This is a genomic window from Nocardia sp. NPDC059240, from assembly GCF_042753865.1.
GTDB lineage: Bacteria > Actinomycetota > Actinomycetes > Mycobacteriales > Mycobacteriaceae > Nocardia.
In genome coordinates, this window is the sequence record NZ_JBHZAC010000004.1 from 731,883 (window position 1) to 777,439 (window position 45,557).

Here is a 45,557-nt window from a genome sequence, read left to right on the forward strand (position 1 = left end):
CTCGTCGGCGCGGGTGGCGAATCCACGGCCGGCCTGATCGCCAATGCCGCCCGGTTACTCGCCCTCGACCCCGCACTGCAGGACGAACTGCGCCGCGAGCCCGCACTGCTCCCGGCCTTCCTCGATGAGGCGCTGCGCCTGGAATCGCCCTTCCGCGGCCATCATCGGCACGTCACCGCGGACACGACGCTGGGCGGCACCATGATTCCCGCGGGCAGTCACGTGCTGCTGTCGTGGGGCGCGGCCAATCGGGACCCGGCCCGCTTCGACCGGCCCGACACCCTCGACCTGGATCGCCGCAGCGGCGCCAACAATCTCGCCTTCGGCCGGGGCATCCACTTCTGCATCGGTTCGGCGCTGGCCAAGCTGGAAGCCACCGCCGCCCTCACCGCGCTGCTGGAGCGCACCACCGAATTCACGCTCGTCGAAGATGCCCCGCCGCAGTGGTTTCCGAGCATTTTCGTGCGCCGCCACCGCAGCCTGCCCTTGCGCGTGCGCTGACCTCGCGCGACTGGCCGAAATTCTTCCCGCGCGCCTGCGAGGTGCCCGGCATCGGGTCACGGCAAGATCGTCGTCGATCGGGGGGCTTACAGCCGTGACTATAGGAAAGGGGTTTTGTTTCGTGAAGACCGTGTACCGCGTCACCCTGGCCGCGCTCGCCTGCGCCGTTTCCGTAGCCCTCGCCGCACCGGCGTCGGCCGATGCCGCGCCGCAGCGGATCACGCTCGACTACTCCAAGGGCCGCTGCGCCCAGACCACGCTGACCGCGCACTCGTTCGCTCCCACCACGCTGGAGATCACCACCTCCAACAACTTCACCGACGACGCCAAGATCGATATGAACGGCCAGCGGGTCGCGCTGCCGGACACCTACGGCGCACAGACCACCAAGATCGACCTCGGCACCCCGATGCCCGGCGCGATCCCGTTCAAGGTGTCCGGCTCGGAGTGGCCGGGCAGCGCCGGGACCGGCTGCGAGGGCTGGATCATCGTCGCCTGAGCCATCTCGCCCGAGCGACAGCGAGCGAGCCCCGGGAGGACTTCCCGGGGCTCGCTCGTATCCGCGACCTACTTGTCCACGACCTACTTGGCGTGCGCGCGCAGCTGGTACAGACCCTCGGTCTCGGCGACGACGACCCCGTTGGCGTCGGTGACGACGGCCTTCAGCACGTAGTCGGCCTTGCCCTTGGCCTCCGCTTCCTCGGCGATGCGCGCGATCTCCTCCGCGGAGATCGATGCCTCGGCGCGCACATCGGTGGCGGCGGGCTTGCGGAAGTAGATGTGCAGGTCCTTCACCAGCGGGAAGTAGCTGCTCATATCGAAGCTCGCGATGGCGAGCGCGCCACCGAGCACCTCGGCGACGGTGAACAGCACCCCGGCGTACATGACGCCGAAGTGATTGCCATTGCCCTCGATCGGCACCGTGGTGGCCGCGAAGCCCGGACGCACCTCTTCGGCGCGCACGCCCATCTTGTGCGCGACCGGAATCGTGAATTCCATGCCACCGTTCACGACCTCGTTCAGCGGCGGGGCGTCGTTCGCCATGCGGACCTCCTCGTCCTGGATACGGACACTTACTGACGTAGTGCCAACAGGATGAATCATCGTGGGTGAGAGGGTTGTGGCGCAACTCCCTCAGCGGTTCACGTGAACCCCGCCACATCTCGGCAAATCATCCTACGACGCAACTAGTATGCAAGTCGTGTCCAAGCCTCTTTCCGCCGCCGAGCGGGCCTATCGCGAGATCAAGGAACGCATCCTCAGCGGCGACCTGCCGGGCGGGGAGCTGGTCAGCGAGAACGAGATCGCCGGTGAACTCGGCACCTCCCGCACGCCCGTGCGCGAGGCGTTCCTGCGCCTCGAGACCGAGGGCTGGATGCGGCTGTACCCCAAGCGCGGCGCGCTCGTTGTCCCGGTGCCCTCGCACGAGGCCGAGCACGTCATCCACGCCCGCTACGTGGTGGAAACCGGCGCGGTCGACGCGCTCACCCGCATCGCACGGGCCGGACTCATCCCCCGGCTGCGCGCCTCACTGGACCGCCAGCGCGACCTCGCCGACGCCGGCGACCTCGACGAATTCGCCATCGTGGACGCCGATTTCCACCGCGAATACGTGGTGGCCGCCGACAATCCGCTGCTCACCGGCTTCTACGACTCACTGCGCGAACGCCAGCGCCGGATGAACAGCGTTGCGCTGCACCGGGGCGAGACCAATCCCGCGCGAATCATCGAGCAGCACACCCGAATCACCACCCTGATCGAGGCCGCCGACGCCGCCGGTTTCGCCGAAGCACTCGCCGAGCACCTGACCCACGTGCACGGCGTGACCTTGAGAGGACTGTGATGGCGACGCTGACATCCGTCGGCACCCGGGCGACCGGACTCGGCACCCACCCGAAAGCCTGGCTGAGCGTCTCGGCCGCGATCTTCGCGATCGCCTGGGGCGGCAATGAATTCACCCCGCTGCTGGTCATGTACAAGCGCGACGGACTGTCCGTCGCCACCGTGGACCTGCTGCTGTTCGAGTACGTGCTCGGCATCATTCCCGCGCTGCTCATCGGCGGCCCGCTCTCCGACCGCCTCGGCCGCCGGGTCCTGATGCGACCCGCACCCCTGATCGCGGCACTCGGTTCGACCCTGCTGGCCTTCGGATCCGATTCCGTCGCCATGCTTTCCGCGGGCCGCGTGCTCTGCGGTATCGCGCTGGGCCTGGCCATGGCCGTCGGATCGAGCTGGCTCAAGGAACTGTCGCAGTCGCCCTTCACCGCCGCGACCGTCTCCGGCACCGGCGCTCGGCGCTCGGCCATGAGCCTGACGGGTGGCTTCGGCATCGGCGCGGGCGTCGCGGGCGTGCTGGCGCAGTGGGCGCCCTGGCCCGACACCTTCGCCTACCTGATCAATGTGGCCTTGTGTCTGCTCGCGGCGGTGTGGCTGTTCCGCGTCCCGGAAACCATTGTCCCGCCGGAGAATCCGGGACGACTACTCGATGACCTGAAGGTCCCGGCGGCATCGCACCACCGCTTCCGCACCGTCGCCATCCCGCTCTGCCTGTGGTTGTTCACCTGCTCCGCGGTGGCCTACGCCATCCTGCCGACCCTCCTGATGCCGAAGGTGCACAGCGCCCCCGTCGCGTTCTCGGCGCTCATCACCGTCATCACGCTGGGCTGCGGTTTCGGCATTCAGTCCGTCGCCCGCCGCATCGATCGCCCGGGCACCCTGCGCCTGCCCGTGCTGGCGCTGACCCTGGTCATCACCGGGATGCTGCTGGCCGCGGCCGCGGCCGCCACGCTCGCCATGTGGCTGACCGTGCTGACCGCCATCGCCCTGGGCATGGGCTTCGGCAGCGGCCTGGTCGCGGGCCTGCTCGAAATCGAGCGCATGGCCCGACCCGACGACCTCGCGGGACTGACCGCCGTCTTCTACGCGATCAGCTACCTGGGCTTCGGCGTCCCCGCCGTCATGGCGGTCTGCCACGACAGCACCGGCATCGGCTACCCGGCGATGCTCGGTGTCCTCGCCGCCGGATGTGCGGTCTGCCTGGCGATCGTGAGTCGTTCCCGCCCGGCGTGATTCAGCTCAGGTGCGTCTCGAAGAAGGCGAAGATGCGCTTCCAGGCATCCTCGGTGGCCTCCTCGTTGTAGCCGAGCCCGGTCACCCGCATGACCGGTTCGGCCGGGGTGAGGTTCGCGAACGAGTGGGTGACACCGGGATACGTCTTCACATCGTGGTCGATGCCGTACTCGGTCAGCACTCGTTCCATCTTCGGGCCACGTCGCGGGTTGGCCGGGTCGAGGGCGCCGTAGCTGGCCACGATCGGGCAGGAGCCGCGCAGCATCTCGTCGTAATTGCCACGGCCCGAAGGGTAGAAGGGGGCCGCGGCGTCGAAGCCCTTGGTGGCGGCCAGGAGTGCGAACCCACCACCCAGGCAGAAGCCGACCACGGCGACGCGACCGGTGCAGGCCGGATCGCCGATGAGATGGGCACGGGCGCTGAGGATGTCCTTGACCGTGGTGCCGTCGCCGTTGGCGATGAGCTCGCGCATCATGCCCGGCACGCAGCGAACGCGGCCGCGCGCGAACAGATTCGGAGCGATGGCGAGATAGCCGCCGTCGGCCAGGCGCCGGGCGGCGGACTGCACGTCGGCGCTCATCCCCATCCCGTCGTGCAGGACGACCACGCCCGGCCAGGGTCCAGACCCGGCCGGGGTGGCCACGAAGGCGTCGATGGTGCCGTTGGGGGTGGTCAGCTGGATCGTGCTCATCGGTGAGCCCCTTCGTCGTGGATCGAACCAACCACCGCATCCTAGCGCTGTCTGGGACAATTAGCTTTCGACGGGCAGGCCCGCATCGGCCCAATCCTGAATGCCGTCACGGTATTTGCGGACGTTGGTGTAGCCGAGCTGCTCCAGCTTGGTGGCCACGTGCTGACTGTTCGCGCAGGCCGCGTTGGAGCAGTAGGTGACGATGGCCGCGGCGCGGTCCGGGAGCAGCTGCGGGGCACGGGCTTCCACCTCGTCCTCGACGAGCGCCAGCGCGCCGGGGAGATGAGCCTTGGCGTAGTACTCGCCACCGAGGGCGTCGAGCACGATCACCGCGCCCGCCTCGATCCCCTGGACCAGTTCGTCGCGGGTGATGAGTGCGGTCATGGGAATTCCTTTCCGAGCACGAAAGTGTGTGCGTGTGCACGCTACTACTTATGTGCGAGCGCACGCAACTGGTTAGAATGGCCGGGTGCCCGCCTCCCGATCACATCCGGCCGTCCACGCCTGGTCAGCACTGCTGCAGGTGCACGCCAAACTCGTGCCCGAACTCGACGCCGCTCTGCGCCGCGCCACCGGACTCCCGCTCAGCTGGTACGACGTGCTGCTGGAACTCGATGGACCGCAGCGACTCCGGATGAGCGACCTCGGAGAACGCGTGGTGCTCAGCCGCACCCGAGTCTCACGCCTGGTCACCGAGATGGAGTCCCACGGTTTGGTTCGCCGTGAATCCAATCCCGACGACGGGCGCTCGGCCTTCGTGAGCATCACCGATGCGGGCCGCCGCCGCTTCCGCGAGGCCGCGCCGCACTATCTGGACGGCATCCAAGCGCGCTTCGGGGGCAGACTGGACGCGGCCGAACTCGAGACCGTGGCATCGGCGCTGCGCAAGGTGCTCGGCCCGGCCGAGGTGACCCCACCGGATTCGAACAGAGGAGACATCTAGTGCGTTTCGGCATCTTCATCCCGCAGGGCTGGCGGCTCGACCTGGCCGGGATCGACCCCGCGGCGCAGTGGGGAGTGATGCGAGACCTGGCCCAGCGGGCCGACGCCGGCGACGCCTGGGAATCGCTGTGGGTCTACGACCACTTCCACACCGTCCCGGTCCCCACCGAGGAGGCCACCCACGAGGCGTGGTCGCTGATGTCCGCGTTCGCCGCGAGCACCTCCCGCATTCGGCTGGGCCAGATGTGCACCGCCATCAGCTACCGCAACCCTGCCTACCTGGCCAAGGTGGCGGCCACCGTGGACCTGATCTCCGGCGGACGCGTCGAGATGGGCATCGGCGGCGGCTGGTACGAGCACGAATGGCGCGCCTACGGGTACGGATTCCCTTCCGCCGGTGTGCGATTGGGCCGCCTCGACGAAGGCGTGCAGATCTTCAAGCAGGCCTGGACCACCGGCAAGGCCACCCTCGACGGCAAGCATTACCAGGTCGACGGCGCGATCGTACGGCCACTGCCCTTGCAGGAGGGCGGGATTCCGATCTGGATCGCGGGCGGTGGCGAGAAGGTCACGCTGCGCATCGCGGCCAAGTACGCCCGGTACACCAACTTCGCGGGCGATCCGGAGACCTTCACGGCGAAGTCGGCGCTGCTGCGCGAGCACTGCGCCGCGGTCGGAACGGATTTCGACGCCATCACCCGCAGCTCCAACTTCAACACCCTCGTCGGCGCGACCGAGGCCGAAGTGCAGCAACGACTTTCGGAGCTCGAGGCCCGGCTCGTGCCGTTCGTCGGCGCCGAGGGCGCGGCCCAGCACGTGAAGGATCTGTTCCGCAACTCCCCCGCCGTCGGCACGCCCGAGCAGATCGTCGAGCGGCTCTCGGAGGTCAAGGGCCTCGGACTGGGCTACTCCATCCACTACTTCCCCGAAACCGCCTACGACACCACCGGTGTGGAGCTCTTCGAGCGTGAAGTGATTCCCGCGCTTCGCTGACACACGCGAAAACCGCCCGCTGCCTTCGGCTTCCGAGGACAGCGGGCGGATTGCGTTTCCTACCGGAACAGGTCGGTGAAGAACTGGTAGCCGGTGGGGTCGCCGGTCATCTTCCAATGCAGGCCCTGCAGGAAGAAGCAGGCGATCAGATTGGTGGCCGCGAAGGTGAGCAGCACGGCCGGAGTGATCCGGGCGGCGCGGCGCAGGGCGACGGAAGTGACTGCGGCCCTGCCGGGCTCGCTGTAGGCGGTCAGGAAGAGCACGACGCCCGCGGCTAGCACGGCCAGCACGAAGGTGATGAAGGCCCAGGTGTAGAGGTGCAGGCCGAACAGCGCACCGGCGTAGCCGGGATCGTCGGGGGCGATGTGCATGAGCACCTGGGCGCCGGAGACGAAGCTGCCGAGGATGGCGGCCATGATCGCCCAACCCCAGCCGGAGGCGAACTCCCGGGTGGTCACCGAGCCGGTGCGCGAGCGAACGATGATATAGGTGGGCCCGATCGCGCTGAGCAGGAAGAACATTCGCTGCAGCAGGCACATGGGGCAGGGATACTCCCACAACCCGAACTGGAAGGTGTAGGCCCCCAGCAGGGTGGCGCACATGCCGATCACGTAGACATGGGCGAACCACAGTCCGAGCTTGTTGGACAGGGCGGGTGTGAGCTTGCCGGACAGGGTGGGTGCGTCGATGGTGGTCACAGTCCCACCTCGAAGTGATGGCCGGTGACGTGGGGAAGGAAAGCGAGTACCGACAGGGCCAGGGTCGCCGAGCACAGACCCATCGCATAGCCCCGCGGCCAACTGCGAACCACCGCCACCACACACAGCAGGATGAGGGCAAAGAGCAGGGTGTACATGGTGTCCTGATTTCGTCGGGGATTCGGTCACCCCTTACTTTTCACCCGACGTGAACATGCTGGTAGACACCCCATTCCGATGCACCCATAGAATCAGACTATGACCTCGCGGGTATCGCCCGCCGGACCGGCTCGCAGTGGGACGACCCCGACGCGCGGCCGGACAGTTCGGGGGGAAGCTCCCGAGCACCCGGGTAACGGGATCCTGCGAGCCGATCCGGCGAGCCGCCGGATGGTCTTCAGCGCGACGCGATTCCACTCACACCCGCTCGGGACATCTTTCCCGACATCGCGGTCGGCCGCCTCTCGTCGGCCACACACCGGAATGGCGAGAATGGGTCATGCGAGCGCGATGGACGCGACCGGGTCGGTGCTGCATGGTGACCAGGTCAGTGCGGCACGGTAACCGGATCCAGACAACTGGTGAGCGGGTCGACCAAGGAGCAGCTCTTGGGGTCGCGGGTCGGACGGTAGTCGGCCGGGACGCCGCCGTCTCGGGTGATCGCGGTGTAGGCCGGTACCGCGTCGGTGGGGCGGCGGGTCAGGGTCGGGTCGGTCAGGACGTCGACGGTGTACAGACCGAAACGCGGTGTGTAGGAACCCCATTCGTAGTTGTCGGTGAGGCTCCAGTAGTTGTAGCCGATCACGTTCATGCCGTCGGCCTTGGCGCGCTGCACCCAGTAGATGGTGTCGCGCAAGTCGTCGGCGCGGGTGTAGCCGTCGGCGCGCGGTGCGCCGTTCTCGGTGGGCATGCCGTTCTCCACGATGTAGAGCGGCTTGCCCGGGAAGGCGCGCGAATAGTGTTCCAGCGCATAGTAGATGCCGTCGGCCTGCAGCGGGTTGTTCCACATGTCGGTGGCGGCGGGGGCGCGCAGGGCGTCGGGTGAGAGGCCGTAGTAGTAGTCGATGCCGATGTAGTCGAGCTTGGCGGCGATCTTGCCGATGAGCGGCCCGTTCAGCGCGTCCTCGGCGGTGGGGATGTAGGCGACATTGCTGGTCACCTGGGCACCCGGCTGCACCTGGTGGATGTAGTCGTAGATGGCGTTGTGCGCCTGCGCGATTCGATCCTGCATGACCGGGACCGAGGTCGCGGGCAGGATGCCCATGCGCACCTCGTTGATCATGTACATGGTCGGCTCGTTGAACGTCACCCACAGCGGATTGCCGGAGGCGTAGCGGTCCACCAGCTTTCGCGCGTTGGCCAGCCAGTCCTCGACCATGCCGGGGTGGTTCCAGCCGCCGCGGTCGGCCTCCCAGCCCGGGTACACCCAGTGATCCAGCGTCAGCATCGGGCGCATGCCCGCCGCCTCGATCGCGCCGATCACCTTGTCGTAGAAGCGAAGTCCGTCCTCGTCCCATACGCCGGGCTGCGGCTGCACCCGCGCCCACTCGATGCCGATCCGGTAGACCTTCACCCCCAGCTGCTTGGCCAGCTGGATGTCGGACTGGTAGCGGTCGTAGAAGTCGATCGAGTCGTGATAGGGGTCCTGGGTCTTGCCGGAAGCGGCGTAACGCGACCAATTGCTGTCCGGCGCATGCCCTTCGGACTGGAAGCCCGATGCCGCCACACCCCAGAGGAAGTCCGGCCCCAGCGGCGCGATGCGCGCGGGCGGCTCCGGCCGGGCGAAGGCCGGGGCGGCGGTGGCGGTCAGCGCGGCGGAAGCGGCGAGAACGACCAGGGGCAGCGTGCGACGACGGAAGCGCATAACGAAAACCGTACATTGCACGGTTTTGAGGGACAAGAAACTCTCATAGTCCGCTTAGAATTTCCGGGTGGTGAAACGCGGACCCTACGGAAAGGGCATCGAACGCCGGGAGCAGATCCTCGAGGCCGCCCTGCGCACGATCGCCGAGCGCGGCTTCCTGGCGACCTCGGTGGCCGAGTTGGCCGAGGCCGTGGGCCTGAGCCAGAGCGGGCTGCTGCACTACTTCGGGTCCAAGGAGGAATTGTTCGTCGCGGTGCTGCGCAAGCGGGACGAGATCGACATGGCCGCCATCGGCGAACCCGGTCCCGAGGCGCTCATCCGCCTCATCCGCCGCAACACCCAGGTCCCCGGCCTGATCGAACTGTTCACCCACATGCAGGCGGCCGCCGCCGACCCGCGCCACCCGGCCCACGACTACATGCGCGTGCACTACGAGCGCGGCACCGCCGGATTCGCCGAACTACTGCGCGGCATGCAGACCGCGGGCACGCTGCCCTCGACCGTCGATCCGGAGGTGATGGCCACCGCCTTCATGGCGCTGGCCGACGGTCTGCAATCCCGCTGGCTGATCGACCCTTCGCTCGATATGGAGTATTACCTGCAACGGTGCTGGGCCCAGTTCAGCGGCGAACCCTTCCCCGGCACCTAGCCGATCCACGCGGCCAGGGCGAGGAACACACAGATCAGGACGAACAGGATCGCCATGAGCGGGACGATGAACCGCACGTACCGGTCGTAGCGCACCTTCGCCAGGGCGATACCACCGGTCACCACCGCGGTCGTCGGGGTGACCAGGTTCGCCCAGCCCGAGGCCGATTGCCAGCCCGTCACGACCAATGACCTTGGTACGTGCGCGAAGTCGGCGAGCGGGGCCATGATCGGCATGGCCAGTGTGGCATGGCCGGAGGTGGACGGGATGAGGAAGGCCAGCGGCACGTTCACCAGGAACACCGCCACCGCGAACACCGCCGAGGAGGTGCCCGACACCACGCCCTCCAGCGCGTGCAGCACCGTGCTGGTGATCTGGGTGTTGTTCATGATGACGGTGACCCCGCGTGCCAGCACGATGACGAAACCCGCGCCGACGAAGTCGCTGAAGCCCTTTCCCACGTTCTCCGACATCTTGCCCTCGCCCAGCCCGCCCATCAGGCCGACCACGATGGCGCCGACCAGGAACAGCGCGGTGAGTTCGGGGAAGTACCAGTCCAGCTCCCAGACATAGGGTTTCGCGTCCGGGCCCTTGATCACGGTGCCCCACGGGATGATCGAGAAGATCATGAACGCGAAGGTGAGGCCGACCAGCCACAGCACCGACACCTGCCGCCGGGTCATCGGATCCGGTTCGTGCTCATCGGCTTTCACATCGCGGTCGCCGGGTTCCCAACCCGACCAGGACTTCTCGGGATCGGCCTTGACCCGGCGGGCGTACCAGATGACGTAGGCGACCGTGACCGCCGTCAGCACCACCAGCATGGCCAGACGCAGCACGATGCCGTCACCGATGGCGATGCCCGCCGCCGAGGACGCGGTGCCTGTGGCGAAGGGGTTCACCGTGGAGCACAGCACGCCGATGCCCGCCCCGGCGATGATCGCGCCGACCGCGGTCATCCGGTCGTAGCCCAGGGCCAGCGTCAGCGGCACCAGCAGGGCGTAGAAGCCCAGCGTCTCCTCGGCGAAACCCTCGACCGTACCGGCCACCGCGAACACCACCATGATGCCGACGATCAGCAGGTAGGAGCGGTTGCGCAGCTTGAACGCCAGCCGCCCGATACCGCTGTCCAGGGCCCCGGTGGCGAAGGCGACGGTGATGAACGCGCCCACCGACAGCACGAACAGGAACACCGCGGCGGCACCGTAGAGCGAACCGGCCGCGTCGGGCGCGACCTGGCCGGTCTTGTCGTCCTGAATGCCGTAGAGGCCGTTGATCGGAGCCAGGAACAGGTCCCGCACCCGCGCGCCGAAGTCCTTCACGTCGGTGAGGCGGTGATACGAGCCCGCGATCGGGTGGCCCTTGGCGTCGGTGTCGTACGCGCCCGGTGGAATCACGAAGGCGGCCAGCCACACCGCCACGGTGACCCCGGCGAGAATGGTGTAGGTGGAGGGGAACGTCCACTTCTTGCGGTGCCGAGGGGTTTTCGGCGCGGTATCGACGGTGGCGGTGTCGCTCACTTGCGCATCCTCTCCGCGAAGAGCCGGAAGAACTCGGCCTCGGCCAGCGTCACATTCCGCAATTCGCTCACCAGCACCCGCTCGTTGAAGCCGTGCATATTGCAGTTGGAGTCCTCGACGCCGAGCATCAGCACCTCGGAGCCCGGATTGGCCGCGGCCATCGAATTGGTCAGCGGAATCGACCCGCCCATGGCCGACGCAACGGCGCCCACGCCCCACGCCTTCGTCATGGCCTCGCTCATCGCCGCATACGCGGGACCGTTTGTGCCAGAAGCGAATCCGGCCCCGACATCACCACCGGTCACCTCGAGCTCGATCCCGTAGGGCTTGACCTTCTTCAGGTGCTCGACCACCGCCCGCTGCCCCTCGGCCGGATCCTGCTCCGGATGCACCCGCACGTTCAGATACGCCTTCGCATACGGAACCACCGCGGACGCAGCGGTTTTCGTCGGCGGCGCGTCCAACCCGATCACCGTGATCGCGGGCCCGTACCAGATCCGCTCCCCGATCGGCCCGGTCCCGAGCAACGGCATCCCCGCCTCCATCCCGGTAACCTCGGCGAACTCCTTGTCGGTGTAGTTCGCCCCCTCCCACTTGTCCCGGCGCAACCCGTCGACCGCCACGTTCCCATCGGCGTCATGCAACGTGGCCAGCGCAGCGATCAACGCCAACAGCGCATCCGGCGCAGCCCCACCGAACTGCCCCGAATGCACCGGCGCGGCCAACGTCCGCACCTCCACGAACACATCCGCCACACCACGCAACGCGGTCACCAGCGTCGGCTGCCCCGCCCGAATGTTCCCCGCATCGCAGATCAGCAGCGCATCGGCCTTGAACAGTTCGGGATGCTCAGCCGGGTAATCATCGAACACCGACCCGTACTCTTCCTGCCCCTCGATCACCACCGTCACCCCCACCGGCGGCTTCCCCCCGAACGCCCGCAACGCCCCGATATGCGCCACCACATTCGCCTTACAGTCGGCCGCCCCACGCCCGTAAATCGCCCCATCCTTCTCGGTCGGCGTGAACGGCGGTGTATGCCAAAGACTTTCGTCACCAGAGGGCTGCACATCGTAATGCCCATACAACAACACCGTCGGAGCCCCCTCGGGAGCCGGAATCCGCCCATAGATCACCGGCGACGTATCCGGCAGATCCAACACCCGAATCTCCCCCACCCCCGACTTCCGCAACTCCTCCGCCACCAGATCGTGCGCCTTCCGCACGTTCTCCTTCGGATACTCCGGAAACGCAATCGACGGTATCGCCACCAGTTGCCCGAGCAACCCCTTCAACTCCGGCATCAACCCATCAACAGCCCCGCTCAGCTCCTGACCCAGGTCCATTCCGCTATCGAACCACCCAAACCGCTCATCCCAGCGAATCTCCGGCGACACGCAAGTGGCCGGCTACCACGAACCGCCCCTCTGCTTTCGCGGCCGCCCAACCTACGGTGCCGCGCAGAAGCGCAGGATCGTGACGGCTGCGGCTGAGCCGTAGGCACGACTCGCGGCCTTCGGACGAGCGGAAGGGAAATTGGAGCGGTGCATCACCGTGATGTTGTCGGCGACCGTCACGGTTTCATCGGAACAGGTCACTACGCAGTTGCCACCGGCCTTGGCTGTCAGATCGACCACGACGGCACCGGACGGCAACGCTTCCAGTGCCGAGTGGTCCAGCAGCAACGGCGCGGGGGTACCACGGTGCCCAGCCGCACAGATCACGAGATTGGGCTGGACGGCGGCGATGTGCTCGACGATCTCCTCGGGGGCCGGATCAAGCAGGAATTCCTGGGCACCGTGTGCGTATGCGTCGTCCTTCTGTTCGGTGCGTCGGCCCACAGCGGTCGGCGGCACGTCGTCGTACGCGTCCGCGGCGTCCATGGCGGCCAGCCCTGCCTGGCCGCAGCCGAGTACCAGGGCGCGGACCGGTCGATCCGGATACGCTGCCAGCAACCGCTCACGGCCTTCCCGGTAGGCGATGCCACCCGCGATCCTGCTCATGGCCGACAACGGATCTGGTTGCGCTGTTTCGGAATCCGGCTGAATACGCTCGAAGGACAGCGATTCCACGCCGCGCTCGCGCAAGGTACGAATTCGGCGCTCTCGGCGCACTGGATCCTGAAATCCCAGCAACAGGTGGCCCCGCCGCAGCGGCATCAGTTCCAGGTCATAGGCAGGCGGTTTCACCCAGACCACCAGGTCGGCGGCCGCGAAGACCAACTCCGGGCCTTCGACCAACGAGGCACCCGCCACCTCGTAGGCCGCATCGGTGAAGTCGGCCCGCCACCCCGCTCCCCGCTGCACTACGACCTGCAGTCCGCTGCGAACCAGTTGCTCGACATCATCGGGTGCCAACGCCACCCGCAGCTCGTGAACGGCCGTCTCACGCAACACACCGACTGCCCTAACCCGGCCGGAACGGGCGGGAATTCGCCGCTCCAGCAGCACACCCGGGTAGGTGAGGCCCCCGTCGATAAGCTCGAGCAGGCGTTCTATCCGGTCGAAGAGTTCGTCCAGCAGGCCGGGATCGTCCTCACCGGTGCCGCGCCGGGGCGTGCTGACATTGAGCCGCACACCCATCCGCCCTGACCCGGTGCGATCCAGCGCGACGCAGTCGACTCCAGCCGCCATGAGGAGCAGATCCTCCAGATCGGAGCTGGAGTGCACGCCGGCCGCCGCCATGATCGACTCATCGAATTCGAGGGTGACGAACATGCCGTCGCGGCTGCCGAGCCGTCGCACCAGCGGGCGTCCGAACCGAGCGTCGATTCCGGCTACCATCCGGTCAGCCGAATCCACCTGCTCCCGCAACAGTTTCCGGTTGTGTACGAGGTAGTCGGCGGGGGTGGCCTCGAGCGTGGCGCGGGCCAGGTGCGTGGTCTCGCGCTGGAACGACACTCGCAGGCGGGCACGGATCTCGTCGAGCCATCCCCGGTCACCGGAGCAGGCCGCCCCGATCTTGCACGGACCGAACGCGTTGTACGCCTTGGAATTTCCCGTGATCGATAGGACCCGGTCATAGAGCCGGACGGGTCCGTCGGCGGTGACAACGGTGATCGCGCCGATCGGCGTATGCCCCTCCACCAGCAGGTCGAAAGACATATCGCAGATGACGGGGACGGCCGCGTCGACCAAGACCCGTCCGATCTCGACCAATTCCTCGACCGTGTAATCCGCGACCACGGGGTTGCCGGGCAGGGTGAGCAGGACACCGCACAGATCCCCCTGACGCGCATGCTCTTCCAGCGTGTGGGCGAGGGCTTGCGGGTCGATACGGAATCCAGCGTCAGGAGTTACCGCACAGGTCACCAGTCGCAGCCCGAACTTGGTGATATGACCCGCAACGCTTTTGTAGTAGCCCTCGGGGCATACGAGTACGCCTCCGGGCCGCGCCAGTGTCGCGATCGCCTCCTCCAGCAGCACCGTGCTCGAGTACGGACAAACCACCACATCCTCGGGGTCGACTCGGACCGAAGGCATTCCTGCCACCGGTACCGACAACCGCTGGAACAGCCGTTCCGCCGCCAGCTTCCGAAGGATCATCGGCTGCCGCTTGTTGTAGAGCGACACATCCCGGAACTCATCCGAGCTGGGCCCACCGGCGGCCGAATTATGCCCGGCGATGACCTGCGCCCACGCGGAATTCAGTGCTATGGCGGCGCTTTGCGCCATCGGAAGTCCGGTCTCACCGTGATAAGCGTCGATGATGCCGCGATGGACTCGCCCCTCCCGGCCGGGAAACCGACTGACCGGAGAGAGGAAGGCGCGCGCGACCTTCTTGCGCTCGTCGGACCGATCCGCGATCTCGACCGGACTCGGCGTGCCGGCGGGTTCGTTCACCCCCGGTCACCTTCGACGGGCAACTCCTTGTCGTTCCACGCAGCCTCGAGTGCCGCCCAGAACCGTGTCCGGCAGTCGCCGTGGTCCAGACGCTCGAACCGGGTCAGTCCCACCCGTTCGATGAGATCGTTGACCACCAGTGCCATTTGGGAGTCCTTGAGTTCATAGAGCTGGTCGAATTTGCGGTGTGCGGTCTGCACATCGTGCCGCAGCGAGGAGAACCGGCTGGAGTCCCGCTCACGTCGACGGAAATCGTAGTCACCGGTCAGGACGTAGGCGTCGTCGACGATGAGCATGCTCTGCGCGTTCGGAGCGAATGCGCGGTTGATCAGGATGGTTTCGACATCGGCCTTGACCTGCTGCCAGAGCTTTGTCTCATAGGGCACCACATTCTTGATGTCATCAAGAATGTAGACACGTTGCAGGGACACACCGGAGCGGGCCTTCCCGAGAATCGCGCGGTGGTACTCGTCGCCGACATCACCGCCGATCGCACCCAGGTCGGCCGTGTGAATGGCGTGGATGCTCCGCTCCGCCCTACCGAGGACGGTGAGCCAGTCGCTGATCGTATTCCACTCTCGCACAACGACACTGCCCGATGGAATCTGGGTCAGCACCTCCTCGGCCCGGTCGAGTTGCCGCTCCGCGATCTCCCGCAACGGCAGGAGCACCTCGTCGGTGTCGTCCAGCGCGGCAAGGCTCTGTGCGATCGCGAGGGCCCGGGTGGCGATGTCCGGCTTCTGGTTCAACAGGATGTCGAAGCGGATGCGCATGTCACTGAGAGCGGCCTCGGCGTCGGTCTCGCCACCGTCTCCGGGCAGGCGTTCACCCAGCGCCGCACTCAGCTTCTCGCGCTGCGCGCGCGGAGGGGTGCGGGTGCCGTTCTCGATCTGCTGTATCAAGCTGCGCGAGCAGCCGACCCGTTGGGCCAGCGTCTCCTGTGTGAGGTTACGTTGTCGGCGGAGCCGCTTGACCACTGCGCCGATAGGCTCGCCGTCCGAGGCCGAGCGAGACATGTTCGTCTCCCATCATGTTCTGCATTGCCCAGACGTGTCATGCGTAGCCCATCCTAAGCACGATGTGTCATTTTCGCTATGACAGAACTTGCAGGAGTCGCCGGATTCCTTTACAGGTCAGGCTAAGCGGACAAACAGACCAAAGAAGACGGTGGAGCCGTCAATCAAATTCGCCTTACCCGCAGCATCTTCACCTTTTACGGATGCCGAAGTGCTTGCAAGATGCGATATTTCAGATATCTGTAGTGCGTTTTGCTTATTTCTAAGCATGATTCGCCCTATTCCTACCGATCATGAGCAATTCTTCTGCCTATGTGCCATCACGATGCTGAACTATCCTTGGTGCTACAACCACTCTTCGAGGAGGTGCCCGACCCAATGGCCCTCGAATTCATGCCATGGACGATCCGCTCCGACAAGTCACCCGAGATCGCCTTCCGCACAACTCTTTCCATGGACAGCTGGATGCTCACCTGGCTGCCCGACCGGATGCTCACCCTGGAGCAGGCCGCTATCGGGATGGGGCTCGACGAGGTGTTGAGTGATCCGGCGCCCGCGGATGCCGAGGATGCCCTCGAAGTGGCCGAGATGCGGGCGGCACAGCTCGGGCTCACCCTGCGCGAAGTCGTTGTGCTGCTGTGGGTTCGATCCGCCGAGCGGGACCGCAAGCCCGAACCGGCCGGAAATGCCTGCACGGCAGCCCCGCTGGGTCGTAGGCACGGCGGCGCTCGCCGATAAGAGAAGGCCTCCCGCTCCTGCGGGCGGGGGATGGTGGTGGTGACGGCCGGAGGGGAGCCGTCACCACTCATTCGAACCGGTTGGTACCACCGCTGGGTCGGCGAGGACCGCTCGGCGGGCGAAACCGAGGGCGCCCAACAGGATTCCGTCTGTGCCGAGGGTGGCGGGGGTGATGCGGAGGCCGAGGCGGGGGGCGAGGGCTCGGCGGCCGGAGAGGCGGGCGTCGATGGTGGGGGCCAGCCAGGGGAACCAGTCGTAGAGGAGGCCGCCGAGGACTACCTCGTCGGTGTCGAGGAGGGCGGTGATGGAGAGGATGGCGGCGCTGAGGGCTTGGGCGGCGGTGTCGAGGGCGGTGAGGGCCACCGGGTCGGCGCAGTTGAGGAGCGTGAGGAGTTCGGATTGGGCGGCTTGTAAGCCCTTGTGGTGCAGTAGTTCTGTGAGGCCCGCGGCTTCGAAGACGGCCTCGGGGGCGGCGTAGCAGGCAAGGCAGCCGCGGGCGCCGCAGACGCAGTCGGGGCCGTCCATGGCGACGGGGATGTGGCCGGGCTCGCCGGCGATGCCGTGACTGCCGGTGTGGATGCGGCCGTCGATCACCACGCCGCCGCCGATGCCGGTACCGGCTTCGATGAGGACTAGGCCGCGTGAGTTGCGTTGCAGGGCATGGAATTCCGCCAGTGCGGCGGCATTGGCGTCGTTGACGACGTCGACGGTGACGGCCGGGCCGGGTAGGCGGGCGGCGACCAGGTCGCGGAGGCGGACCTCCGTCATCCAGCCGAAATCCGGTGCGACCACGACGGTTTGGGCCGCGTCATCGAGTACAGGGCCAGCCATGGCGATCGCGACACGGGCGAGGACCGCGGGCGGATCGGAAGACCGGTCGGTGTCCGTCCGTTCGGCGAGGTTCGCCGCTATGCGCGTGATCACGGCGGCGATGGCATCGGCCATGGCCGCGGGTGTCCCGGGGGCCAGATCGTGCGGCACGGTCTCGCGTTGGACGACGGTGCCCGCGAGATCGGCGACGGCGACCCGCAGATGTTCGGAGGTGATCTGGACGGCGGCCACGGCGGCGCGGCGCGGCTCCAGGCGCAGGGGGCGGCCGGGGCGGCCGCGGGTGCCGGAGCGCAGGGCGTCGTCCTCGCGCAGCAGGCCGCGGTCGGTGAGGTCGGCGACCAATGCGGTGACCGAGCCGTGGGCCAGCCCGGTGGCGGCGGCCACTTCGGTGCGGGCGCAGGGGCCGTGGTCTGCGATGTGACGCAGGACCAGGCCGAGATTGCGGCGGCGGATGGCGGCCGAGTCGGTGGGCGGGGGTGCGGGGTCCACGGGGTTGAGATTATGGTGTCGAGTAATTATTTCAAGCATTGACTTAAATGTTGGATCTGAGGTTGGCATGGCGGCGGAACAGTTCGGGCGGCGGACCCTGCTCCTGGGAGCGGGGGTGCTGGCCCTGACCGCGGCGTGTTCGAGCGGGAAATCCGGGTCGGACAAACACGGTGCGGAAACGGTGACCACCGGGTCGGGGCCGGTGCGGGGCGAGCGCCGCGATACCGGCGTCGCGTTCCTGGGCATTCCGTTCGCGCAGCCGCCGGTGGGCGATCTGCGGTTCGCCGCGCCCAAGCCGCCGGTGCCGTGGGTGGAAACCCGCGACTGCACCCGCTACGGCCCGACCGCGCAGATCAAACAGCTCGCGGAGGTCACCGCCATCCCCGAGCCGTCCATCCCGGGCGACGACATCCTGACCGTGAACGTCTTCACCCCGAACCCGGACAAGACCGCGAAACTGCCTGTGCTGGTGTGGATTCACGGCGGCGGCTTCGTAGCGGGCAGCCCGGCCAGCCCGTGGTACGACGGCGCGAGCTTCAATCGCGACGGCGTGGTGCTGGTGTCGGTGGGCTACCGGCTCGGCATCCAGGGCTTCCTGCACCTCGACGGCGCGCCGGACAATCGCGGCGTATTGGACTGGATCGCGGCCCTGACCTGGGTGCGCGACAATATCTCCGGCTTCGGCGGGGACCCGGCCAAGGTGACGATCGCGGGCCAGTCGGCCGGCGGCGGCGCGGTCTGGGCGCTGATGAACACCCCCTCGGCGAAGGGTCTCTTCCGCGCGGGCATCTCGGAGTCCGGTGCGGTCACCCAGCCCAACGATCGGGCCACCGCGCTGACCATGTCGCAGCTGTTCACCAAGCGCACCGGCGTACCCGCGACCGCCGCCGCACTGCGCGACGTGAGCAAGACGCAACTGCAGGACATGGAGGACAAGCTGCGCGCCCCCGGCCCGGACAGCACGGCCGCCACCCTGCTGGGTCTGGCCCCGTGGGCGGACGGCACGCTCATCCCGGTCACCAGCGCCGACGTCTTGAAATCCGGTGCGGACCAAGATATTCCGCTGATGATCGGCTTCACCGCACAGGAATTCAACGCCGCATCGCTGAGCGGTGCGCAGCCGGAGGTCACCGACGCGACCCTCCCGGTCGCGCTGGGCGCGCTCGGATTCGCACCGTCGACCGCCGCTGGATTCCGGAGCGCCTATCCGAATCAGACCGCGAATCAGCTTGCGGGACAGGCACAGAGCGACGCGGTCATCCGCATGCCGTCCTTCCGGGTCGCGGAGATGCGGGCCGGGCGCGATCAGCCGACCTGGCTCTACGAGTTCACCTGGGCCTCGAATGCCCCCAAGTTCCAAGGCATGTCGTTCCATTGCCTGGATGTCCCGTTCGCCTTCGATTGCCTGCGCGCGCAGGGCGTGACCGCGATCGCGGGCGACAACCCGCCGCAGGTGCTGGCCGATGCTGTCCACCGGGCGTGGGTGGCGTTCGTGAGCAACGGAGACCCGGGCACGGCCTGGCCCCGCTACACTCTCGACCGGCGCGAGACCATGATCTGGTCGGATGCACCGCACGTCCAGTCCGATCCGTTCGCCGCACAGCGCCCGATCTGGCTGAGTTGAACCACGGAGCTACCGTGTAGCTATAGACCTCGAGTCGGATGGGTGGTTGGCTCATGCAGTTTGCGCAGCGCTGGATTGCACCGGCGGCGGTGCTCGTGGCCTGCGGACTGCCCGCCGCCCCGGCCGCGCAGGCCGATCCAGGGGACACCGTCGCCGCGCTCGGCGGCGGTTCCGGCCTGGTCCTGGGCCGATCCACCAAGTGCAGCCTGACGACCATCGGCTACGACGCTGCCGGACGACTGGTCGGCTTCACCGCCGGGCACTGTGCCGAGGCCGGGACACCGGTGCGCGGGGAACAGTTCCCGGATGCCGGGGTGGTCGGCGTGGTCCGCGACTCGGACGCCGAACTCGATTACGCCGTCATCGAATTCGATCCGAGCGTGGTGACCCCGTTGCGGACGGTCAACGGCGGCACCATCGCCGGAATGGCCTCCGCCCCGCCCGCCTGGAGTGTGGTCTGCCAGAACGGCCGGACCAGCGGAACGGGGTGCGGCGTGGTGTGGGCCTCGAGCCCTGTCGGCTTCATGGAGCAGGCGTGTTCGAGCTATGGCGACTCCGGCGCACCGGTCACCGCCGGTGACCAATTGGTCGGCATGGTGTCCGCGCCGCTCTTCACCGACACCCGCGCGCTCCGCTTCAGCTGCACCGACCCGGGCAACCCGATCCACTCCCCCGTCATCGCCGTCGCGTTCGACACCGTCCGCTTCGCCGTCGACGCGGGCAAGGGCGTCGGCAGCGGCTTCCGGCCGATCTGACCCAGCCGGCCGATCTAATCCAGCCGGCCGATCTAATCCACCAGGGCGTCGAGCGCGCGGTCGACATCCTCCTCGGTGTTGTAGAGGTGGCACGCCAGCCGCAGCCGACCCGCCCGCATGGCGCCGACGATGCGGGCCGCCCGCACCCGATCCAGCGCCGCCTCCGACACTTCGAGCGACACCACCGGCGAATTGCCCTCGGGCAGGCCCAATCCCTTGCGCAGCCGATTGGCCAGCGCCAGATCGTGGCGGTGAATGGTCTCGACGCCGACCTCTTCGATGAGCTGCAGGCTGCGCCGCTGCCCGATCCAGGCGGGCCACACCGGCCCGACATCGAAGCGCCGCGCGTCCGACGCCAGGCGCAGCGGACCGTCGTAGCAGGTCTCCCACGGGTTGTACCCGGCGTACCAGCCCGCGGCGAGCGGACTCAGATCATCCAGTGCCGCAGGCGTTCCGGCCAGGAAGGCGGTGCCCTTGGGGCCGAGCAGCCACTTGTAGCCGACGCTCACGATCCAGTCGGCGCCGGTGTCGTGCACGGGCAGCCAGCCGATCGCCTGGCTCACGTCGAACAGCACGCGCGCGCCGTGCGCCCGCGCGGCGGCCATGGTCGCGGCGACATCCAAGACTGCACCGTCGGCCGACTGCACGACGGCGGCGGCGACCACATCGATGCCGGGCCCGATGGCGGCGGGCAGCTCGGCCAGCGGCACCACCCGCACGTTCAGGTCGGTGCGGACCAGGAAAGGCCAGAGCACGGAATTGAATTCGTGCTCCGGTACCAGCACGCCCGCGCCCGGCGGCAGGCTCTGCGCCACCAGCCCGACCAGCTGCGACACCTGCGATCCGACCGCCACCTGCGACGCCTCGAACCCGGTGAGCCGCCCGAACGCGGCCCGGCATTCGTCGATGATCGGGTCCACGCCCGGAATGTCGAACTCACCGCGCATGCGCTGTTCCTCGGCCGCGGTCACCGCCGCCACCACGGATTTCGGCAGCAGCCCGTAGCTCGCCGCATTCAGATAGGTGGTGGCGGGCGCGAATTCGTCGCGCACGAGGGAGGCGAAGGCGGGCGGAGTCGTGGTCATCACTCCATCCTGCGACCGGCCCCGTCAGCGGGAAAGGGCCAGCCGCACGATTACTGGCTTGATCACGGCTCCCGGCCGGCGGGCTCGGAGGAGATGGCGTTGATCAAACCGTCGTCGGTGAACTCGACCGCGAGCCGATGCCCCTCCGGCAGGTGGCCGATCATCGCGTTCGGTCCGATCTGCATCCGGCTGGGACCGTAGTTGGTCAGCAGGCCCTCCACGATGAGCCGCGGGTCCGCGGCGGGAAAGACTTCGGCGGCCGTCATGATCAAACGCGGCATCCGCAGCGGCTCGTACTCGTCGGCGGGCAACCGTGGATCATCCACGTGCAGGTAGGTGACGCCCGCGCCGTCGTTGATCCCCACGGCCTTCACACCGTTGCCGCCCAGCAGGGTGGCCGCCGCGATCACCATGGTGGCCGCCGCCTGCTTGGGGTTCGGGAAGTTCGACAGGTCCAGTCGCCCGGCCATCAGCTCCGGAATCCCGTTGCGCGCACCGTATTTCCGGATTTCAGCGGTCCGCTCGAGAGCCGGGAGGCTGTGATCGAGGTGCGGGTTGGCCCAGGACCACAGCCAGCTCCGGTCGAGATTGGAGAAGCTGCCCAGCACGGTGAGGCCGCCGTAGCCGGTGTCCCCGGCCGTGAGCGTGCGTGTTTTGAGGTCGTAGTGCAGGTAGTCGTCGCCCAACGCGTCGTTGAGGAGGTCCTGGCGGTGGATGGCGGCGGCCGCGCCCCAGCCGCCGAGAGCGTCGAACTCGAAGCTGAAAGTGCCTGGCCCGTCGGCGAATTCCGACCAGTACCGCGCTTGCGCGGGGCTGCCGTTGCGTCCGTGATGCTCGGCCAGCGCGGCGGCGGCCTTGGGGTGCCCCAGGCCGGCGGCACGCCGCCAGGCGGTCAGCATGCCCTCGCGATCGCCTTGGTCGCCACGCACGAAACCGAGATTGAAAGCCGCCCCGGCATTTCCGAGATCCGCCGCACGGGTGTACCAGAGTGCGGCGGCCTCCAGATCACCGCGCCCGCCGTCGTCGAGGATGCGCCCGATATTGAACGCGGCCTTGTCCATTCCGGCCGTCCACGCCCGTTCGTAGAGTTCCAGGGCCTCGTCCCGGGCGCCGCGGTTCTCCAGAATGGTGGCCAGATTGAGCAGGCAGCTGGCGCCGCCGACGGAGACACCGCGCCGGTACCAGCCTTCGGCGGCCGTCAGATCGCCGCGCGCCTCGTCGAGGTAGCCGACCTCGAAAAGGCAGGCGGGATCATTCGATTCGGCACCCCGCTGCCACCAGCCGATGGCCTCGTCACGATTGCCGCGCTGCAGTTCGATATCCGCCAGGTCACCCGCGGCCGCCGCGTGCCCGGCGTCGAACGCGCTGCCCAGCAGCTGTTCCGCGGCTTCGACCCGGCCCGCGCGCGCCGCCGCGAGCCCCTTCTCCCGGAGTCGAATCGACTCGACCGGATAGCTCATGGGTGCTCCCCTCCCGTGAATGACCCGACCGTACACGACGGCACGGCCGGGTTCACGGGTCCGGAAATGATCAGGCGGAACGGGTTTCGGCGGCGGCCGGGGCGGCCGCCCGGGTGCTCCGGCGGAAGCGCAGGACGCCGTCCTCGAGCGGGGCCTTGCGCAGCATGGCGCGATCACGGAAGTAGTTGTTGATGACGAGCCAGGGGCCGCGGGTGCCCTGGCGGGGCATGACGCCGTCGCCGCGCTGGATGTAGCCGGAGGTCAGCGCGCCGCCCATGAGCGATGCCTCGGAGCGGTCGCCCTCCTCGGGCACCGCGACGACCTCGGTGAAACCGTTGTCGCGCATGTGGTTCAGCAGGCGGCAGAAGTATTCGGCGGCCAGGTCCGCCTTCAGCGTCCAGGAGGCGTTGGTGTAGCCGAGGATCACCATCATGTTCGGCACCGTGCCGAGCAGCGCGCCCTTGTAGGCGACCAGGTCTCGGGTCGCGAGGGCTGCGCCGTCCACCTCGAGCTCCGCGCCGCCGAGCATCTGCACGCTCAAACCCGTTGCGCTGACGATGATGTCGGCCTCGATCTCCTCGCCCGAGGACACCCGGATGCCCTTCTCGGTGAAGGTCTCGATGGTGTCGGTGACGATGGACGCCTCACCCTTGCGCAGCACCTTGAACAGGTCGCCGTTGGGGACCACGCACAGGCGCTGATCCCACGGGTTGTAGCTCGGGGTGAAGTGCTTCATGTCGATATCGGGTCCGACCAGTGCGCGCACCGCGGCCAGCATGAGCTTGGCCGACAGCTTCGGATTGGTGCGCGAGAGCTGGTAGCTGGCTCGCTGCAGCGCGATATTGCGCGCCCGGCCCGCCTTGTAGGCAAGGGCGGCAGGCACTTTCGCGAACTTGAGGCCGACCGCGACCGGGTCGTCGGCGGGCAGCGCGGCGATGTAGGTGGGCGAACGCTGCAGCATGGTGACGTGCGCGGCATCGGTGCTCATGGCCGGGATGAGCGTGATGGCCGTGGCGCCACTACCGATCACGACGACCTTCTTGCCGCGGTAGTCGAGATCCTCGGGCCAGAACTGCGGGTGCACGATCTGCCCGCGGAAGTTCTCCTCGCCGGGGAATTCCGGCCGGTAGCCCTGGTCGTAGTTGTAGTAGCCGGTGCAGCCGACGAAGAAGTCGCTGGTGTAGGTCTCGGTCTGGCCGGTGCGCTCGTCGAGCACCTCGACGGTCCAGATGCCCTGCTCGCTGGACCAGGCGGCCTTGGTCACCTTGCGGCCGAAGCGGATGTGATCGGTGACGCCGTATTCGCGCGCGGTGTCCTCGATGTACTGCCGGATGTGGGGTCCGTCGGCGAGCACCTTGGTGCCGTGCCAGGGCCGGAAGCCGAAGCCGAAGGTGTACATGTCGGAGTCGGACCGGATGCCCGGGTACTTGAACAGGTCCCAGGTGCCGCCGATGGCTTCCCGGCGTTCCAGGATCAGGTAGCTGCGCCCGGTCTTCTCCCTGGTCAGGTGGCAGGCCATGCCGATACCGGACAGGCCCGCGCCGATGATCAGTACGTCGACATGCCGCGTCATCGAGGTTCTCGCTTCTGGTCGCGCCCGGACACCGGCGTCCGGGCGCACCGAGTATTACATGTGATTTCTAGTAACGTCTACTAGCCAACTCTCGGGACTCTCAGGGGCTTCGCCCCCGAACCCCCTCGGTCAAGCGGCCCTGACCTGCCCTGGCCGATCCGGCTCCGAGCGATAACGGGTCGTCGGGCCGTCGATGCCCAGGACTTTCCACACCTGCTTGGCGACCGGGTTCATGAGCCCGATCCGCTTGGCCAGGGTGCGAACGTCGCCGAAGAAGCCAGCGAAGGCTTCCTTGGACTCGGGCTGACCGAAGAAGACGTCCTTACGCACCTCGCGCGGGATGTCGAACTCCCGGAAGAACGCGCGCGGCGGGATCACGATGGCCCGCCCGCCGATCCACATGACGATCGGGAACGCCAGCGAGAGCACGAACTTGTTGAACGGGTTCGCCTGCGGCACATGATGCTCGAGGAACTCGTGCGCGAAGGAGATATGACGCGCCTCCTCGGCGATGTGAATCGCCATGACACCGCGCATGATCGGGTGCACGTCCTCGCCGGCGCGCAGAATCGCCTTCTGCACGTGGTCGATCGGCTCTTCGCCCGACAGCACCGCGATGAAGAACAGATTCGGGAACAGTGAGGCCAGCGCGGGCACGACATAGGTGAGCTGTTTGAGGAGCGGCCCCATGCCGGGCACGTCGATCCCGATGCGGTTGACCATCTCCTGGAACATCAGGGTGTGGTTGCACTCCTCGATGACCTCGTGGGTGCAGTAGCGGAACTCCGGCGAGCCGTTGCGCAGCTTGAAGGTGTGCTGCACCATGCCGCCGATGAGCAGGGTCTCGAACTGCAGGCCCACCTTGGCGATATTGGCCTGCCGCCACAGCCCGATGGCGATCTTGCGGGCCTCGGATTGGGCCTGATACCAGGGGTGACGGGCGAACATGTCACCGGAGACGGGCAGGATCCAGCGCTTGTCGTTCGGGGTGACCGCGAATTCGGGGTTGTCCCAATCGATATCGGTGAAAGGATCGAAGTGCTTGTCGACCGAACCCTGCGACAACAGCAGGAGCTTCTCGGCGTACTGCCGGGCGATGTCCAGCGTGGGATCGGCGTGTACGGGTGCTGACGTCATTGTCAGAGCCTCTCGGGAAGTGACCTAAGTAACTGTTCCCCATGGTTACACCTACACTGGCAAGCCGTCAACAAGAGATCGTTTACGACCAGAACCGCGGTCGCAGACCCCAGGACTCGAACTCGTCGACGATGTACTCACGCAGCGCGGCCCGGCTCGGGAAACGATCCGGATCGGCCCCGGTAATGGCGAGCGTGACCGTCTCACCATCGCTGGACCAGGACAGATTCAGCCCGATCTCGAGCCGCCGGAACAGCTCGGTGGCCCCGGTGCACACCACCGGGCGCATCAGTACCGAGCGGGCCCGCACCCCGGCGATGGTCACCACGCCCTGACCGGTCTCACCGAGGTTCGTGCACAGGCATTCAGGGGCCTTGGCAGTGCGCGAGAAATAGCCGAGCACGAAGGTCGGGAGCATCTGCTGGACCGGTTGCAGATGTTGCAGGGCCGGGGTGGTCGCCGGATCGGCGTAGGCGCGGGCGGCCTGTTTGATCGCGGTGCGCACCGCGCGCAGATCGGTGCGCTCCCCCTTGCGGTAGGTGACCGCGATGGGCAGGCCCGTGGTGGCATTGCCGCGCGGATCGTCGACTCCGCGCATCGAATGCGGGATGTCGACGCGGGCCGCCGCTCCGTCGGGTACCCGGCCCGCGCGGCCCAGAATTCCGACCGCCACCCCGACCATCAATCCGTTGGCAGTGCCGTCGTGCGCGGCGGCGACGGCATTCCATTCGGCGGCATCGACTTCCACGACCACGTCGGCCGCGGAATACTCGTCGGGCAGCAGCCGGCGCGGTTGCTCCGGCCGTGGATTGCGTTCGGGCTCACGGACATCACGGGCCGCATAGGCCGCACGAAGGCTCAGGGCCGCGGCTCGTAACTGGCCGAGCCCGTCGGCAAGATGAGCGCGCCACAGGCCGGTCGCGGGGGTGGTGCCCACCAACCGTCCCGAACTTGTTGCCGGATCGGGTGTGTCGCCGGACTCCAGTCGGCGCAGCGCGTCACCGACCGCGTAGAGCACCGCGCCGCCGTCCGAGCTGACGTGCGAGGTGACCAGCGAGACCAGTGTGCCGCCCTCGGTCGTGGGTGCGGCCGAGAGCCGCCAGACCCGGCCCGAGAGCGGGTCGAATTCCACCCGGCTCTGGGCGAAAAGCCAATCCAGGACGCCGCTCTCGGCGACCGGCTCGGCCTGGTAGGCCAGCGGTTGTGAGCCGTCGGCCGCCACCCACCAGGGCCGAGCGAACGGCACCGACGTCGACCGGACCCGCCGGGCCAGGAAGCCACTCGCCAGCTGGTCGTGGAAGCGTTGCAGCACAGCCGGTTCCAGCGGCTCGTCGAAGCGCCAGGCCAGCTGGTTGACCAGGGCGGTGCCGTACAGGTCGTGCAGTTTGAGGAACAGATCGTCGTCGGCGGTGAGCCGGTTGAGAACGGCGGTCATGGCATTCTCCGGATCAGCGTGCACGCAGGGTGCGAACGGTCAAGGGCGCGAACACGATCGCGACGAGGAGTGCGGCGACCACCGACCAGGCGAAGTCGGAGCCGACCGTGCCGGCGTCGGCCAGCGCACGCACGGCCGCCACCAGATGCGAGACGGGGTTGTAGTCGGAGACGTGACGCAGCCAGGTCGGCATGGCCGCCACCGGCACCAAGGCATTGGAGGCGAAGCTGACGAAGGTCAGCACCAGCATCGACATACCCTGCACGGCAGCGGGTTTGGCGACGGTCACGCCGATGAAGGCGAACAGCCAGCTCATGGCGGTGGTGGCGAACACCACCAGGGCCGCGCCCGCCACCAGGCCGAACGGATGGTCGGGCCGGTATCCCATGCCGAAACCGACCAGCAGCACCATCAGCGCCGCAATCACGTAGCGGGTCGCGCCCGCCAGCAGGGCGCCGGCGACCGGCGCGGAACGCGCGATCGGCATGGCGACGAAGCGGTCGAAGACACCCGAGCGAATGTCCTCGGACAGTTGAACTCCCATGGCCACCGAGGAGGTGAGCACGATCTGCACCAGCACGCCGGGGATCAGGGTCGGCAGGTACGCGTCCAGGCTGCCCGCGATGGCCTTGCCGAACACGCTGCCGAACAGCAACGGCCCGACGATGGGCAGCAGCACGGCGTCATAGAGCAACTGCGGGCTGTGCCGGAAGGTCAGCAGGCCGCGCTGCGCCATGAACAGGGACTGCGCCAGCGCGGCACGCGCGCCGACCCGGGTGAGGCGGGGCTGCCGCGCGATGCGCGCGGTCGGGTGCACGAGCACCGGGGTGGCGGAGACGGCGGTCATGCGCTGGCCCTTTCTGCGGGGAGCGAGGGGCGGGCCGGGCGCTGGGTCAGCGCCAGGAACACCGAGTTCAGGTCGGGGCGTTCGACCCCGAAGCCGCGCAGGCGGATTCCGCTGTCCCGGCAGGCGGTGATCACATCGGCGCCGGTGCCGATATCGCCGAGCGGGACGGTCAGGGTGGCCGGGTTGTCGCCGTGCAGCGGCGTGCTGCCGGTGAGTCGTTCGACGGCGGCGTCGGCCAGGGGGCGCTGTGCGGGATCGGCCAGGTCGATGCGCAGCATCTCCTCGCCGATGGAGGACTTCAGTTCCGCGGCGGTGCCCTCGGCGACGATATTGCCGTGATCGATGACGGCGATCCGGTCGGCGAGCGCGTCGGCCTCCTCCAGGTACTGGGTGGTCAGCAGAATCGTCGCGCCGCGCCCGACGAGACCGCGCACCACCGACCACATGCGTTCACGGGTGTGCGGGTCGAGCCCGGTGGTGGGCTCGTCCAGGAAGATCAAGGGCGGCACCGTGATCAGCGTCGCCGCCAGATCCAGCCGTCGCCGCATGCCACCGGAGAACGAGCCGACCCGCCGCTGCGCGGCACCGGTCAGCTCGAATTCCTCCAGCAGTTCCGCCGCCCGATCCTGCGCTGCGCGCTTGCTCAGCCCGAGCAGTCGCCCGAACAACCGCAGGTTCTCCCACGCAGTCAGGTTTTCGTCGACCGCCGCGTACTGCCCCGTGAGCCCGATCATCGACCGCACCGCGGTGGCCTGCCCCACCACGTCGTAGTCGAAAACCGTTGCGGTGCCGCGCGATGGCCGCTCCAGCGTGGCCAGCATTCGCACGGTGGTCGTCTTCCCGGCCCCGTTCGGCCCGAGCAGCGCGAACACCGTCCCCGCCTCGACCCGCAGATCCACCGCTTCCACGGCGCTCATACTCCCGAAACTCTTTCCCAGCCCGCGTGTCTCGATTGCGATCTCCGTGCTCATCGCACACCTCCGATCATGGTCGGCGTCTCGCGAACAGCGCTGTCCGGAACAATGGATTCAATGACATCGGCGGCGCGCCGGACCCCGTCGTCCCGGAACCCCGCACCGAAGGCGGCCGCCCAGGCAACCACCTCGGGTTCGGTCGCCCGAATCAGCAACCGCTCCAGTCGATTAGCGGTCAGTCCGGCGAACGGCGCGGTCGCCCCCAACCCGAGTGCTTCGATCTGCCTGCCCCAGTAGGGCTGATCGGCTTGCACCGAGCAGATCACCGACGGGATCCCGGCCCGCAGCGTCGCCGCCGTGGTCCCGGCCCCGCCGTGATGCACGGCCGCCGCACACATCGGCAGCACCGCCCCGTGATCGACCTGATCGACCACGGCGAAATCGCCGCCGATCCGCGGCCGGAACATGCTCCCAACCAATAGCATTCGACGACCGAGGCGGCGGCCGGCCTCCCGGGCGATCGACTCCGCCGCCACGGGATCGGCCACCGGCATGGAGCCGAATCCGACATAGACCGGGGGCGGCCCGTCACGTAGCCAGCGCGCAAGCGCCGGGTCGAGGTCGCCCGCGTCCGACGGCACCGGGAAACCGGTGAACGGCAGGTCGGCGAGTTCATCGGCGAGGCCCGGAAACAACTCTGGGTCGTATGCCTGAATCGCGGTGTATGCCGGGAGCTCTCGGGGCGCGCGATCCGGCCCGCCCCGAGCCGGGACATCGGTCCCCGCACCGGCCACCGCCCGACGAAAGGCCGCGAGTTCCCGCGCCAAGGCGCGGGCTCGCGCCGCGGTCAGCGCACGCCAGCCGAATCGGTGCAGTTCACCGGGCAGAGTGCCCGCCCAGGAGGCCGGGATCACCGGGACCGCACGGTTCGGGCGAATGGGGAAGAAGTGCACGGCCGCGAGCGGGATGGCGTGGTGGCGGGCCACTTCCGCGGCGACCTCCTCGCACGCCATCCCGGTGACGAGGACGTCGTTGTCCTCGCCGAGCGCGTCCAGATCGCGGGCGGCCTCGGCGAATCCGCGTCGTTGCAGATCGAGTACCGCCCGCACGCGGCCGAGCGGATTCACCCCGTGAAACCGGGGGTCGTCGCGCTGGGCGCGGAGTAACTCGTCGCTGCCGATTCCGAAGGGAACCGCCGAAACCCCGAGCCGCTCAGCGAACTCGACCAGATTCGGGGAGACGGCGACCGTCACTTCGTGCCCCCGGCTCGCCAACTCGCGCCCGATCAGCACACCCGGTTGCGCGTCACCGCGACTCCCGGCGAAGGCCAACAGCACCTTCATCGCACACCGCCGATCCCGCGACGCGTTCCGGGTGTGGCCGGTGTGCGAGTCAGTCCCGCCAGCCGTCCGGAGGTACGGCCCACCATCACGGTGGAGTGCGCGCTCATCGTGCGCTCCCGCGACGGAATCCGAGGCAGGGCCGGGCGGCCGCGTGTGCGGCCGCGGCCGAGAGCCGGTGGGTGCGGCCCGAGGGGTCGCGACCGAGCAGGCCACCCGGGCGGCTATCGCGTTGAGCGCCTGAGATCTTCGACAGGGCGCGCATGGGCTTACACCCGAGCCGGGGTCTGGGTGCGGGGCGGCGGTGCCGGGGCGGCGGGAACTGCCGCTTGCACCTCGGCCGGAGCGGACGGAACTCCGAAGGGATCCAGTGCGGCGGTGGTCCGGACCCCGGCGTCGCCGCCGGAAAGCCCTGCGGTGACCTGGTCGGTTTCGCGGCCTTGGATTTCCGATGCGGTGGGGATCGCGGGTGCGGTGGGGGCTTCGGGGTGGAGGCCGTGAGCGAATTCGACCATGGCTCGGGTGAATTCGGCGAGGAAGCGGTCCATTTCGACGGCCGGGAAGGAGGCGGGGAAGCGGGTGGAGAGGCGGAGGCCGTCGGCGGCTCGGACGATCCAGAAGAAGACCTCGTCGCCGGAGTAGGACTCGGCGCGCAGCGTGTGGCCGCGCAGGGATTCCACGAGTTGGTAGTCGGGCAGGACGCGGATATCGAGGAAGGAGATGCCGAAGCGGGGGTGGTCGGTGCAGTCCAGGAGCTCGAGGACGCGGGTCCAGGTGGCGTCGTTGGCGATTCGGGAGCGGCGCAGGGTGCTGCGGGTGGTTTCCAGGGCGCTGTCCGCGTCCAGGTCGGGGGCCAGGGTGATGTCGATGGGGACGACATTCACGAACCAGCCCATGGATTCGAGATAGCGCAGGTCCGGCCGGGTGGCGATGGGCATGATGGCGCGCAGCGAGATATACCCGAAGGTACGGCGGTAGGCGATGGCGAGCGCGGTGAAGACGGCGACCGACAGGCGGTGCCCGCGCGTGGTGACGGCCTGCTCGACCGCTTCGAGCTCGTTGAGCGACAGCAGCTTTCGCGAGACGCTGGCCTGCGGTCGCTCCGAGACCGCGGCACCGGACGAGGTGATGGCGGGTTCGAACCGGGGCAGCATGCCCGCGGAGCCGTCCAGGAAGCGCCGCCAGTAGCGCACGGGCTCGCAGTCGGTGGTGAGACTCGCGGCGGCGGTGCGCTCCCAGTGCGCGAAGTCGGCCGAGCTGCCGAAGGTCGGTGATTCACGCACCGGCTCGCCCGCCGCGACGGAACGGTAGAGGCTGCGCAGTTCCAGGATCACGATGGCCTGCGAGTAGGCATCCATGACCGAGTGGTCGGCGGCCACCAGCACGGTGAAGTCACCGGTGTCGGCGTGTTCCACGGTGGCCAGCAGGCAGTGCGGCCAGTCCAGCGGTGACAGCCGCGATTCCAGTGTGCCGGTGAGGTATTCGTTGATCTGCTCGGATCCGGTGATATCGGCCACCGGCTCGTCGATGACGGTCACGTCGGCCGCCGCGCAGACCAGCCGCCCCGGCTCGGCGGACCCGGCCGGATCGGTGTGCGGGGCAAGGGTGGTGCGCAGGCCCTCGTGGCGCGCATGCCACAGCCGCACCGTCTCACGCCAGTGCTCCGCATCGAGCGGCGCGTCCATTTCGAAAATGGTTCCGATCCAGCGGCCACGGCCCGGACGCGGGTCGGCGGCATCGGCATCGCGGCAGTGCCGCACGTGCACGCTGGCGAAGGGTCGCTCATCGGTGACCCAAGTCGACCCGGCGGCCAGGTCGGCCTGCCACAGGGTGAGTGCGCCTGGGCGCACGGCGAATTCGGACAGATGGGTGTAATCCACGACCGGTCTCCCTCATCTAATTCCACCTGGAACAGCCTGTTTGAATTCCGTAAATAAATCAGTCCGAGCGAAACCCTCGCTCCCGAACCGGTTTATAAGCTGTCCGGCGAATTGAAAGCTATTGCTCTACTTACCGGAGGATCCAGCGCCCGCTGCGGCGCTGCCGGTTCCCAATGCCTGTGCGGCCGTGCCACCGGCCTGCGCCGAACCGCTGGCGGCGCCGCTACCGGTGCCGAGCAGTCCGAGAACCGTGCCGGGCCCGGGGAAGAGCCCGGCGATACTGCCGCCCGCCGCACTGCCGGTGCCGAGCGCTCCGGCCAGCCCGGCGGCGGTCGAGCTGCCGGTGCCGAGGGCGGCGCTGCCGGTGCCGAGCTGCGGCAATACCGACGACTGCGCGGGCGGTGCAGGGGTATCCACGCCGACGGGGGCGGGAGCGTCGCCGCCCGCCGGCGCGGCGGTAGCCAAGGCAGGCGCGAGAAGGGGCACACAGATGCCCGCGAGAAGTACGGCCGCACGGGCCAATCGGGGTGCGTTCATGGCCTGTTTTCCTTTCACCTTCATCAGGACGAGCGCCGGGGGGAACGACGACTCGGTGGTCGCAGGTCGGTGGTGTGCGGCGGCGACGCTGCCGAGAATGGCACCCGATGGGAAATACTCCTTCGTCCATCGGTGGGTCGTAATCGACCTGCGCACCAAGAAAAACACCAAGATTCCAATACCGCAACCCTTAGCTGTGCAAACAATTGGTTAACGAATTGTTCTCTTTTTCTTCGAGTGTGCTTCAGGCCACTGCCGCACAGAATTCGGTGTCCACTTCACTTTTCGGGGCGCGCCCGGGCGAACCAAGATCGAAATTGAGTTGCTCGCAGGTGCCCGGTTTCTGGGATCCTGGGCTGGTGAACGCAGGGGAAATCACCGTCGAGTTCGCGCCCGAGTTGCGCGTCTTCGTCGGGCAGCGCGATGCCTCGCCGATCCGTATCGACGGCACCTCGACGCTGGGGCATGTGGTGGAGTCATTGGGCGTGCCGCTCACCGAGGTGGGTGCGCTCACGGTGGACGGCGAATCGGTTGCGGCCGGGCATATTCCGGCCGACGGCGAGACCGTCGGGGTGTCCTCGGTGATGCGCCCGCAGCCGAGCTCGGAGCCGCTGCGCTTCCTGCTCGACATCCACCTCGGCACCCTCACCCGGCGGCTACGCCTGCTGGGAATCGATGCGGCATACGAGAATCCGGATATCGGCGACGCCGCGTTGGCGGCCCGCTCAGCGGCCGAGCAGCGCGTCCTGTTGTCCCGCGACCGCGGCCTGCTGCGCCGTCGCGAAATCTATTCCGGCGCTTACGTCTACAGCCACCAGCCGGCCGAACAGCTGGATGACGTGCTGTCCCGCTTCGCCCCGCGGCTGGCGCCCTGGACCCGCTGCACCGCGTGCAACGGGGTGCTGCGCGCCGCCGAACGGGAGGCGGTGCGCGACCAGTTGCCCGGCAACACCGGCGAGAGTTACGACTCCTTCGCCCAGTGCGTCGACTGCGGCCAGACGTATTGGAAGGGCGCACACCACGCGCGCCTGGACGCGATCGTGGCGGACGCCCTGGCCAAATTCGCCTGACGGCAGCGCCCTGTTCGGCGACGAATCAGCGGGCGCGAGCGGCGGACGCGGCGGCGTCCAGGCGGGCGCCGAGCGCCTTGACCTGATCGCGCAGGGCCTCGATGTCCTCCAGCGGGACGCCGACCAGGTCCAGCACCGTGTGGATCATGTTCTGCGCACCCTGCTGGAGTTCACGGCTGGAGTCGGTGGCGTGCAGGACCACCGCGCGGCCGTCGGTCGCACTCCGGACGCTCTCGACCAGGCCGCGCGACTGTAGTCGCTGGACCAGGGGCGAGAGGGTGCCGTAGTCGAGATGAACCTGTTCGCCCAGATCCTTCATGGTGATGCCGGGGTGCTCCCACAAGGCCAGCAGCACCAGGTACTGCGGGTAGGTGAGGTTCATATCGTCCAGGAACGGCCGGTAGGCCGCGGTCATGGATCGTGACGTGGAGTACAGCGCGAAGCACAGCTGGGCGTTCAGCGACAGCAGCGCGTAGTCGATCTCCTCGTCCGCTCCGGCCCGATGCCCGTCGGGTGCGGAAGGCGGATGTTCGTGCATTACAGCACTGTACTGCGGACCGTGGCGAGAACTGCATCGGTGGCCACGCGATCGCCGACCGTGATGCGGATACCGGTCGGATACGCCTTGACGTGGATGTCCGCGCCCGCCAGCGCGGTTGCCACCCTTTCGGCCTGCGGGCCCGCCACGGTGAGGTAGGAGAAGTTGGCGTAGCTGTCGGGGACGCACAGGCCGAGCTCGCGCAGTCCGGCGGTGAGGTGGTCACGGTGTTCGCCGAGCACGGCCACCCGCGCCTCGATCTCCGGTTCCGCCTCGTAGCAGGCGCGCACCGCGACCTCGGCGAGCGCGGTCATCCCGAACGGCAATTGCCAGCGGGCGACGCGCTCGATGAGCTCGGGTGCGCCGATGCCGTAGCCGACCCGCAACGCCGCCAGGCCGTATGCCTTCGAAAAGGTACGCAGGACAAGCAGATTCGGGTAGCGGTCCAGCAGCCCGAACACGTCGATACGGTCGGCCTCGGCCACGAAGTCCACGTACGCCTCGTCCAGCACGACCGTGACCGAGGCGGGGATCTCCCGCAGGAAATCCTCGAATTCCCTTGGGGCGATCAGTGTTCCGGTCGGATTGTGCGGACTGCACACCACCACCAGCCGGGTCCGCTCGGTCACCGCGGCGGCCAGCGCCGCGAGGTCCTGGCGGCCGCCGCCGGTGAGCGGCACCGCGATCGGCCGCCCGCCCGCCATCGACACCAGGATCGGATACCCGTCGAAGGTGGGCGTCGCCATCACGACTTCCGCACCGCCGGAACCGAATTCCTGCACGATGTGCATGATCACGCCGGTCGCGCCCGCACCCACCACGATCCGGTCGGGTGCACAGCCGAGCCGCTCGGCGATCAGTCGCGGCAACCGCAGCGGCAGGAACTCGGGATAGCGGTTGGCCGAGGCCAGCGCCCGGCTCAGCGCCTCCCGCACCGACGGCGGCGGCCCGTAGGGAATTTCGTTGAGCTGCAACCGATGTCCGGCCGTCACCAGCGAGGTCATGACGCTCGCCCCCTTCAGCGCCCACCCCAGCGGACCGCGGCGGCCCCGGCGAAGTCGCCCGCATGCGCGAAGCCCGCGAGCATCACCACCGAACCCGCGGGTACCCGGCCCTCGTCGACGGCCCGGTCGAAGGTGACCGGAATGCCGGCGCCGAACAGGTTTCCGCAGTCGTCGAAGGTGTCGGGATGCTTCTCCGGCGGCAGCTGCAGCGCGTCACGCCAGTTGCGCAGGAACGCACGGTTGGGCTGGTTGGTGACCAGCAGATCGAGGTCCTGCGAGGCCACGTCGATGCGCTTGCACACCGCCTGCGCGACCTCCGGGACCAGCCGGTTGCCGCGCTGCAGCACCTTGGCGATCTTGGATTCGGTGAATCCGACGTGCATCTGGCCGGTTCCGGCCTCCCAGTAGCGGCGCGGCGGGTCGGCGATCACGGTCATCTGTCCGGCGAACTCCGGCAGGTGCCGGGTCTCGATATCGAGGATCGGTGAATCACCGGACTTCACCAGCAGTCCCGCGCCCGCGCCGTCGCCGGGGATGGCGGCCTGCGCCTTGCCGCGCACCTGCTCCTGGGTGAACACCTGCCCGGCCACGTTCTGCACGGTGACCACGAGCGCGGAGCGGGCGTCGGAGGACAGCAGGATCTGGCGGGCCAGCTTCATGCCGTAGACGAACGACGCGCAGCCGCCGTTGTGCAGGTCGATCAGCCATTCGGGCTTGATGCCCAGGCGCGCGGCCACCTCGCCGCCGTTGCCGACCACGCCGAGTTCCGGCAGCTGGGTGTGCACGATGAGAATGTCGATGTCGCGCAACACTTCCCGGCCCTGACGGCCCAGGATCGGGGCGACCGCCCGCTCGGCCATGTCGGCGGGGGTCTCGCCCGGGGCGACGTGGTGGCGGAACTTGGGGGCCTTGAACATGAAGTTCGAGGTGACCTCGTCCGGGTCGGCGTACTGCGCGAAATAGTCTGCGGGGACGATGTTCTCGGGTAGATACCCGGCCACGTCGATCAGGCTGACAGTGCTCATGCTCAGTTCATCCATTCCGGCTTGATCGGCTGGCCGTTGGCGTGACGGTGCTCGCAGATGGCCTTGAGGTTGCGCAGTTCCAGCAGGTGCCCGGCGGCGAAGAGATGCCAGAAGTCACCCACCCACACCGGACGGCCCTCGGGCTCGGTCTGCGGGTAGGCGTTCTCGTCGTAGAACGGGTGATGGCAATTGGTCCAGGTGACAACGGAACCCGACTTGTTCAGCACCAGTTGCGCGTCGACGACCCGCATCAGGTAGATCATCCACAGGTGGTCGGCCTGGTCCCAGGCGCAGTGGTAGTCCACCGTGCGCGCCTCGGGAACGGAGACCGTACGGGTGAAGATGCGGGTGTGCGAGCCGATGCGGTCATCCGAGACCCAGATCTCCGGATCCTCGGTCCGCTCGAAACCCCGCATGCTGTAGGTCCATTCGCACAGGCTGCGGGTGTCGGCGAGGTACTCGAACACCTCCTGCGGCGGCGCGTCGATGAATTCCGTGACGGTGCAGTACTGCCCGTAGATCTCATCGTGCGGGTAGACGGCGCGGGTCATGTCGAGCACCAGCGGCATGCCCTCCTTGAGGGCCATCGACTCGATGCGATACACCCCCGGAATGTCCAGGTCCGGAACCTCGATCGGCTCATCCTTGACGGTCTCGGTCATGCGAGGGGCTCCTTCAGAAAGGGGGCGAAGGGTGGGATTTCATCGGGGTCACACTGCAGTTCGATGAAGACGGGCCCGGGTATTGCCCGCGCCTTCTCCAACGCGTTCTCGAATTCGGTGAGGGTGCGAGCGGTCCAGGTCGGCAGCTCGGGGAACATGGCGGCCACGCCCGACCCGATCTCGGCCGCCCGAAACCGGTTGAAGCTGTAATCGCCGGAGTAATAAACCTGCTCACGCGTCACACACATGGCGTGCGCGTTGTTGTTGAAGATCACGAACGTGACGGGCACCTGATACTCGACCGCGGTATGCACCTCATGCCCGTGCATGAAATACGCACCGTCCCCGGCGATCACGACCGTCCGACCGCCACGCCCGAGCGCACACCCGATCCCGGCCCCGAACGAATACCCCATCCCGCCCATCCCGAGCGCGATGAGAAACCGCCCATCCTCGGGAACCCGCAGATGGTGCACCACGGCGGCACCGGTGTTGCCGGCATCCGCGACCACATCCGTTCCCGGCTCCAAAGCGGATTCGAGGGCCGCGACCGCCTCCCGATACCGGACACCGGGCCCCGAGACCGGCGGAACCGACAACTCAGGCAGGGCGGCGCGTGGCTCGGAGACCGCTGGATCTGGTTGCGGCACAACCGAATCCGTGGATATCAGTGCCGCGACCTCGCGGAGTGTTGGAGCCAGGGGGCCGCATGCGCGGGCATGTGTGTGGACGAACGGATCCTCGGCGCCCACGTGTACCACGCGGGCGCACGCGGCCAGTGGGCCGTCCAGTCCGGCGCGGGCTGTCATCGACATGCTTGCGCCGGCCAACAGGCACAGGTCGGCGGTGGCCACCAGGTCGCCCGCTCCGGGGTGGCCCATGACGCCGACGACACCGGCGAAGTGTGGATCGCGATTCGGGAAGGCGTCCTTGGCATCCGGGGTCACCAGCACCTTGGCATCCATCGCCCGCGCCAACGCCGCCAACTCCGCTCGCGCGTCGACCAGGCCGACCTCCGGTCCGGCGATGATGACCACTCGCGCCCGCACCGGCAGATCGGCGACTACCGCCTCCACTGCGGCGCGAGCCACCTCCGTCATCCCGCCGCGCGACCCACCCGTCACCGTGGCGTGCGCCCCACGTGTCATCCCGGCGTGCACCTCACCCGTCATCCCGGCGTGTTTTTGGCCGGGATCCACACCGCCGCGTTGGATTCCGGCCAAGGGCGCGCCGGAGTGACGAGGGAGTGCTGTCGCCTGGATGTCTTTGGGCAGCAGCAAAACTGCGGGACCGCCTCCGAGTGCTGCGTCTATTGCCCGGTCCAGTTCGTCGGAAATATCTTCCGGGCTGGTCACTTTGGCGCAGTACCGGGACACCGCACCGAAGATGCGGCGGGCGTCCAGGCGGCCAGGGAGGCCGCTGGTGTCCTGGAATGCGCCGCGACCCTCGAGTGCGGTGGGAGGCTGGCCGACCAGGGCGAGTACGGGGACTCGGGAGTCGAATGATTCGGTGAGGGCCGCAAGGAGATTCATGGCTCCGCCACCGGATGTCGCCGCCACCACGCCGAGGCGGTTGGTGGCGCGGGCGTAGCCGTCCGCCATGGTGGCCGCACCGAATTCGTGTTTGGCGATCAGGCCGGTCAGGGTCGGGTGGCGGTGGACGGCGTCGTACAGGTCTTCGATATTGGCGCCGCCCACGCCGAAGAGGTGGTCGGTGTGTGCTGCGAGGCGTTCGACGATGAGGTCGGCCACGGTGCTTGTCCCCTGCTTGCTCTCGGACACGGTCCCCCGTTTCGCTTGACTCGTCCGCGATACATCGCACACAAGGTATCTACTCGAAGGTAAGTTAATCAACGTGTCACAGATCACATGGTTGCCTGAAAAATGCTGTTAGCCAGGGCAATTAGGTAAGCGAAGACCCCGCCGCGGGACAGTGGCGGCGGGGCCCGGGTCCGGGTGCAGGGGGTAACCGGACCGCATCTGGACGGCTACCGGTTCAGGACCGGTACATCCGTATCAACGAAGCGCGACCCGTTGCGGTTCACGGCGAGCGCCCGATGGGCGTGCCGACTTTCCGAAGACCGCATGCGCCAGGCGCAGGCAGCGGATGTCACCGTTGAGCGTGAGGCCCAGCCGGTTGGGGACGTAGGCGAAGGACAGACCCGTCTCGGGGTCGGCGAAACCGAGCGAACCGCCCATACCGGGCGTGCCGTAGGCGCGGTGGTCGGGCGAACCGAACGGGAAAGTGGGACAGGACTTCCGGAAGCCCAGGTGGAAACGCGTCGTGGTCTTCAGCACGGCATCGGGTGCGGGCACCGGACCCGGATCGCCGATACGCGCGCGCACCTCATCGGCGATCGGCAGCTCACCGGTGAGCCCGGCGGCGTAGATGCGCGCCAGCGCGCGAGCCGAACCGACGCCATTGCTGCCGGGCAGTTCCACCGACATGATCTCCGGACGCACGAAATCCTCCGGCATGCCCAGATCCGGGACCGCCAGCGCCCGGAAGAGCTGACCGCGCCGCAGCAATGCCGGAATCGCTTGATTCCACGCGATATTCCGCTCGTGCCGCAGCGCCAGGCCCTGGGTCCGGGTCAGGTGCACCATGCGGTCACCACCGAGATCCGCGCCCAGCCCCAGTGTGAAATCGACACCCAGCGGTCCCGCGATGTCCTCGGCGATGACCTGCCGAATGCTGCGCCCGGCCGGATCGGCACGACGCACCAGCTCATTGATGAACAGGCCGATGCTCACCGGGTGGTAGCCCTGCCGGGTGCCCGGCGTCCACGCGGGCCGCTGCGCCGCCAGTATCCCCGCGACGCGGTCCAGATCCCGCAGCTCCGCCAAGGTCATCCGGGTGTCGCGCAGGATGTGCAGACCGACCTGATGATCGATGAGCTGCCGGACCGTCACCTCGCCCTTGCCACGCGCCGCGAACTCCGGCCAGTAGCGCGCCACCGGCTCGTCGTAGTCCAGCTGCCCGCGCGACACCAGGATCGCGAGTACCAGTGCCGCAACGCCTTTCGTGCTGGAGAAGACCGGTGCGATGGTGTCGCGTTCCCACGGCAGCCGCCGCACCGGGTCGCGCCAACCGCCCCACAGATCCACCACCGGGGTGTCCCCGTCGAATACCGCGACCGCCGCGCCGATCTCACCGTGGCGTTCGAAATTCCGGCGGAAGGCGTCGGCGACCCGGCCGTATCCCGGCGCGACAGCACCGTGCGTCATCGTCTCAGTCATCCCTGGTCTTCCCTCTGGGCGCCGGTGCTGCTTCGGGCCTCGAGGGCGAGCCTAACGAAACGCGCGCTCCAGTTGACGACCCCAGACATTGAATGGGACATACCCCACCGCGAGACCGCGCGGGCCGAGTATCCGGCCCATGCGTTTGAGCGTGCGCAGGTTCAGCTGACGCTCGGTGATCCGCAGTTCCGGGAAGGCGCGCTGCAACCGGGTCTCCAGCGCGACCCCCTCACGGGGACTGCGCAGCCAGCCGATGAGCATGACATTGCTGTCATCGGCGGTCGCGACGCACAGCCGGATCTCGGGCCAGCTCGCCAATGCCGCACCCAGCTCGTCCAGCTCGGAGGCGGGCAACTGCGCCCAATAGTTGGCGGTCACCGTCCATCCGGCGGCCTGCTCCGCGAAATCGCAGCGCAGCACGAGCCGCCCCGAGCGCGTCATCTCCGAAATGCGGCGGCGCACCGTCGTTTCGGTGAGACCGGTGTCGCGGGCCAGGTCGGCGATGCTGCGGCGGCCGTCCACGGACAAGGCCAGCACGAGCGCCGCGTCACCGGGCAGCGGCCGCGAACGGGCCGGGGCCGCGGCGCGCGGATCGGTCAGCAGCGTGCGCTGACCGGGATCGAGAGATTGCGGACGCCAATGGCTGCCTTCGACATACACGTGCACATTGACCGCGGTGCGGATCTCCTCGACGCCGGGCAGGGTGGCCAGTTCCCGCGCGATGAAATCGTCCAGCGCCGCGAGACCCTCGACCGCGACCGACAGTTGTAGTCCGAAGCTGCCGGTGAGGCGGTCGACGCTGAAGACATACGGCATGCCGGTCACCCGCTCGGAGATCTCGGTCAAGTGCTCGGCGCGGCAACGCAACCGCAGGTAGGCGATGGTGGCAAACTCCGGCGCGTACGCGGTGATCCAGGCCAGACCCGAACCGGTCAGCTGCTGCCAGCGGCGGGCGGCGGTGGTGGCGTCGATGCCGAGCGAGGCCCCGATCCGGGTCCATGAGGCTCGCGGATTGATCTGCAGCGCATTCACCAAATCCAGGTCACGTTCATCGAAAGCGGCGAGTGCGGCGGATTCCGGCACGACGCTCCCATCGATGGCGGTATCCGGCGAATCAGCCGTATCCTCGGGCATGGGGCCCAGTGTGGCATTCAGCCACTCCTCCCGCCGTGAAGGGGCTTGGATGCCACGCACCACCCGGATAACCATCATGCTGCTGTTCGCGGCGTGGGTGGTCGATTACATCGACCGGACCGTCATCAATTTCGCGCTGCCGTCCATCGGCCACGATCTCGGTCTCACCCACACCCAACAGGGTCTGCTGGTGTCGGTGTTCTTCATCCCCTACGCGCTCATCCAGATTCCCGGCGGTTTGCTGGCGGACCGCTACGGCGCGCTGAAGGTGGGCGTCATCGGGCTGACGGCCTGGTCGGTCTTCACCGGATTGACCGCCGTGGCCTGGTCTTTCGCGGCACTGATGGGCATCCGCTTCCTGTTCGGGTTGGTGCAGGGCGTCTTTCCGGCGGCCGCCATCAAGGCGCTGGCCGAACGCAGTCGGCCCGAACAACGTACGACCGCGGCCGGCTGGACCAACGCCTCCAATGCGGCCGGGCTGCTGCTGGCGGCGGGAATCGCCGGGGTCATGCTGCCGACGGTGGGATGGCGGGCGATGTTCGGCGTCATCTCGGTGCTGGGGGTGGCCGTCATCCTGGCCTGGCGGCGCTGGATGCCGGAACCGCTGGTGCAGGACGAGATTCCGGTGGCGGACCCCGGCAGCAAGACCGAACGCCGGGCCGTCCTGCTCTCGCCAGCGCTGCTCGGGTTCGCGGTGATCTTCTTCGGCTATGACGTGCTGGTATGGGGTGTCACCTCGTGGACGCCGACCTATCTGCACGACCAGTACGGAATTTCCAACGGCGGCATCGCCTTTGCCGCGGTACCGACGACCCTCGCCGCGGCGGCCGGGGTGGTGCTCGGAGCCCGGATCTCCGACCGGATCGGCGGGCGGCCGCGGGTGATCGTGGTCCCGGCCATGGCGTTCACCGCCGCAATGCTTTTCGTGCTGCCCCGGGCCGGGTCGTTCCCGCTGTTCGTCCTGGTAGGCACGGTGATGAGCGTCGCCGCCGGGCTGGCCTACATGCCCGCGTTCGCGGTGCCGCTGCGCGCGCTGCCCAGCGCGTCCATCGGGGCGGCCACCGGGGTGATCATCTTCGGCGGTCAGCTGGCCGGGGTGATCAGTCCGGCCGCCTTCGGTTTCATCACCGATCGGCTCTCGTACACAACGGCTTTCGAAACAATGGCCCTCGGACCGCTACTGGCTCTGGCCGCAGCGGCCATGGTCCCGCAAACCGCCGAGGCGTTCCGGACAAAGCTGTCCCGGCGCACCCCGGCGCCCGTCCCCTCGAAGGAGAGTCTCACATGAGCGCATCCGGCACTGCCGCACAACGGCTTTCGGACGGCGAGCACTGGCAGCAGGTGTATCGGCACCTGCACGCGCACCCGGAACTGTCGAGCCAGGAGCATGCCACCGCCCGCCTGATAGCCGACGAGCTGCGTGCCCTGCCCGGCTGGGAGGTGACCGAGAATGTCGGCGGCACCGGCGTTGTCGGTGTGCTGGCGAGCGGTCCCGGCCCGGTGGTGTGGTTGCGGGCGGATATGGATGCGCTGCCGGTGCAGGAAGAGACCGGCCTCGACTATGCTTCCACCGTGCCCGGTGTCATGCATGCCTGCGGTCACGACGTGCACGTCACCGCCCTGCTCGGCACCTGCGCGGAATTGGCCGCGAATCCGTTGCCCGGCACCGTGGTCGCGCTCTTCCAGCCCGCCGAGGAGACCGGTTCGGGTGCGCAGGGGATGCTCAATGACGGTCTGCTGGAACGGTTCCCGCACCCGCGCATCGTGCTGGGTCAGCATGTCAGCCCACTGCCGGCCGGCATCATCCTCTCCAAGTCCGGGACCCTGATGGCCGCCTCCGATTCGGTCCGCGTCACCTTCCTCGGCAAGGGCGGCCACGCCTCCCAGCCGCACACCGCCATCGATCCGCTGCTCATGGCGGCCTCGCTGGTGGTGCGCCTGCAGTCGCTCACCGCTCGCCAGACCGCGACCGCTTCCACTCCCGTGCTGACCGCCGGAGCCCTGCACGCCGGTACCCGGCCCAATATCATCGCCGACACCTCCGAGGTGCTGCTGAGCCTGCGGACCTTCACCGACGGTTCCCGCAATCACATGATCGAGGGCATCCAGCGCATGGCCGAGGCCGAGGCCGCCGCCGCGGGCGCGCCGCAGGAGCCCAAAGTCGAGTTCTACGACCACTTCCCGGTCACCGAGAACACTCCCGGCGACACCGAACGGGTCCTCGCCACCCTCACCGACGCGGGGTTGCCCGTCATGCCGATGGAACGCCCGATCACCGGCAGTGAGGACTTCGGCGCGTTCGGCACCGCGGCCAAGGCCCCGTCCGTCTTCTGGCACATCGGCGGCATCGACCCCGCCCGATTCACGCCGGAAGATCAGGCGTTCATGCTGACCGAAGGCGCACTGCCGCCGCGGTTCCCGTCCAATCACTCCCCCCGCTTCGCTCCCGACCCCGACCAGGCGCTCCCCACTGCCATCACCACCATGGTCACCGCCGCACGCGCCGAACTGACCCGCTCCTGATCCGCCCCTGATCCGGCCACCTGGTCGAAACAGCCTGCCCGCCAACGCCGGTCGGCCTAGTGCCTGCGGGTACGGGCCGCCTCGATGCGGGCGGCGAGTTCGACCAGGTCGGCGGCCGGACCGGTGGGCGGGGTACGGCGATGCCAGATCGCCCGGAACTTCCTGGTCAAGGTCATCGCATCGGCCAGCGGTATCTCACGGAGCGTGCCGGCCCGCAGTTCGTGGGCCACAATCAGGCGACTGACCACTGCCGGGGCGGCACCGCTGCGCGCGGTGGTGAGAATCGCTGCGGCGGAACCGAGTTCGGCGGCGGGCGGGGCGGGCGTGCCGTGCATCTCCAGGGTCTCCCACACCGTGTCCCGGGTTCCGGAACCCTTCTCCCGCCACAGCAGCGGCGTATCGGCGAGCTCACGCGGGGTCAAGGCCCGGCGGCGGGTGGCCCAGGGATGGTGGGGTGCGACGATCACCACCAGTTCATCGGCGGCCAGCACTCGACTGCCCAATCCCGTTGGCGGATGCGGCCCTTCGACGAAACCCAGTACCGCCTCGCGGTCCCGGACCGCGGTCGTCACCTGCTGGGAGTTCGCCACATCCAATGTCACTGCCAATTCCGGATGCAGTTTCCGCAGTGCCGTCAACCAGTGTGGAATGCGATGGTCGGCCAGCGTCGTCGAGGCCATGATTCGCAAACTCGAGCGTGGGACGGTCTGTAGTGCCGCGATGCCGACGGTCAACTCCAGTGCCGCTGCCAGTACCGGTCGGCCGAGTTCGACCACGGCATGCCCGGCATCGGTCAGTACCGATCCCGTCCGCCCTCGATCCAGCAGCCGCAGTCCCACTCGCCGTTCCAATGCGCTGACCCGCATGCTCGCCGCAGGCTGACTGATCCCGTGTCGCCGCGCCGCAGCCCCCAGGCTCCCCAACTCCGCCACCGAAGCCAGCAGCTCCAATGACTCCAGATCCGGCGTCCCCGGCGGCAAGCTCATAAGCTCAGCTTATGACGTGGAAGGCATCGGCTCACTAGCCGGTGGCCCGTGTCGGCCGGAGGATCGGTCCTATCCGCAAGTCGCGGACCATGATTCGAAGGAGCGCACCGTGACGTTCGTAGTCGGCGCCGCCTGCATTGATGTTCTGGACAAAGCCTGCATTGAGGAATGCCCGGTGGATTGCATTGCCCTCGGTGAGCGTATGGCGTATATCGATCCCGACCAATGCACCGACTGCGGAGCATGTGAACCTGCCTGCCCGGTCTCCGCGATCTACTACGAGGACGATATGCCGTCGGGTCAGGAGCACTTCGTTGCCGAGAATGCGCGCTACTTCAAAACTTAAAGAGCCAAAAGCGGAAAAGCGGAAAAGATAAAAGCGGCCTGGAGGAGGAGTTGGGAGGGGGCTGGGTTGAGCTCGCCGAGTGGCGGTACCAGCCACCTCACCGACCGGGAAGTGCATCGTTTCGGTGGAATTGTCGAAAGAACAAGACCAAGAACACGAATCCGACGTGGGCGGGTGGGGAGGGGATGCTCGGGCGGGCGGCGTAGCCGCGTTTACGGACGGCCAGCGGGCTCAAGCAGGCGGCGTAGCCGCGTTTCCGGACCGGCTGGCGGGCTCGAGCAGGCGGCGTAGCCGCGTTTACGGATCCACTGTCAGGGGCGGGTGGGTGGGGCACCCGAGGCGGACCGACCGTTCGGTGGGCAGTCGCTGCGCTGTGAAGTTGTCAAAGAACCTCGAGATTGTCGCCGAAGGCGCACTGCCCGACGGTTTTCGTCGAGTGGCACATTCTTGGGCGATTTGCACTGTTCTCCCCTCGAAAATGTGCCACTCAGCGTTGAGAGCGGTGGAGCGGTGGAGCGGTGGAGCGGTGGAGCGGTGGAGCGGTGGAGCGGTGGAGCGGTGGAGCGGTGGAGCGGTGGAGCGGTGGAGCGGTGGAGCGGT

The 45,557-nt window shown here is 68.0% G+C and carries 42 protein-coding genes and 1 pseudogene (1 of these 43 only partly in view); 14 read left to right on the forward strand and 29 right to left on the reverse strand.

The window, feature by feature from the left end; translation table 11 throughout:
* Positions 1-501: the end of a cytochrome P450 gene (locus ACFXHA_RS18035; protein ID WP_379357967.1), read on the forward strand. Its footprint begins 732 nt before the window's first position; only the last 501 of its 1,233 coding nucleotides appear in the window; its start codon lies off the left edge, out of view; it ends in the stop codon at positions 499-501.
* Positions 502-622: 121 nt separating this feature from the next.
* Positions 623-1,000: a hypothetical protein gene (locus ACFXHA_RS18040; protein WP_379357968.1), complete on the forward strand. Its 378-nt coding sequence runs from the start codon at positions 623-625 to the stop codon at positions 998-1,000.
* Between the two features lie 83 nt (positions 1,001-1,083).
* Here ACFXHA_RS18040 and ACFXHA_RS18045 read toward each other — a convergent pair whose 3' ends face one another.
* Positions 1,084-1,545: a YiiD C-terminal domain-containing protein gene (locus tag ACFXHA_RS18045; protein WP_379357970.1), complete on the reverse strand. Its 462-nt coding sequence runs from the start codon at positions 1,543-1,545 to the stop codon at positions 1,084-1,086.
* 148 nt (positions 1,546-1,693) lie between these two features.
* Here ACFXHA_RS18045 and ACFXHA_RS18050 point away from each other — a divergent pair, with 148 nt between their 5' ends.
* Both ACFXHA_RS18050 and ACFXHA_RS18055 read left to right on the forward strand, forming a co-directional pair.
* Positions 1,694-2,344: a GntR family transcriptional regulator gene (locus ACFXHA_RS18050; RefSeq protein WP_379357972.1), complete on the forward strand. Its 651-nt coding sequence runs from the start codon at positions 1,694-1,696 to the stop codon at positions 2,342-2,344.
* Positions 2,344-3,570: an MFS transporter gene (locus ACFXHA_RS18055; protein WP_379357974.1), complete on the forward strand. Its 1,227-nt coding sequence runs from the start codon at positions 2,344-2,346 to the stop codon at positions 3,568-3,570. The genes ACFXHA_RS18050 and ACFXHA_RS18055 overlap by 1 nt, the downstream gene beginning before the upstream one ends.
* Before the next feature lies 1 nt (position 3,571).
* Here the strand turns inward: ACFXHA_RS18055 and ACFXHA_RS18060 are convergent, their stop codons facing one another.
* The gene (locus tag ACFXHA_RS18060) at positions 3,572-4,261 is read right to left on the reverse strand and encodes a dienelactone hydrolase family protein (protein WP_379357975.1); all 690 of its coding nucleotides are present in this window, start codon (positions 4,259-4,261) and stop codon (positions 3,572-3,574) included.
* 60 nt (positions 4,262-4,321) lie between these two features.
* A complete protein-coding gene (locus ACFXHA_RS18065) occupies positions 4,322-4,645 on the reverse strand; it encodes a rhodanese-like domain-containing protein (RefSeq protein WP_379357977.1) in 324 nt (107 codons plus the stop codon).
* A gap of 85 nt (positions 4,646-4,730) precedes the next feature.
* Between ACFXHA_RS18065 and ACFXHA_RS18070 the strand changes: the two genes are divergently transcribed.
* Positions 4,731-5,204 (forward strand): MarR family winged helix-turn-helix transcriptional regulator, encoded by a 474-nt coding sequence (locus ACFXHA_RS18070; protein WP_379357978.1) that lies wholly within the window; start codon positions 4,731-4,733, stop codon positions 5,202-5,204.
* Positions 5,204-6,196 (forward strand): LLM class F420-dependent oxidoreductase, encoded by a 993-nt coding sequence (locus ACFXHA_RS18075; protein WP_379357980.1) that lies wholly within the window; start codon positions 5,204-5,206, stop codon positions 6,194-6,196. The genes ACFXHA_RS18070 and ACFXHA_RS18075 overlap by 1 nt, the downstream gene beginning before the upstream one ends.
* A 59-nt stretch (positions 6,197-6,255) precedes the next feature.
* Here the strand turns inward: ACFXHA_RS18075 and ACFXHA_RS18080 are convergent, their stop codons facing one another.
* From ACFXHA_RS18080 to ACFXHA_RS18090, 3 genes are all read right to left on the reverse strand, one after another.
* The gene (locus tag ACFXHA_RS18080; RefSeq protein ID WP_379357981.1) at positions 6,256-6,894 is read right to left on the reverse strand and encodes a disulfide bond formation protein B; all 639 of its coding nucleotides are present in this window, start codon (positions 6,892-6,894) and stop codon (positions 6,256-6,258) included.
* Positions 6,891-7,052 carry a hypothetical protein gene (locus ACFXHA_RS18085; RefSeq protein ID WP_379357983.1) on the reverse strand — a complete coding sequence of 54 codons (162 nt, stop codon included), beginning with the start codon at positions 7,050-7,052 and terminating at the stop codon, positions 6,891-6,893. Before ACFXHA_RS18085 ends, ACFXHA_RS18080 begins: the two co-directional genes overlap by 4 nt.
* A 389-nt stretch (positions 7,053-7,441) precedes the next feature.
* On the reverse strand, positions 7,442-8,758 hold the full coding sequence (locus ACFXHA_RS18090) for a family 1 glycosylhydrolase (RefSeq protein ID WP_379357985.1): 1,317 nt from the start codon (positions 8,756-8,758) through the stop codon (positions 7,442-7,444).
* 67 nt (positions 8,759-8,825) lie between these two features.
* Between ACFXHA_RS18090 and ACFXHA_RS18095 the strand changes: the two genes are divergently transcribed.
* Complete coding sequence (locus ACFXHA_RS18095) at positions 8,826-9,407, forward strand: TetR/AcrR family transcriptional regulator (RefSeq protein WP_379357986.1); 582 nt, start codon at positions 8,826-8,828, stop codon at positions 9,405-9,407.
* Here the strand turns inward: ACFXHA_RS18095 and ACFXHA_RS18100 are convergent.
* From ACFXHA_RS18100 to ACFXHA_RS18115, 4 genes are all read right to left on the reverse strand, one after another.
* The gene (locus ACFXHA_RS18100) at positions 9,404-10,927 is read right to left on the reverse strand and encodes a YfcC family protein (protein WP_379357988.1); all 1,524 of its coding nucleotides are present in this window, start codon (positions 10,925-10,927) and stop codon (positions 9,404-9,406) included. The two genes, ACFXHA_RS18095 and ACFXHA_RS18100, sit on opposite strands and share 4 nt — an antisense overlap.
* Positions 10,924-12,273: a M20/M25/M40 family metallo-hydrolase gene (locus tag ACFXHA_RS18105; protein WP_379357990.1), complete on the reverse strand. Its 1,350-nt coding sequence runs from the start codon at positions 12,271-12,273 to the stop codon at positions 10,924-10,926. Before ACFXHA_RS18105 ends, ACFXHA_RS18100 begins: the two co-directional genes overlap by 4 nt.
* A gap of 102 nt (positions 12,274-12,375) precedes the next feature.
* A complete protein-coding gene (locus ACFXHA_RS18110) occupies positions 12,376-14,769 on the reverse strand; it encodes an aminotransferase class I/II-fold pyridoxal phosphate-dependent enzyme (RefSeq protein ID WP_379357992.1) in 2,394 nt (797 codons plus the stop codon).
* Positions 14,766-15,785 (reverse strand): multiprotein-bridging factor 1 family protein, encoded by a 1,020-nt coding sequence (locus tag ACFXHA_RS18115; protein WP_379357994.1) that lies wholly within the window; start codon positions 15,783-15,785, stop codon positions 14,766-14,768. The genes ACFXHA_RS18110 and ACFXHA_RS18115 overlap by 4 nt, the downstream gene beginning before the upstream one ends.
* A 366-nt stretch (positions 15,786-16,151) precedes the next feature.
* Between ACFXHA_RS18115 and ACFXHA_RS18120 the strand changes: the two genes are divergently transcribed.
* On the forward strand, positions 16,152-16,523 hold the full coding sequence (locus ACFXHA_RS18120; protein WP_379357996.1) for a hypothetical protein: 372 nt from the start codon (positions 16,152-16,154) through the stop codon (positions 16,521-16,523).
* 60 nt (positions 16,524-16,583) lie between these two features.
* On the opposite strand, the gene ACFXHA_RS18125 is transcribed toward ACFXHA_RS18120, so the two are convergent.
* The gene (locus tag ACFXHA_RS18125) at positions 16,584-17,843 is read right to left on the reverse strand and encodes an ROK family protein (protein ID WP_379357998.1); all 1,260 of its coding nucleotides are present in this window, start codon (positions 17,841-17,843) and stop codon (positions 16,584-16,586) included.
* Between the two features lie 67 nt (positions 17,844-17,910).
* Here ACFXHA_RS18125 and ACFXHA_RS18130 point away from each other — a divergent pair, with 67 nt between their 5' ends.
* Both ACFXHA_RS18130 and ACFXHA_RS18135 read left to right on the forward strand, forming a co-directional pair.
* A complete protein-coding gene (locus ACFXHA_RS18130; protein ID WP_379358000.1) occupies positions 17,911-19,467 on the forward strand; it encodes a carboxylesterase/lipase family protein in 1,557 nt (518 codons plus the stop codon).
* A gap of 53 nt (positions 19,468-19,520) precedes the next feature.
* A complete protein-coding gene (locus tag ACFXHA_RS18135; RefSeq protein WP_379358002.1) occupies positions 19,521-20,222 on the forward strand; it encodes a hypothetical protein in 702 nt (233 codons plus the stop codon).
* 32 nt (positions 20,223-20,254) lie between these two features.
* Here the strand turns inward: ACFXHA_RS18135 and ACFXHA_RS18140 are convergent, their stop codons facing one another.
* The 10 genes from ACFXHA_RS18140 to ACFXHA_RS18185 form a co-directional block, all read right to left on the reverse strand.
* On the reverse strand, positions 20,255-21,307 hold the full coding sequence (locus ACFXHA_RS18140; protein WP_379358004.1) for an aminotransferase class V-fold PLP-dependent enzyme: 1,053 nt from the start codon (positions 21,305-21,307) through the stop codon (positions 20,255-20,257).
* Between the two features lie 62 nt (positions 21,308-21,369).
* A complete protein-coding gene (locus ACFXHA_RS18145) occupies positions 21,370-22,767 on the reverse strand; it encodes a tetratricopeptide repeat protein (RefSeq protein ID WP_379358006.1) in 1,398 nt (465 codons plus the stop codon).
* A gap of 70 nt (positions 22,768-22,837) precedes the next feature.
* Complete coding sequence (locus ACFXHA_RS18150; protein WP_379358008.1) at positions 22,838-24,340, reverse strand: flavin-containing monooxygenase; 1,503 nt, start codon at positions 24,338-24,340, stop codon at positions 22,838-22,840.
* Between the two features lie 129 nt (positions 24,341-24,469).
* A complete protein-coding gene (locus ACFXHA_RS18155) occupies positions 24,470-25,477 on the reverse strand; it encodes a diiron oxygenase (RefSeq protein ID WP_379358010.1) in 1,008 nt (335 codons plus the stop codon).
* Positions 25,478-25,559: 82 nt separating this feature from the next.
* Positions 25,560-26,912 carry a hypothetical protein gene (locus ACFXHA_RS18160; RefSeq protein ID WP_379358012.1) on the reverse strand — a complete coding sequence of 451 codons (1,353 nt, stop codon included), beginning with the start codon at positions 26,910-26,912 and terminating at the stop codon, positions 25,560-25,562.
* Between the two features lie 13 nt (positions 26,913-26,925).
* Positions 26,926-27,759, reverse strand: coding sequence for an ABC transporter permease (locus tag ACFXHA_RS18165; protein ID WP_379358014.1), 834 nt, complete (start codon positions 27,757-27,759; stop codon positions 26,926-26,928).
* Complete coding sequence (locus ACFXHA_RS18170; protein WP_379358016.1) at positions 27,756-28,676, reverse strand: ATP-binding cassette domain-containing protein; 921 nt, start codon at positions 28,674-28,676, stop codon at positions 27,756-27,758. The genes ACFXHA_RS18165 and ACFXHA_RS18170 overlap by 4 nt, the downstream gene beginning before the upstream one ends.
* 50 nt (positions 28,677-28,726) lie before the next feature.
* On the reverse strand, positions 28,727-30,016 hold the full coding sequence (locus ACFXHA_RS18175; RefSeq protein WP_379358018.1) for a glycosyltransferase: 1,290 nt from the start codon (positions 30,014-30,016) through the stop codon (positions 28,727-28,729).
* A gap of 266 nt (positions 30,017-30,282) precedes the next feature.
* Complete coding sequence (locus ACFXHA_RS18180; protein WP_379358020.1) at positions 30,283-31,893, reverse strand: condensation domain-containing protein; 1,611 nt, start codon at positions 31,891-31,893, stop codon at positions 30,283-30,285.
* A 126-nt stretch (positions 31,894-32,019) separates the two neighbouring features.
* Positions 32,020-32,430 carry a hypothetical protein gene (locus ACFXHA_RS18185; RefSeq protein WP_379358022.1) on the reverse strand — a complete coding sequence of 137 codons (411 nt, stop codon included), beginning with the start codon at positions 32,428-32,430 and terminating at the stop codon, positions 32,020-32,022.
* Positions 32,431-32,789: 359 nt separating this feature from the next.
* Here ACFXHA_RS18185 and ACFXHA_RS18190 point away from each other — a divergent pair, with 359 nt between their 5' ends.
* Positions 32,790-33,500: a Mut7-C RNAse domain-containing protein gene (locus tag ACFXHA_RS18190; protein WP_379358024.1), complete on the forward strand. Its 711-nt coding sequence runs from the start codon at positions 32,790-32,792 to the stop codon at positions 33,498-33,500.
* A gap of 25 nt (positions 33,501-33,525) precedes the next feature.
* Here ACFXHA_RS18190 and ACFXHA_RS18195 read toward each other — a convergent pair whose 3' ends face one another.
* The 7 genes from ACFXHA_RS18195 to ACFXHA_RS18225 form a co-directional block, all read right to left on the reverse strand.
* On the reverse strand, positions 33,526-34,038 hold the full coding sequence (locus ACFXHA_RS18195) for a MarR family winged helix-turn-helix transcriptional regulator (RefSeq protein ID WP_379358026.1): 513 nt from the start codon (positions 34,036-34,038) through the stop codon (positions 33,526-33,528).
* The gene (locus ACFXHA_RS18200) at positions 34,038-35,042 is read right to left on the reverse strand and encodes a pyridoxal phosphate-dependent aminotransferase (protein WP_379358028.1); all 1,005 of its coding nucleotides are present in this window, start codon (positions 35,040-35,042) and stop codon (positions 34,038-34,040) included. Before ACFXHA_RS18200 ends, ACFXHA_RS18195 begins: the two co-directional genes overlap by 1 nt.
* 14 nt (positions 35,043-35,056) lie before the next feature.
* Entirely contained in the window at positions 35,057-36,067 is a 1,011-nt protein-coding gene (locus ACFXHA_RS18205) for a 3-oxoacyl-ACP synthase III family protein (protein WP_379358030.1), read from the reverse strand.
* Between the two features lie 2 nt (positions 36,068-36,069).
* Positions 36,070-36,729: an SRPBCC family protein gene (locus ACFXHA_RS18210; protein ID WP_379358032.1), complete on the reverse strand. Its 660-nt coding sequence runs from the start codon at positions 36,727-36,729 to the stop codon at positions 36,070-36,072.
* Positions 36,726-38,510 (reverse strand): thiamine pyrophosphate-binding protein, encoded by a 1,785-nt coding sequence (locus tag ACFXHA_RS18215; protein ID WP_379358034.1) that lies wholly within the window; start codon positions 38,508-38,510, stop codon positions 36,726-36,728. Before ACFXHA_RS18215 ends, ACFXHA_RS18210 begins: the two co-directional genes overlap by 4 nt.
* A 234-nt stretch (positions 38,511-38,744) precedes the next feature.
* A complete protein-coding gene (locus tag ACFXHA_RS18220; RefSeq protein ID WP_379358036.1) occupies positions 38,745-39,968 on the reverse strand; it encodes a serine hydrolase domain-containing protein in 1,224 nt (407 codons plus the stop codon).
* 51 nt (positions 39,969-40,019) lie between these two features.
* A complete protein-coding gene (locus ACFXHA_RS18225; RefSeq protein WP_379358038.1) occupies positions 40,020-41,102 on the reverse strand; it encodes an Lrp/AsnC family transcriptional regulator in 1,083 nt (360 codons plus the stop codon).
* Between the two features lie 49 nt (positions 41,103-41,151).
* On the opposite strand from ACFXHA_RS18225, the gene ACFXHA_RS18230 reads away from it, so the two are divergent.
* Both ACFXHA_RS18230 and ACFXHA_RS18235 read left to right on the forward strand, forming a co-directional pair.
* A complete protein-coding gene (locus ACFXHA_RS18230) occupies positions 41,152-42,390 on the forward strand; it encodes an MFS transporter (protein WP_379358040.1) in 1,239 nt (412 codons plus the stop codon).
* On the forward strand, positions 42,387-43,625 hold the full coding sequence (locus ACFXHA_RS18235) for an amidohydrolase (RefSeq protein WP_379358042.1): 1,239 nt from the start codon (positions 42,387-42,389) through the stop codon (positions 43,623-43,625). Before ACFXHA_RS18230 ends, ACFXHA_RS18235 begins: the two co-directional genes overlap by 4 nt.
* A gap of 56 nt (positions 43,626-43,681) precedes the next feature.
* Here the strand turns inward: ACFXHA_RS18235 and ACFXHA_RS18240 are convergent, their stop codons facing one another.
* Positions 43,682-44,611 (reverse strand): LysR family transcriptional regulator, encoded by a 930-nt coding sequence (locus tag ACFXHA_RS18240; RefSeq protein ID WP_379358044.1) that lies wholly within the window; start codon positions 44,609-44,611, stop codon positions 43,682-43,684.
* Positions 44,612-44,720: 109 nt separating this feature from the next.
* Here ACFXHA_RS18240 and ACFXHA_RS18245 point away from each other — a divergent pair.
* A pseudogene (locus ACFXHA_RS18245) lies at positions 44,721-44,948 on the forward strand (indolepyruvate ferredoxin oxidoreductase subunit alpha); the annotation flags it as partial.
* Between the last annotated feature and the right edge of the window lie 609 nt (positions 44,949-45,557).

What these genes read in the sequence shown, in the direction of transcription:
- ACFXHA_RS18045 (WP_379357970.1), bottom strand. Translation starts at nt 1,545, where the DNA reads ATGGCGAACGACGCCCCGCCGCTGAACGAGGTCGTGAACGGTGGCATG.
- ACFXHA_RS18050 (WP_379357972.1), top strand. Translation starts at nt 1,694, where the DNA reads ATGCAAGTCGTGTCCAAGCCTCTTTCCGCCGCCGAGCGGGCCTATCGC.
- ACFXHA_RS18055 (WP_379357974.1), top strand. Translation starts at nt 2,344, where the DNA reads ATGGCGACGCTGACATCCGTCGGCACCCGGGCGACCGGACTCGGCACC.
- ACFXHA_RS18060 (WP_379357975.1), bottom strand. Translation starts at nt 4,261, where the DNA reads ATGAGCACGATCCAGCTGACCACCCCCAACGGCACCATCGACGCCTTC.
- ACFXHA_RS18065 (WP_379357977.1), bottom strand. Translation starts at nt 4,645, where the DNA reads ATGACCGCACTCATCACCCGCGACGAACTGGTCCAGGGGATCGAGGCG.
- ACFXHA_RS18085 (WP_379357983.1), bottom strand. Translation starts at nt 7,052, where the DNA reads ATGTACACCCTGCTCTTTGCCCTCATCCTGCTGTGTGTGGTGGCGGTG.
- ACFXHA_RS18090 (WP_379357985.1), bottom strand. Translation starts at nt 8,758, where the DNA reads ATGCGCTTCCGTCGTCGCACGCTGCCCCTGGTCGTTCTCGCCGCTTCC.
- ACFXHA_RS18105 (WP_379357990.1), bottom strand. Translation starts at nt 12,273, where the DNA reads ATGGACCTGGGTCAGGAGCTGAGCGGGGCTGTTGATGGGTTGATGCCG.
- ACFXHA_RS18115 (WP_379357994.1), bottom strand. Translation starts at nt 15,785, where the DNA reads ATGTCTCGCTCGGCCTCGGACGGCGAGCCTATCGGCGCAGTGGTCAAG.
- ACFXHA_RS18130 (WP_379358000.1), top strand. Translation starts at nt 17,911, where the DNA reads ATGGCGGCGGAACAGTTCGGGCGGCGGACCCTGCTCCTGGGAGCGGGG.
- ACFXHA_RS18135 (WP_379358002.1), top strand. Translation starts at nt 19,521, where the DNA reads ATGCAGTTTGCGCAGCGCTGGATTGCACCGGCGGCGGTGCTCGTGGCC.
- ACFXHA_RS18140 (WP_379358004.1), bottom strand. Translation starts at nt 21,307, where the DNA reads ATGACCACGACTCCGCCCGCCTTCGCCTCCCTCGTGCGCGACGAATTC.
- ACFXHA_RS18145 (WP_379358006.1), bottom strand. Translation starts at nt 22,767, where the DNA reads ATGAGCTATCCGGTCGAGTCGATTCGACTCCGGGAGAAGGGGCTCGCG.
- ACFXHA_RS18150 (WP_379358008.1), bottom strand. Translation starts at nt 24,340, where the DNA reads ATGACGCGGCATGTCGACGTACTGATCATCGGCGCGGGCCTGTCCGGT.
- ACFXHA_RS18155 (WP_379358010.1), bottom strand. Translation starts at nt 25,477, where the DNA reads ATGACGTCAGCACCCGTACACGCCGATCCCACGCTGGACATCGCCCGG.
- ACFXHA_RS18160 (WP_379358012.1), bottom strand. Translation starts at nt 26,912, where the DNA reads ATGACCGCCGTTCTCAACCGGCTCACCGCCGACGACGATCTGTTCCTC.
- ACFXHA_RS18165 (WP_379358014.1), bottom strand. Translation starts at nt 27,759, where the DNA reads ATGACCGCCGTCTCCGCCACCCCGGTGCTCGTGCACCCGACCGCGCGC.
- ACFXHA_RS18170 (WP_379358016.1), bottom strand. Translation starts at nt 28,676, where the DNA reads ATGAGCGCCGTGGAAGCGGTGGATCTGCGGGTCGAGGCGGGGACGGTG.
- ACFXHA_RS18175 (WP_379358018.1), bottom strand. Translation starts at nt 30,016, where the DNA reads ATGAAGGTGCTGTTGGCCTTCGCCGGGAGTCGCGGTGACGCGCAACCG.
- ACFXHA_RS18185 (WP_379358022.1), bottom strand. Translation starts at nt 32,430, where the DNA reads ATGAACGCACCCCGATTGGCCCGTGCGGCCGTACTTCTCGCGGGCATC.
- ACFXHA_RS18195 (WP_379358026.1), bottom strand. Translation starts at nt 34,038, where the DNA reads ATGCACGAACATCCGCCTTCCGCACCCGACGGGCATCGGGCCGGAGCG.
- ACFXHA_RS18200 (WP_379358028.1), bottom strand. Translation starts at nt 35,042, where the DNA reads ATGACCTCGCTGGTGACGGCCGGACATCGGTTGCAGCTCAACGAAATT.
- ACFXHA_RS18205 (WP_379358030.1), bottom strand. Translation starts at nt 36,067, where the DNA reads ATGAGCACTGTCAGCCTGATCGACGTGGCCGGGTATCTACCCGAGAAC.
- ACFXHA_RS18210 (WP_379358032.1), bottom strand. Translation starts at nt 36,729, where the DNA reads ATGACCGAGACCGTCAAGGATGAGCCGATCGAGGTTCCGGACCTGGAC.
- ACFXHA_RS18220 (WP_379358036.1), bottom strand. Translation starts at nt 39,968, where the DNA reads ATGACTGAGACGATGACGCACGGTGCTGTCGCGCCGGGATACGGCCGG.
- ACFXHA_RS18225 (WP_379358038.1), bottom strand. Translation starts at nt 41,102, where the DNA reads ATGCCCGAGGATACGGCTGATTCGCCGGATACCGCCATCGATGGGAGC.
- ACFXHA_RS18230 (WP_379358040.1), top strand. Translation starts at nt 41,152, where the DNA reads ATGCCACGCACCACCCGGATAACCATCATGCTGCTGTTCGCGGCGTGG.
- ACFXHA_RS18235 (WP_379358042.1), top strand. Translation starts at nt 42,387, where the DNA reads ATGAGCGCATCCGGCACTGCCGCACAACGGCTTTCGGACGGCGAGCAC.
- ACFXHA_RS18240 (WP_379358044.1), bottom strand. Translation starts at nt 44,611, where the DNA reads ATGAGCTTGCCGCCGGGGACGCCGGATCTGGAGTCATTGGAGCTGCTG.